Source organism: Streptomyces sp. NPDC025721 (genome assembly GCF_055558595.1).
Genome location: NZ_JBVHMF010000032.1, coordinates 1 through 56,543, shown reverse-complemented (window position 1 = coordinate 56,543; position 56,543 = coordinate 1). Strand labels below are relative to the sequence as shown.

Sequence of the window (56,543 nt, the reverse complement as noted above, 5' to 3'; positions counted from 1 at the left end):
CCGGGGGTGTCCGTGGGAGTCGGCGTCGCGGTCGGGCTGGGGCTCGCGCTGTCGGTCGGCGAGGGCGACGGGGACTGCGTCGGGCAGCCGGGGGTCGTCGGGGTGTCCGTCGGCGTGCCGGTCGGGGTTCCCGTGGGGGTGCCGGTAGGCGACGACGGCGGCGGGGTCTTGCCGGGGCCGGTCGACGGGGTGCCCGCGGTCGGCGGGACGATGCCGCCGCTCGGGTGGGTGCCGGACGGCGAGGGCGACGGTGTGCCGCCGGGGGCCGACGCGGACGGACTGGTCGACGGCCGCGGGGTGTTGGCGAACGGCGGCGCGCCCGCGCCCGGTGTGCCCGGGCGGTCGGGCACGGAGACCGCGTCGCCCTGCCGGAAGTGCTCGTACCAGGACTTCACCAGGTCGAGGTAGGCCTGCGAGTGGTTGTAGCCGAGGATCGCGCGGTCCATGTCCCGCGGTACGGCCAGGTCGCGGCCGTCGGCGCACAGGTAGTGGGCGGCGGCCAGCGCGGCGTCGTACACGTTGTCGGGGTCGGCGACCCCGTCGCCGTTGCCGTCCGCGCCCCAGTTCGCCCACGTCGAGGGGATGAACTGCATCGGGCCGACCGCGCGGTCGTGGACCGGGTCGCCGTCGTAGCGTCCGCCGTCGGTGTCGCTGATGTTCGCGAAGCCGTTGCCGTCGAGCACCGGGCCGAGGATCGGGGTGTACGTCGTCCCCTTGGCGTCCACGGCGCCGCCGCGGGCCTGGCCGGACTCCACCTGGCCGATGGCGGCGAGCAGTTGCCACGGCAGGTGGCAGCCGGGGTTGCTCGCGGCGACGCTCGCCTCGGCGCGCCGGTAGGCGTCCAGGACGGTCGCGGGCAGCGAGCCGCCGGACGGCAGCGGGGTGACGACCGGGCCGCCGGAGGGCGTGGCGGTCGGATTCGTGAGGTCCGTCGGGGTGTTCAGCGGCGGCACATCGGTGATGTACGGCGAACCGCCGTCGATCGCGGGGCCGGGCGGCGGGGCCACGGTGGTCGTCTGCCGCGCGGCGGCGTGCGCCACCGGGATGAGCCCCGGCGCCTGCGAGGCGCCCAGCGCCGCCATCGCGGCGGCGGCGACCGCCGTACCCGCCGCTCCCCTGCGTAGCCTTCGGCCGTACCGCCGCGCTGACATGTCCGCGGTCCTCCCCAGGTGCGAGATGGGCGCGTGGCCGCGCCACAACTCGATTGACCCTACGGCAACTTCAGCCCCCCGACCACAGTCGGGGAAGACGCGATCCGGGGCAAATACCGGCAATCCGCCGAGGTTTCCGGCCCCTCGGCGGACCTTTCACCGAGGGGTCGCGACTCGTTCACACAGCCCGGTCACAGACTCGCGCAGGCGGCGGGGTGGGGTCAGTGCGCGGCCGACTCCCAGTCGGTGCCGTCGCCGACCGACACGTCCAGCGCGGCGCGCAGCGGATACGCGCCCGCCATCTCGCGGCGGACCAGCGTCTCGACCTTCTTCCGCTCGCCGGGCGCGACCTCCAGCACGATTTCGTCGTGCACCTGGAGCAGTATCCGCGACTCCAGCTTCTCGTCGGTGAGCGCCTGGTCGACCTTGAGCATCGCGATCTTCACGATGTCGGCGGCCGAGCCCTGGATCGGCGCATTGAGCGCCATCCGCTCGGCCATCTCACGGCGCTGCCGGTTGTCGCTGTTGAGGTCGGGCAGGTAGCGGCGGCGGCCGAGCAGCGTCTCGGTGTAGCCGGTGTTCCTGGCCTCCTCGACCACCCGGTGCAGATAGTCCCGCACGCCGCCGAACCGCTCGAAGTACGTCTCCATCAGCCCGCGCGCCTCCGCGGCCTCGATGTTGAGCTGCTGGGACAGGCCGAAGGCGGACAGGCCGTACGCCAGCCCGTACGACATCGCCTTGATCTTGCGGCGCATCTCGGCGTCCACCGCGTCCCGTGCGACGCCGAAGACCTGGGAGCCGACGGTGGTGTGCAGATCCTCGCCGGAGGCGAAGGCGGCGATCAGTCCCTCGTCCTGCGACAGGTGGGCCATCACGCGCAGTTCGATCTGGCTGTAGTCGGCGGTCAGCAGCGATTCGTAGCCCTCGCCGACGACGAAGCCGCGGCGGATGGCCCGGCCCTCGTCGGTGCGGACCGGCACATTCTGCAGGTTGGGGTCGGTGGACGACAGGCGTCCGGTGGCCGCGACGGTCTGGCTGAAGGTGGTGTGGATGCGTCCGTCCGGGGCGATCGTCTTGACCAGGCCCTCGACGGTGACCCGGAGCTTGGCCTGCTCCCGGTGGCGCAGCATGATGACCGGCAGTTCGTGCTCGGTCTGCGCGGCCAGCCAGGCCAGCGCGTCGGCGTCCGTGGTGTAACCGGTCTTGGTCTTCTTGGTCTTGGGCAGGCCCAGCTCGCCGAAGAGGACTTCCTGGAGCTGCTTGGGCGAGCCGAGGTTGAACTCGTGGCCGACCGAGGCGTGCGCCTCGCCGACCGCGTGCTGCACGGCCGCGGCGAACTGCTGTTCCAGACCTTCGAGATGGGCCCGGTCGGCGGCGATCCCGGAGCGTTCCATCCGGGCCAGCAGCGCCGAGGTGGGCAGTTCGACCTCGTGCAGCAGCTCGGTGGCGCCGACCTCGGGCAGCCGCTCGCCGAAGACCTCGGCGAGGTCGAGGACGGTACGGGCCTGCACCATCAGCGCGTCGGCCGCGGCGGCGCCCTCGTCCTCGCCCTCCTCGCCGAAGGCGAGCTGTCCGCCCGCGGCGTCGGCCGGGGCCAGCTCGCGGCCCAGGTACTCCACCGACAGCACGTCGAGCGCGAAGGAGCGGCGGCCGGGCTTGATGAGATACGCGGCCAGGGCCGTGCACATCGTCACCCCGGCGACGCTCCAGCCGTGCTCGGCGAAGACCCGCTCGACGTTCTTCGCGTTGTGCAGCACCTTGGGGCGGGCGGGGTCGGCGATCCAGGCGGCGAAGGACTTCTCGTCCGCCTCGTCCAGCTCCGCGGGGTCGAACCAGGCGGCCACCTCCGGTGAGGCGAGCGCGATCTGGGTGACGCTGCCGCTGCCCAGCGCCCAGGTGTCGACGCTGGCCAGGCCGAGCGGCGCGCCGCCGTGCTCGTCGAGCCAGCCGGGCAGGTCGCCCGCGGCGAGCACGGTGCCCTCCACGGCGACGCCCTCGGCGATCTCCGCCTCTTCCTGCTCGGCGCCGGGATCGACGGCGAACAGCCGCTCCCGGAAGTTGGAGTTGCGGAATTCCAGCACGTCCAGCACGCCGACCAGGGCCGTCCTGTCGTACGGCTCCCTGGCCAGGCCCTCGGGGCCCGAGGGCAGGCTCACGTCGCGCACCATCTCGGTCAGCCGCCGGTTGAGCTTCACCGCGTCCAGGTGCGCCCGCAGATTCTCACCGGCCTTGCCCTTGACCTCGTCGGCCCGCTCGACCAGGTCGGCGAAGGACCCGAACTGCATGATCCACTTGGCCGCCGTCTTCTCGCCGACGCCGGGGATGCCGGGCAGATTGTCCGACGGGTCGCCGCGCAGCGCCGCGAAGTCCGGGTACTGCTGGGGCGTCAGGCCGTACTTCTCCTCGACCTTCTCCGGGGTGTAGCGGGTCAGCTCGGAGACGCCCTTGGTGGGGTAGAGCACCGTCACGTTCTCGGTGACCAACTGGAACGAGTCCCGGTCGCCGGTGACGATCAGCACCTCGTAACCGAGCGCTTCCGCCTGGGTGGCGAGCGTGGCGATCACGTCGTCCGCCTCGAAGCCCTCGACCGCGAAGCGGCTGACGCCCATCGCGTCCAGCAGCTCGCCGATCAGCTCGACCTGGCTGCGGAACTCGTCCGGCGTCTTCGAGCGGTTCGCCTTGTACTCGGGGAACTCGTCGAACCGCCAGGTCTTGCGGGAGACGTCGAAGGCGACGGCCAGGTGCGTCGGCCGCTCGTCACGCAGCGTGTTCGCCAGCATGGACGTGAAGCCGTAGATCGCGTTCGTCGGCTGGCCCGTGGCGGTGTTGAAGTTCTCCACGGGCAGCGCGTAGAACGCCCGGTACGCCAGCGAGTGCCCGTCCAGCAGCAGCAGGCGGGGGCGGTCGGTCGTCTTCGATGCGGATGCGTTGTCTGCCACGTCTCCGATCCTCCCACGCGGGTACGACAACGAAGGACGCCTCCCGCCGGGGGCACGCCGTGCGGGGGGCGGCGGGGCCGGGAGCCGGGCGGGCGGCTCGGCGGGCCGATCAAGCCGGGCGCCGCCCGCCGGCTCCCCCGCCGCGCAAAGGCGGTACAAAGGACGTATGGCAAAGAAGCCCCCTTCAGGTGACCCCGTCCAGGACGCTCCGCAGGTCTCCGCGCCCAAGCACAGTGCGGCGGGGCTGCCCGCCATCGGGCACACGGTCAAGATGGCCGGGCAGCAGATGGGGGTGCGGCGGGCCACGTTGACGCTGCTGAAGGTCAACCAGAAGGGCGGCTTCGACTGTCCGGGCTGCGCCTGGCCCGAGCCGGACCACCGGCATGTCGCCGAATTCTGCGAGAACGGCGCGAAGGCGGTCGCCGAGGAGGCGACGCTGCGCCGGGTGACCCCGGACTTCTTCGCCGCGCACCCGGTCTCCGACCTGGCGCGGCGCAGCGGCTACTGGCTGGGCCAGCAGGGCCGGATCACGCAGCCGATGTATCTGGCGGAGGGCGCCGACCACTACGAGGCGGTGCCGTGGGAGCGGGCCTTCTCGATCGTCGCGGACGAACTGACCGCCCTGGACACCCCGGACGAGGCGGTCTTCTACACCTCGGGCCGCACCAGCAACGAGGCGGCGTTCCTCTTCCAGCTCTTCGCCCGCGAGCTGGGCACCAACAATCTGCCGGACTGCTCCAACATGTGCCACGAGTCGTCGGGTTCCGCGCTGACCGAGACGCTGGGCGTCGGCAAGGGCAGTGTGCTGCTGGAGGATCTGTACCGGTCGGACCTGATCATCGTCGCCGGGCAGAATCCGGGCACCAACCACCCGCGGATGCTGTCCGCGCTGGAGAAGGCCAAGCAGGGCGGGGCGACGATCGTGTCGGTCAACCCGCTTCCGGAGGCGGGTCTCGAGCGGTTCAAGAATCCGCAGAACGCCTCGGGTCTCGCCGGTTCCGGCACCGTGCTGACCGATCTGTTCCTCCAGATCAGGCTCGGCGGCGACCAGGCGCTGTTCCGCGCGCTGGGCCGGCTGCTGATCGAGGCCGGCGCGCTGGACCGCGACTTCATCGCGGAGCACACCCACGGCTTCGCGGAGTACGAGGCCGCCGCGCTCGCCACCGACTGGGACGAGGTGGAGCGCGCCACCGGTCTGGCGCGGGCCGAGATCGACAGGCTGCTCGCCCTGGTGCTGGACGCCAAGAGCGTCGTGGTGTGCTGGGCGATGGGCCTGACCCAGCACAAGCACGCGGTGCCGACCATCCGCGAGGTGGTCAACTTCCTGCTGCTGGGCGGCAATATCGGCCGCCCCGGCGCCGGGGTCTGCCCGGTGCGCGGGCACAGCAATGTGCAGGGCGACCGGACGATGGGCATCTTCGAGCGGCCCCCGGCGGCGTTCCTGGACGCGCTGGAGAAGGAGTTCGGCTTCGCGCCGCCGCGCGAGCACGGCTTCGACGTGGTGCGCGCGATCCGGGCGCTGCGCGACGGGACGGCGAAGGTGTTCTTCGCGATGGGCGGCAACTTCGTCGCCGCGTCCCCCGACACCGACGTCACGGAGGCCGCGATGCGCAAGGCGCGGCTGACCGTCCATGTGTCGACCAAGCTGAACCGTTCGCACGCCGTCACGGGCGCCCGCGCGCTGATCCTGCCGACGCTGGGCCGTACCGAGAAGGACCGGCAGGCGGGCGGCCCGCAGTTCGTCACCGTCGAGGACTCGATGGGCATGGTGCACGCCTCGCGCGGCGGCCTGGACCCGGCCTCGCCGCATCTGCTGTCGGAGCCCGCGATCGTGACCCGGCTGGCCCGCGCCGTCTTCGGTGACCGCAGCGTGGTGCCGTGGGCGGACTTCGAGCGGGACTACGACGCGATCCGCGACCGCATCTCGCGGGTCGTCCCCGGCTTCGCGGACTTCAACGCCAGGGTGCGGCGCCCGGGCGGCTTCACGCTGCCGCACGCCCCGCGCGACAGCCGCACCTTCCCCACCGCGACGGGCAAGGCCAACTTCACGGCCGCGGCCGTCGAGTACCCGGCGGTGCCCGAGGGGCGGCTGCTGCTCCAGACGCTGCGCTCGCACGACCAGTACAACACCACCATCTACGGTCTGGACGACCGCTACCGCGGCATCAAGAACGGCCGCCGCGTCGTCCTGCTGCACCCCGAGGACGCCGCGGCCAACGGTCTGGCCGACGGCGACTACGCCGACCTGGTCGGCGAGTGGAAGGACGGCACGGAGCGGCGCGCGGAGGGCTTCCGGGTCGTGCACTACCCGACCCCGCGCGGATGCGCGGCGGCGTACTACCCGGAGACCAATGTGCTGGTCCCCCTCGACCACACCGCGGACACCAGCAACACCCCCGCCTCGAAGTCGGTGGTCATCCGGCTGGAGCGGACCGCGGCGGACGCCCCCCGACGCACGGCCGACGCGGGCCGTCCGGTAGAAAACTGATCAGTACACGGAAAACGCGTACGGGCACACCGGATCAGGCCGGACGAGGACGATCGGAGCACCACCCCATGGGCGAGCGGACCACCACCTACTTCCCGCCGGAGATCCTGGAGCAGTACGCCGGGCTCGGCGTCGATCTGCGGGGTCTGTTCTCCGGCGGTCACCTGGGTGAGCGGATGGGCATCCGGATCCTGGAGGCGGCGCCGGAGAAGGTGGTCGGCACGATGCCCGTCGAGGGCAACACCCAGCCGATGGGGCTGCTGCACGGCGGCGCGTCCGCGGTGCTCGCCGAGACCCTCGGCTCGGTCGGCGCGATGCTGCACGGCGGTCCCAGCAAGATGGCCGTCGGCGTGGACCTCAACGCCACCCACCACCGCGGTCTGCGCTCCGGTCTCGTCACCGGCACCGCGACCCCGGTCCACCGGGGCCGCTCCTCGGCGACCTATGAGATCGTCATCACGGACGAGGCGGACAAGCGGGTCTGTACGGCCCGGCTGACCTGCATGCTGCGCCCGGCGACTCCCACGGGCACGACCGCTCCCCCGGCGAACTGAGGGGATACGGGGGGATTTCAGAGGTGCCGGGTGCGGGATTCGAACCCGCACGCCCTTTCGGACAGATGTGTTTGAGACATCCGCGTATGCCATTCCGCCAACCCGGCCAGGTCGCGTGCACAGCGTACCGTGTAGGTGCGCGCCGTCGCAGCTAGGTAGGCTCAGGTGTGCAGTACCCCGCCTGATACGAGGAGCACCGTGAGCGCGCCCGACGAGTCCGCCGCCCCGCTCGACGACGAGCAGTCGAAGTCCCACGTCCCTCCCCTGACGACCCGCGTGGTCATCGCCGAGGACGAGGCGCTGATCCGCCTCGACCTCAAGGAGATGCTGGAGGAGGAGGGCTACTCCGTCGTCGGGGAGGCCGGGGACGGCGAGACCGCGGTGAAGCTCGCCGAGGAGCAGCGTCCCGATCTGGTGATCCTGGACGTGAAGATGCCGGTGCTCGACGGGATCTCGGCGGCCGAGCGGATCGCCGCGGACAAGATCGCGCCGGTGCTGATGCTGACCGCGTTCTCGCAGCGCGAGCTGGTGGAGCGGGCCAGGGACGCGGGCGCGATGGCGTATCTGGTGAAGCCGTTCAGCAAGAGCGATCTGGTGCCCGCGATCGAGATGGCGGTGAGCCGGTTCCAGGAGCTGAAGGCGCTGGAGGCGGAGATCGCCGACCTGTCGCTGCGGCTGGAGACCCGCAAGCTGGTCGACCGGGCCAAGAGCGTCCTCCAGACCAAGTACGGGCTGACCGAGCCCGCCGCCTTCCGCTGGATCCAGAAGACGTCGATGGACCGCCGGATGTCGATGCAGGCGGTCGCGCAGGCCGTGATCGAAGAGGTCTCCGAGAAGTAGGCGCCCGCGGACGGGACACGGCGCAGGGCCCGCACCCCGGTCGGGGTGCGGGCCCTGCGCCGTGTTCCGGGCCCGGTCGGGCGAGCCTCAGTCCTCGCCGAGGTACGTCTTGCGGACGCCGTCGTCGTGCAGCAGGTCCTGGCCGGTGCCGGAGAGCTTGATCGTGCCGATCTCCATCACATGGGCCTGGTCGGCGAGCGAGAGCGCGGCCTGCGCGTTCTGCTCGACCAGCAGGATCGTGGTGCCCTGGGCCTTCAGCTCCACGATGGTCGTCATGATCTTCTGCATCATGATCGGCGACAGACCCATCGAGGGCTCGTCGAGCATGAGCAGCTTGGGCTGCGACATCAGCGCGCGGCCCATGGCGAGCATCTGCTGCTCGCCGCCGGACAGCGTGCCCGCGGCCTGCCTGCGGCGCTCCCCGAGGATCGGGAAGAGGTCGTAGGCGCGCTGGATGTCCTTGGCGATGGCCGCCGTGTCCTTGCGGAGGAAGGCGCCGAGCTGGAGATTCTGCTCGATGGTCAGCCGGGGGAAGATGTGCCGGCCCTCCGGGGAGTGCGCCAGGCCCAGGGCGACGATCCGGTGCGCCGGGACGCGGGTGAGCACCTTGCCGTCGAAGCTGACCCGGCCGCCGATCGGCTTGAGCAGCCCGCTGAGGGTGCGCAGCGTGGTGGTCTTGCCCGCGCCGTTGGTGCCGATCAGGGTGACGATCTGGCCCGCCTCGACGGTGAACGAGATGCCCTTGACGGCCTCGATCTTGCCGTAGGCGACCCGGAGGTCCTCGACTTCGAGCAGTGCGGTCATCGGTCGTTCTCCTGCTCCTCGGCCCCGGCTTCGGCCGCGGCCGCTTCCACTGCGGCGTCGCCCTCACCGGTGGGCGCGCCTTCGAAGGGTTCACCGAGGTAGGCCGCGATGACCCGTTCGTCCTGCTGGACCACGTCGGAGGTGCCCTCGACCAGTTTCTCGCCCTGGACGAGGACGGCGACGCGGTCGCACAGGTTGAAGATGAACCGCATGTCGTGCTCGATGACCAGGACGGCGATGCCCTGGTCGCGGATGGCGAAGACCAACTCCTCGGTGGCCCTGGTCTCCTGCGGGTTCATACCGGCCGTGGGCTCGTCCAGCAGCAGCAGGCCGGGCTCGCTGGCCAGCGCGCGGGCGATCTCCAGCTTGCGCTGCTCGCCGTAGGGGAGGTTGCGCGAGAGGTGGTCGGCCTTGCCGGCCAGGCCGATGAACTCCAGGATCTCCATGGCCCGCGCCCGCGACCGGGCTTCGGCCTTGTGGTAGCCGGGGCCGCGGATGAGGGCGGACAGCAGTCCCTCGCGGGTCCTGGTGTGCCTGCCGACCAGCACGTTCTCCAGCACGGTCATGTTGGAGAAGAGCCGGATGTTCTGGAAGGTGCGGGCGAGTCCGGCCTGGGTGACCAGGTGCGGCTTGGGCGGCAGCACCTCGCCTCGGTAGGTGACCTTGCCCTCGGTGGGGACGTACAGGCCGGTGAGGCAGTTGAAGAAGGTGGTCTTCCCGGCGCCGTTGGGGCCGATCAGTCCGACGATCTCACCGCTGTTGACGGTGAGGTCGACGTCGCGGACGGCGGTGAGGCCGCCGAACCGCATGACGACGCCGCTGGCCTGGAGCAGCGGGCCGCCGTCGGAGGCCGCTGCCGGGGTCGGCTGCTCTTGGCTGATGATGGTCATGTGTCTCTCACGCCCCTGCCGGGCTGGCCGGGACGGTGTCGTCGCCGAGCGGGCGTTGCTCGGGGATGAGCACTTCGTCCTGGTGGAATTCGAGCTGGCGGCGCCGGTTGGGGATGATGCCCTCGGGCCGGAAGCGCATGATCAGGATCAGGGCGAGGCCGAACGCGAAGAGTTCGTACCGCTCCAGGAAGCCGAGCTTCTCGGGGAGCAGGTAGAGCAGCGCCGCGCCGAGGATCGGGCCGCTGACCGTACCCATGCCGCCGAGGACGACGGCGGCGAGCAGGAAGGCCGAGTTGGGCGGGGCGGCGCCCGCGAACTGGTACGGGTTGGGCACCACGTTGTACGTGACGTGGGCGCTGACGGTGCCCGCGAGTCCGGCGAGCGAGGCGCCGAGGGCGAAGGCGATCAGCTTGACCCGGAAGCCATTGATGCCCATGGCGGTGGCGGCGGTCTCGTCCTCGCGGATGGCGACCCAGGCGCGGCCGATCCGGGAGTCGGCGGCGCGGGTGAAGATCAGCACCACGATGACCGTGATCAGCAGCATCAGCAGGTAGTAGTTGGCGAACCGGCCGAGGGTGACGGAGCCGATGTCGTGCGAGGCGCCGAGGTTGTACCCGAAGATCGACAGGTCGGGGATCTGCGAGATGCCGTTGGGGCCGTTGGTGACCTTCGGGCCCGATACGCCGTCGAGGCTGTTGACGACGATGCGGAAGATCTCACCGAAACCGAGCGTGACGATGGCCAGGTAGTCGCCGCGCAGCCGCAGGGTGGGGGCGCCGATGAGGACGCCGAAGACCAGTGAGGCGGCCATGCCGGTGAGGGCGGCGGCCCAGAACGGGAACTGGACGCCGGACCAGATCGAGAACGGCGAGCCGGAGACCAGGGCGGCGGCGTACGCGCCGACGCCGAGGAAGGCGACGTAACCGAGGTCGAGCAGGCCGGTGAGGCCGACGACGATGTTGAGGCCGAGGGCGACGGTGCCGAAGATCAGGATGTTGACGCCGAGGTTGGCGTAGTGCTCGTCGTTCTGCGCGAAGGGGTAGGCCAGCGCGGCCAGGAAGCCCATCGTGTTGGCGAACGAGCGGTGGGCGGCGGTGAGTCCGGAGAACTGCCGGAGCAGACCGGCCGCGCTCAGCGCCCAGATGGTGAAGACCACGACGATGAGGAAGCCGAGGAAGATCTCGGTGTAGCCGGTGGCGAGGCCGTAGGTGAAGACCTCGAGGCCGATCGCGGCGGCCACGGTGATGATCAGCCGCTGGACCCAGCCGGGCAGCTTCGTCGGGTCGGCGACCGGGAGATCGCTGTGGTGGGGGCGCAGTTCGCGCAGCCACTTGTACGTGCCGACGACCGGGCCGACCGTGGAGAAGCGGCCGAGTTCGAAGTACTCGGTGTCGTGGGTCTCCCGCGGGTGCCGGTGGATCGGCAGTGCGAGGGCGCCGATCACCAGGACCAGGCTGCCGATCGCGGCGACGAAGCCGCCGGGGTCGAGGTTGGCCAGGCCGCCGAGCTTCTCGGCGATGGCGATCACCGTGTACCAGGTGGTGCCCAGGGTGCCGAGGGCGAGCAGCAGCACCGGGTTGTTGGAGCGGTTGGGGGTGAGCCAGCGCAGGCCCTTGAGGCCGAAGGCGCCGAGCGCGAACAGGCCGGTGACGATGGCGCCGACCAGGGTGAGGACCTGGAGACCGCCGGGGTAGCCGGAGACGGTGAGGTCGCCGGGGAACTCGGTGGTGTACGTCCAGGACATGAAGGTGGAGGCGATGGTCGCCACGGCGCCGACGAGGGTGACCGCCTGGGCGGCGGTCCGCGGCAGCGGTACGAAGGGGGCGACCCTGCGTCCGGCCGGTTTCGCGGTGTCGACGGCGATGGACTCCGCGGCGCTTACGGGGATGTCGGTCATCGGTGTCACGCCCTGTCCGCGACGCGCTCGCCGAGCAGACCTTGCGGCCGGACGAGCAGGACGACGATGAGGAGCACGAAGGCCCAGACGTTCGCCCAGCTTCCGCCGCCGAGCTGCTGCATGCCGGGGATGTTGGAGATGTAGGCGGAGGCGCAGGACTCGGCGATGCCGAGGACGAGGCCGCCGAGCATGGCGCCGTAGATGTTGCCGATGCCGCCGAGAACGGCCGCGGTGAACGCCTTGAGTCCGGCCTGGAAGCCGATGTCGTACTTGACCTGGCCGTACTTGAGGCCGGAGGCGAGTCCGGCGACGGCGGCGAAGAAGCCGCCGATGGCGAAGGCGATGACGATGATGCGGTTGGTGTCGATGCCCATGAGCTGGGCGGTGTCCGAGTCCTGCGCGGTGGCCTGCATGGCGCGGCCGGTGCGGCTGGTGCGGACGAAGGCGGCGAGGCCGACCATGCAGATCACGGCGGCGGAGACCAGGAAGATGTCACCGCTCTGGATGTTGATCGATCCCACGTGGAAGGGGCCGCCGGGCAGTTGCGGGAAGCTCTTGGCGTTGTCGGCGCCCGGGTACCAGAGGAAGATCGCCTGCTGAAGTGCGAGGGAGAGGCCGATGGCGGTGATCAGTGGTGCCAGCCGTGGTGCGCCGCGCAGTGGCCGGTACGCGAATCGCTCCGCGGCCACGGCGATGAGCACGGACACGATGGCGCCGCCGAGCAGCATCAGGGGCAGTGCGAGCCAGATGGACGTGCTGTCGGGGAGATTCGTCCAGACCGCGAGCGCGCCGAAGGCTCCGGTCATGTAGATCTCGCCGTGGGCGAAGTTGATGAGCTGGACGATGCCGTACACCATCGTGTAGCCGATGGCGATGAGCCCGTACATCGAGCCGATGAACAGCCCGTTGGCCAGCTGTTGCGGCAGGGTGTGCACCGCATGGCCTCCATGTCACTGAGGGAGCAGGGGGGAAGGTACGCCGGGGGGTAAGCGGGGGGCCGCGCGGTCGGGGTGACCAGCCGCGCGGCCCTGGGTGCTACGGAGTCGGTCAGCCGCTGTAGGTGCCGCTCTTCACGGCCTCCCACTTGCCGCTCTTGACCTGGTAGACGGTGAGCTGCTTGTTGGTGGTGTCGCCGTACTGGTCGAAGGAGACGTGCCCGGCGATGCCGTCGAAGTCGCTCTTCTGGACGGCGTCGACGAGCTTGGAGCGGGCGTCGGCCATGGCGGGGAGCTTGCCGCCGTTGGCGTCCATGACGGCCTTGACGCCCTTGATGATCGCGGTGGCGGCGTCGTACGAGTAGCCGCCGTAGGTGCCGTAGTCACCGGGGTAGTTCTTCGCCTTGTACGTGGCGATGAAGTCCTTGGCCGCCGGGAGCGTGGTGACCGGGACGCCGACGGAGGTGGCGAGGTCGCCTTCCGAGGCCGCACCCGCGGTCTTGATGTAGGTGTCGGAGAACATGCCGTCGCCGCCCATGAGCGGGATCTTCACGCCGGCCGCCTTGAGCTGCTTGGTGAGCTGCTCCGACTCGTCGTACTGGCCGCCGTAGTAGACCATGTCGGCCTTGGCGTTCTTGATCTTGGTGACGAGCGTGGAGAAGTCGTTGTCACCGGTGTTGACGTGGTCGGTGCCGGCGATCTTGCCGCCGAGGGACCCGAACTTGTCCTTGAAGATGCCCGCGAGACCCGCGCCGTAGGTCTGCTTGTCGTCCACCACGAAGGCGTTGGTCTTCTTCAGGGTGTTGTAGGCGTAGTCCGCCGCGAAGCCGCCCTGGAGGGCGTCGGTGGTGGCGGTACGGAAGTAGGTCTTGAACGGCCGGACCTTGGTGCCGGTGTTCCAGTCCTTGCCCTGGGTCAGGGTGGGGTTGGTGTTGGACGGCGAGATCTCGACCATGTTCGCGGTGGTGAACACCTGCTGCATGGACTGGGCGACGCCGGAGTTCAGCGGGCCGACGGCGGCGATCACGCTGCTGTCCGCGACCAGGGCCGTGGCGTTCTGCTGGCCGGTGGCGGGCAGCGCCTTGTCGTCCAGGGCCTTGATCTTGAAGGTCACCCCGGGGACGAGGTTGTTCTTGTTGGCGTCGTCGACAGCGATCTGCACGCCGTACTGGATGCCGAGGCCGGTGGCCGAGTTCTGCCCGGTAAGCGGAGCGTCGACACCGATGACAACGGTCGTCTTGGCGGTGCCGCTGCTGTCCCCGCTGCCCTTCTTGTCGTCGCTCCGCGATCCGCAGGCGGTGAGGGTGAGGGCTCCAGTGGTGAGTACGGCGGTCAGTACAAGCAAGGAACGGTGTCGCACGATCAGTCCTTTCCCCTGGCGCGGCCGTCTCTGATGAGACGCCGAGTCGCGCGCTGGAACCCGAACTGACAAATCCGGAGGCGCGGTGACTGGCCGTGACTCTAGGCGCGTGGAGCTGAGTCAGGCAGAGGTGAAGGGAAGAGTGTGACTGTCTTGTTATGCCGGAAGGAAACTCTTGAGGTTCTGCTGAGGTTGGCGGAGGGATTTGGGTGCTTTGCTCCGGCGTCCGCATGATGAGAACGCGCACTTCCGGCCAAGGGTAGGGGACTTGGGGGCGGCCGGGAGGCGATGTGACCGCGGCAGGAATGTCAGGAGATTCAGAGGGTAAGCACCTGTCGGAGTACCGCCCTGATTCCGTATTGCGTTCGCGTTACATAGCGTTAAGTTTTTCGATTCGCCGGCCAAAGGCCCCGCCATTGCCGCTGCCGAAATCGGCGGCAAAGGCGGCCGACGACGACGCCCCGCCCGGCGAATGCCGAACGGGGCGTGATGGGCGCGGCGGGTGAATCCGCGCCGTACAGGTCAGGATTTCGGCGAATCGTCCTCGCCGATGTGGTGGACCCGGACCATGTTGGTGGTGCCCGGCATGCCGGGGGGCGAACCGGCCGTGATCACCACGATGTCGCCCTTCTTGCAGCGGCCGATCCGCAGCAGCTGCTCGTCCACCTGTTGGACCATCTCGTCGGTGGTCTGCACCATCGGGCCGAGGAAGGTCTCCACTCCCCAGGTCAGATTCAACTGCGAGCGGGTCGCGGGCTCCGGGGTGAAGGCGAGCAGGGGGATCGGCGAGCGGTAGCGGGACAGCCGGCGGACGGTGTCGCCGGACTGGGTGAAGGCGACCAGGAAGCGGGCGCCGAGGAAGTCGCCCATCTCGGCGGCGGCGCGGGCCACGGCGCCGCCCTGGGTACGGGGCTTGTTCTGGTCGGTGAGCGGCGGCAGGCCGGTGGCGAGCACCGCGTCCTCGGCCGCGGACACGATCCGCGACATCGTCTTGACGGTCTCGATCGGATACTTGCCGACGCTGGTCTCGCCGGAGAGCATCACCGCGTCGGTGCCGTCCATCACGGCGTTGGCGACGTCGCTGGCCTCGGCGCGGGTGGGGCGGGAGTTGTCGATCATCGAGTCGAGCATCTGGGTGGCGACGATGACCGGCTTCGCGTTGCGCTTGGCGAGCGTGATCGCGCGCTTCTGCACCATCGGGACGGCTTCCAGCGGCATCTCGACGCCGAGGTCGCCGCGCGCGACCATGATCCCGTCGAACGCGTCGACGATCCCTTCGAGGGCGTCGACCGCCTGCGGCTTCTCGACCTTGGCGATCACCGGGACCCGGCGGCCCTCCTCGGCCATGATCCGCAGCACGTCCTCGACGTCCCGGCCGGTGCGGACGAAGGACAGCGCGATGATGTCGGCGCCGATCCGCAGGCCCCAGCGCAGGTCCCTGATGTCCTTGTCGGACAGCGCGGGCACCGACACGGCGACACCGGGGAGATTCAGCCCCTTGTTGTCGGAGACCATCCCGCCCTCGATGACCATGGTGTGCACCCGCGGTCCCTCGACGTCGGTGACCTCCAGGGTGACGCGCCCGTCGTCCACCAGGATGCGCTCGCCGCGGGCGACGTCCGCGGACAGTCCCTTGTACGTCGTCCCGCAGATCTGCTGGTCGCCCTCGATGTCGTCCACGGTGATCGTGAACTCGTCGCCGCGTTCGAGTAGTACAGGTCCTTCGGCGAAACGTCCGAGCCTGATCTTCGGGCCCTGAAGGTCAACCATGATGCCCACGCTGCGACCGGTCTCGTCCGCGGCTTTGCGGACTCGTCGGTAGCGGTCCTCGTGCTCCGCGTACGCTCCATGGCTCAGATTCAGTCGTGCCACGTCCATTCCGGCCTCGACCAGTGCTTTGATCTGGTCGTAGGAGTCGGTGGCGGGGCCCAGTGTGCAGACAATTTTGGCTCGGCGCATGTGTCGAGAGTATGACCTACTCGTTGGTAGGGAACACGCTCACGGCAACTGCCCAACGACGTCTGGATTAACGCTTGTTGACAAGTGTCGAAGTGTGCGGCCCCCCGCTCCGATGAGCACTCCTGTCACCCCCGCACCCGCTGAGCACGTCTTACGCGCCCGGAATCGCGCGTCGGCCGCACCGTGCGTGTCACGCGCGGGACATCTTCCGGTTACGCGTGGGGGGTGTCGCCGGGTGGGGCGGGCGGTGCAGAATCTACGCGCGTTGTTCCCGCACCGGGAGCAGACGGGAACGAGGAGACGACAGATGGCGCTCAACCGCAGGGACTTCATCAACCGCTCGGCCGCCACGGGGGCGGGCGTGGCGCTCGCGGGCACCGCCGGGGCGGTCGTGGGGGCGAGCCCCGCGGAGGCCGCCGACCGGCACCACGGACACGGCCACGGGAAGCCCAAGACGTTCAGCCTGCGGGTGCTGGGCACCACCGACCTGCACGGACACGCCCTGAACTGGGACTACTTCACGAACGCCGAGTACGACGACGCGACCCACAACGACATCGGCCTCGCCAAGGTCTCCACCCTCGTCGCGCACGCCCGCGCCGAGAAGGGCCACGACCGCACACTGCTGATCGACGCGGGCGACATCATCCAGGGCACGCAGCTCTCGTACTACTACGCGCGGGTCGAGCCGATCACCGGCGCGCGCCGCGGCCCCAAGCACCCGATGGCGCTGGCCATGAACCACATGAAGTACGATGCGGCGGCGCTGGGCAACCACGAGTTCAACTACGGCATCCCGCTGCTGCGCGCCTTCCAGGACCAGTGCGACTTCCCGCTGCTCGCCGCCAACGCGGTGGACGCCAAGACCCTCAAGCCCGCCTTCCCGCCCTACCTGGTCAAGGAGATCCGCGTCCAGGGCGGCCCCCCGGTCAAGGTCGGCATCCTCGGCCTGACCAACCCCGGCATCGCCATCTGGGACAAGGCCAACGTGCAGGGCAAGATGGCCTTCCCCGGCCTGGTCGAGCAGGCGAAGATCTACGTGCCCAAGCTCCGCGCCCTCGGCTGCGACGTGGTGATCTGCACCGACCACTCCGGCCTGGACGGCAGCACCTCCTACGGCGACGCGATCCCGTACCCGGAGAACGCCTCCTCGCTGGTGGCCCGGCAGGTGCCCGGCATCGACGCGATCCTGGTCGGCCACACCCACGTCGAGCGCCCGCAGACGCTGGTCGTCAACGAGAAGACCGGCAAGACCGTCGTGCTGTCCGAGCCCCTGATGTGGGGCATGCGGCTGAGCGTCTTCGACATCGACCTGGAGTTCAGCCGCGGCCGGTGGGAGGTCACCTCCGTCAAGGCCGAGGTGCGCAACGCCAACACCGTCGCCGAGGACCCGGTCGTCGCCAAGCTGGTGCGCGACGAGCACAACAAGGTCGTCGCGTACGTCAACCAGATCATCGGCACCTGCACCGCGACGATGTCCGCGGCCGAGTCCACGTACAAGGACACGCCGATCATCGACTTCCTCAACCTGGTGCAGGCCGACACGGTGAAGGCGGCGCTCGCCGGTACCGCGTACGCCGACCTGCCGGTGCTCTCCGAGGCGTCGCCGTTCTCCCGCACCGCCGCGATCCCGGCGGGGCAGGTCTCGCTGCGCGACGTGGCGGGGCTGTACGTCTACGAGAACACCCTGGACGCCAAGCTGCTCACCGGCGCCCAGGTCAAGGACTACCTGGAGTGGTCGGCGGCGTACTACGCGCAGACCGCGCCGGACGCGCCCGTCGACGTCACCAAGATCACCAACGCCAACAACACCCCCGACTACAGCTACGACATCCTCAGCGGCGTGTCGTACGACATCGACATCGCGCAGCCGGTCGGCTCCCGGATCGTCAACCTCACGCACGGCGGCGCGCCGGTCGACCCGGCCGCGCGGTTCGTGCTCGCGGTCAACAACTACCGCTCCGGCGGCGGCAGCAACTACCCGCACGTGGCCACCGCCCAGTCGGTGTGGTCCAACTCGGACGAGATCCGCAACACGATCATCGCCTGGGTGCAGGCGCACGGCACGATCGACCCGACGACGTTCGGCGGCGACGAGTGGCGCCTCACCCGCGCCGGAGTGCCGCTGTTCGCGTAGGGACGTCACTGGCGGCGGCGCCGTCGAGACCGAAGGTGGTGAAGGCCGTCCTGGCCGGCAGCGGGTAGTGCTCCGCGCCGGTCAGGAGGCCGGTCAGGTCGTTGAGGATGACCGCGGAGCGCCAGGCCGCCAGGCCCAGGTCGGGCGCGCCGATCCCGTGGCTGTGCCGCTCCGCGTTCTGCACGTAGATCCGGCCGGTGACCGCCCGGTCCAGCTCCAGCCGGTGCCGCGCGTCGATCCGCGGCCGGTTGGCGGAGTCCCGCTTCAGGTACGGGTCGAGCGGCGCGAGCAACTGGTCGAGCGGGCGCTCCCGGTAGCCGGTCGCCAGCACCACCGCGTCGGTCATCAGCCGGGTACGGGTGCCCTGTTCGACGTGTTCCAGGTGCAGTTCGACGCTCTGGGTGCCGATCCGGCCCGCGGTCCGCACGGTGACGCCGGGCGTCAGCACCGCGTCCGGCCAGCCGCCGTCGAGCGTACGGCGGTACAGCTCGTCGTGGATCGCGGTGATCGTGGCGTCGTCGATGCCCTTGTGCAACTGCCACTGCCGCGGCACCAGTCGGTCGCGCACCGGCTCCGGCAGACCGTGGAAGTACCGCGTGTAGTCCGGGGTGAAGTGTTCGAGGCCCAGCTTGCTGTACTCCATCGGCGCGAAGGCGGGCGTACGCGCCAGCCACGTCAGCCGCTCCCGGCCGGCGGGACGCGCCCGCAGCAGGTCGAGGAAGATCTCGGCGCCGGACTGTCCGGAGCCGACGACGGTGATGTGCTCGGCGTCCAGCAGCCGTTCGCGCTGCTTGACGTAGTCCGCGGAGTGCACGACGGGTACGGTCGGCGCCTGCGCGAGCGGGCGCAGGGGCTCCGGTACGTAAGGGGCCGTGCCGATCCCCACCACCAGGTGCCGGGCGTACGTGCGGCCCAGCGCCTCGGCCTCGCCGTGCTCGTCCAGGTGCGTGTGGTCGACCTCGAAGTGGCCGCGCTCCGCGTTCCAGCGCACGGCGTCGACCTGCTGCCCGAAGTGCGTACTGGGCAGCCCCTCGGCGGCCCACCGGCAGTAGGCGTCGTATTCGGCGCGGTGCACATGGAAGCGCTCGGCGAAGTAGAAGGGGAACAGCCGCTCGCGGGTCTTGAGCCAGCTCAGGAAGGACCAGCGGCTCGCGGGGTCGGCGAGGGTCACCAGGTCTGCCAGGAAGGGGACTTGGAGGGTGGCGCCGTCGATCAGCAGACCGGGGTGCCACTGGAAGGAGGACCGCTGGTCGTAGAAGGCGGCGGTGAGGTCGGGCACGCCGTCGGCGAGGGCGGCGAGCGAGAGGTTGAACGGGCCGATGCCGATGCCGAGCAGGTCGAAGGGGGGCGGCTGCGATTCGGCGGGGGGCGCGGCGGGGGCCGGGGCGCGGTCGGGTCCTTGCGCCTGTGCGGGAACCGTCGTCGGGTGGGGGACCGGCGCGGGGGCCGGGGCGCCGGCTGGTCGCGCCGTTCCGCGGGCCTCGTGCGAGGCGTCGTCGTGCGAGGGCGTCATCGGGGGGTGGTGCCTTCCGTGGTCAGGGGAGGTGTCGGGTGCGGCAAGCGGGCCTCGGGTGCCGGTGGCTCGGCGGACTCGGCGGGCGCAGCGGACTCGGCGGGCTCCGGGGGCGCAGCGGGCTCCGGGGGCGCAGTGGGCTCCGTGGGCTCCGTGGGCTCGGCGGCCAGGGCGACGAGCGCGTCGAGGTCGGCGGCGGTGAGGTACGGGTTCAGCAGCGTCGCCTTGAGCCACAGCCGCCCGCCGACGTGGGCGCGGCCCAGCACCGCCCGGCCGTCGTACAGCAGGCGGCGGCGCAGCGCGGCGATCGCCTCGTCGGTGGCGCCGCGCGGCCGGAACAGCACGGTGCTGATGGCGGGGTGCGCGTACAGCGTCAGGTCCGGGTGGCGTTCGATCCGCTCCGCCAGCTCACGGGCCGACGCGCAGACGGCGTCGACCAGCTGCCCCATCCCCTCGCGGCCGAGCGCCCGCAGGGTGACGGCGATCTTCAGGATGTCGGGGCGGCGGCTGGTGCGCAGCGAACGGCCCAGCAGGTCGGGCAGCCCGGCCTCGGTGTCGTCGGCCGCGTTCAGATAGTCGGCGCGGTGGTCGAGCGGGCGCAGTGCGGCGGCGTCGGGTACGACCAGCAGGCCCGCGGCGACCGGCTGCCAGCCGAGCTTGTGCAGGTCGACGGTGACCGAGACGGCCTGGTCGAGGCCCGCGAGCTTGGCCGCTTCGCGGTCGCTGAACAGCAACGGGCCGCCGTACGCGGCGTCCACGTGCAACTCGGCGTCGTGCCGGGCGGCGGCGGCTGCCAGCGCGGGCAGCGCGTCGATCGCACCGGTGTCCGTGGTGCCCGCGGTCGCGACCAGCAGCACGTGCGGCGCGAGGCCGCGCAGGACGGACTCCACGGCCGCCGGGTCCAGTACGCCGCCGGGTGTGGCGAGCACCACCGGACGGGGCAGGCCGAGCAGCCAGGTCGCGCGGGCCACGCTGTGGTGCGCGTTCGACCCGCACACCACCTGCACCGGGCGGCGGCCCGCACGCGCCGCACGCTCCCTGGCCAGCAGCAGCGCGAGCTGGTTCGACTCCGTGCCGCCGGTCGTGACCAGCGCGTCGGGAGCGTCGTGGCCGGGGTACACCAGGGCCGCCAGTGCCGCCGTGACGCGGGCCTCCAACGCCGTGGCGGCGGGGGCCTGGTCCCAGGAGTCCATGGACGGGTTCAGTACGGACGCGGCGAAGTCCGCCGCCGCGGCCATGGCCAGGGGCGGGCAGTGCAGATGCGCGACGCAGCCCGGTTCCGCCGGGTCGGCGGCGCCCTCCGCGACGGCGCGCACCAGTGTGCGCAGGGCTTCTTCCGCTCCGGTGCCGGTGCGGGGCAGCGGCGGGCCCGTCCGGGCCAGCCGCGCCGCCACCGCGGCGGGGCCGCCGCTGGGCAGGGGGCCGCCGCGGGTCGCCGCGCCTTCCGCGAGGGCCGCGCGGGTCGTTTCGAGCAACGGCCCGAGTTCTGCGGGTCCTTGGCGGCCCCCGGCCAGTTGTGGCTTCGCCATGAGTCGTTGCCGCCTGTCGTCGCCGGTACCTCTCCGTACTCAACGACGCCGAACGCCAACGGGTATCGCCCCCCGTACGCCCACCTCGCGCAGGGCCTTGTCTTTAGGGGCGCGGGGAACTGCGCGACCAGCCCCCACCGGGCTTCAGCCCGAAAACAACGGCAACTGCCCCGCTGGGGCCGGTTTTCACCCGCGCCACCGCGCGGGCTGAGCGCGCAGTTCCTCCCCCAGCTAACGCTGGGAGGTGCCCCCAGCGCCCCTAAAAGACCGGCCCACCGCCCCAGGCAAAGCAACCGCCCTGGGGCGCGAGGCCGCGCAGTTCCCCGCGCCCCTAAAAACACGTGGCTGGCGCCCCGGCAAAGCAACCGCCCTGGGGCGCAAGGCCCTAAAAGACCGGCGTGCCGCCTAGCGCAAGGGAACCGTCCTGGGGCGCGAGGTCGCGCGGGTCCCGCGCCCCTGGAGAGATCGGCCCACCGGGCCCGGTGAAGGAGCCGTCTTGGGGGCTGGGCTACCAGGTGGACCTGATGCGCGCGGCACGCGAGAGGTCGTCGAGGCGGTCGGTGAGGGCACGGCGGAGAGCGGGGATGAGGGTCGGGTCGGAGAGAGCGGTGCGGCCGAGTTCGAGGGCGGATTCGGTGACGACCTCCGAGGGGAAGCCATAGCGGCTGATGGCCTCGGCGATGGCCGCGCCCCGACGGCCGGTGACGGCGATGGCGTCGGGGTAGAAGCGCGGGACGAACGGGCTGAGCAGGGCGTCCTGTTCGGGGTGCCAGAAGCCCTGGGCGGTGGCCGCGAAGAGGTAGTTGGACAGGGTGTCGTCGTGGAACATCGACGCCCAGGCGGCCTCCTTCGCCGCCTCGTCCGGCAGGGCGGCCCGGCAGCGGGCGGCGCCCTCACGGCCGGTGCCGCTGGGGTCGCGGGCCAGCTCGGCGTCGATGTCGGCGGCGGTGGCGTGCCCGAGGACGGCGAGCCGCAGCAGCGCCTTCCAGCGCAGCTCGGCGTCGAGATCCGCGGCACCGGGAATCTTGCCGTCGTCGTACCACTCGCGCAGTACGGCCGCCTCGCCCGCGGTGACGGCGCTGTCGATGAGCGTGCGGGTGGCGGTGAGCCGGACCCCGGGGCCGCCGTCGGCGAGCAGCGCCCGGCTGGTGGCGGCGAGCTTGCCGAGGGCGTCGGGGCGCAGCGCCGGGTCGAGGTAGCGGTCGGCGACCTGCGTACGCGCGAAGGTGAGGACCGCCTCGACCAGCGCCGGGTCGGTCTCGGCGGGCAACTGCCGTGCGACCAGGGCCAGATAGTCGCGCGGGGCGATCTTCGCGTCGCGTACGAGATCGCGGGCCGCGCACCAGGTGACGGCCCGGCTGAGCGGTTCGGGCAGCCCGCTGAGCGTCTCCTCCAGCGTCTCCCAGGTGTGTTCGTCGAAGCGGACCTTGGCGAAGGAGAGGTCGCCGTCGTTGAGCAGCACCACATCGGGCCGGGTGCCGGGCAGTTCGTGCGCGCTGACGGCGGCGTTCGCGTCGATGTCGACGGTGAGCCGGTCGCGCGGCACGAGCCGCGCGGGGTCGTCGGCGGCCCGGTCGTACAGGCCGACGGCGATCCGGTGCGGGCGGTCTCCGCTGTGGCTGATCTCCAGCCGCCAGCCGCTGTCGGAGGTGGCCACGGTGGCGGGCGTGAGCGTGTCGACGCCGCTGGTGCGCAGCCAGGCGGCGGCCCAGCCGGGCACGTCGCGTTCGGTGGCGCCGGCCAGCGAGTCGATGAAGTCGGCGAGGTTGGCGTTGCCGAAGCGGTGCCGGGCGAAGTGCTCGTTGATCCCGGCGAGGAAGTCCTCCTGGCCGAGCCAGGCGACGAGTTGGCGCAGCGCGGAGGCGCCCTTGGCGTACGAGATGCCGTCGAAGTTGTTGAGCGCGGAGGCGGTGTCGGGCACGGCCTCGGGGTCCGGGGCCACCGGGTGGGTGGAGGGCCGCTGGTCGGCGTCGGTGCCCCACGCCTTGCGGGCGACGGCGAAGTCGGTCCAGGTGCCGGTGAAGTCGGTGGCCTCGGAAAGGACTTGGAAGCCCATGTACTCGGCGAAGGACTCGTTCAGCCAGATGTCGTCCCACCAGCGCAGCGTCACCAGGTCGCCGAACCACATGTGCGCCATCTCGTGCGCGATGACGACGGCCCGGAACTGCGCCTCGGTGGGCGTGAAGGCCGAGCGGAAGACGAACTCGTCGCGGAAGGTGACCAGTCCGGGGTTCTCCATCGCGCCCGCGTTGAACTCGGGGACGAACGCCTGGTCGTAGGAGTCGAAGGGGTACGGCTCCGCGAACAGCTCGTGGTAGCGGTCGAAGCAGCGGCGGGTGATGTCGAACAGCTCGTCGGCGTCCCGGTCCAGGTGCGGGGCGAGCGAGCGGCGGCAGTGCAGGCCGAAGGGCAGCCCGGCGTGCTCGGTGCGTACCGAGTGCCAGGGTCCCGCGGCGACGGCGAGCAGATACGTGGAGATCGGCGGGGTCGCGGCCATCGTCCAGCGCCCGTCGCCCGCGGGCGTCTGGCCGGTACGGGAGGTGAGCGCGTTGCCGAGGACCGTCCACTGCGGCGGCGCGGTCACCGTGACCTCGAACACGGCCTTGAGGTCCGGCTGGTCGAAGGCGGCGGCGACGCGCTGCACGTCTTCCATGAAGAGCTGGGTGTAGACGTACGTCTCCCCGTCGGCGGGGTCGGTGAAGCGGTGCATGCCCTCGCCGGTGTGCGAGTACCGCATGTCGGCCTCGACCCGCAGTTCGTGGTCCCCGGCGGCGAGGCCGGGCAGCGGGAGGCGGTTGTCGTCCAGCGTGGCCGGGTCGAGTTCCGTGCCGTCGAGCACGACGCGGCGCAGTGCGGCGGGCTTGAGTTCCGCGAAGGTGTCGCAGGCGCGGTCGGCGGTGAAGGCGATCACCGAGGTCGAGCCGAAGACGTCCTCCCCTCGGGTGAGATCGAGGTCGATCGCGTAGTGGCGGACGGTCAGATCGCTGGCGCGGGTCTCGGCCTCGGCGCGGGTCAGAGCAGGCATGTCGCACATGCTGCCGCACGTCGGCGGCTCCGTCACCTGGTACCCCCGCGAGGCCGCCGTCGCGGGACGCCGAGGCCGCCGATGGCGGCGACAACGGCGCGGGCCGACGCGTAGGCTCGGTGGGTACGGGGAGGTGTTCATGGCCGAGCAGGCTGGACCCAGCGCGTCGTCGACGGCCGGTGGCGGGGCCATCGTGCACGGTTTCCCGCACATCGACACGGTGCGGTCCGCGCTCACCGCGCTCTACCGGCGGCTGTCGGGCGACGGGGTGGCCAGATTCGCCACCAGCGTCCATCCCGAACTGGTGGACTTCCCCGCGGACGAGGACCTGTATCTGGGCGCGCAGCGGGTGGCGCGTGTCATGGTGCAGCACTTCCGGCTGCCGGACGCCCGGATGGTCGTGAGCTTCCGCGACATGGTGCACGCGGGCAATGTGGAGCTGGCCGCGGGGCCCGAGTACTTCATCGAGCTGCACTCGCGGTTCAGGACCGACCGGCGCGATGTCGGGGCGGCGCTCTCCCACGAGGTCATGCACGTCTACCTGCACCGGCTCGGTCTGGAGTTCCCCGGCACCCGGGACAACGAGATTCTGACCGACACCGCCACGGCGTATCTGGGCGCGGGCTGGCTGCTGCTGGACGCGTACCGCGAGGAGGCCGCGATCCGCGGCGAGCGGCTGATGATGTCGGCGTACAAGCTCGGCTATCTCACGCCGGAGGAGTTCGGCTACGTGCTGGCCAAGCGCGCGGCGGCCTTCGGCGACGACATCGAGCCGTGGTTCCGCAGCGCCCAGGCCCGCGACGCCTACCGCGCGGGGCTGGCCCGCGCCCAGCAGGACGTGCGCCGCGCTCCCCTGGCCGCGTCGGGCTGGGCGGCCCGCCGCCGGTACGCCAAGGACCGCCGCGCGCTGGCCTCCGGCCCGGACTACACGTTCGAGGCCGCGCCCTCGGGCACGGTACGGGTCTCCTTCCCGTGCCCCACCTGCTTCCAGCGCATCCGCGTCCCCTGCCGGGGGCGCCTGCGCGCCCGGTGCGCCCTGTGCAAGACGGAGCTGGACGTCGACACGTGACCCTGCCGGGGGCGCGCTGTTCGCACGGCGGGTTCGTGCCCCAAAGAACGCGGCACCGCCCCGCCGCGAGGGGAAAAGCACAACGCCCGCCTCCTTGGTCGGGGAGTGGCGGGCGCTGCGGTGTTGCGCGCTCCGCACGCCATTGTGCGGAGCGGGGTGGGACAGTCGGGACCGTCCGGACGCGACGTCAGACCATGAGGGGCCGGTCGGTCGGGCGGATGGGGGCGTGCAGGGCCGAGGCCAGGCCGGTGAGGTAGGAGTCGACGGCCTTCGCGGCGGAGCGGCCCTCGGCGATGGCCCAGACGATGAGCGACTGGCCGCGCCCGGCGTCACCGGCGACGAAGACACCGTCGACGTTGGTCGCGTACGAGGCGTCGCGCGCGATGTTGCCGCGGGCGTCCAGCGCGAGACCGAGCTGGTCGACCAGGCCGTTGGACTGGTCGGTGCCGGTGAAGCCCATCGCGAGGGTGACCAGTTCGGCGGGGATGACCCGCTCGGTGCCCTCCTGCGGGACGAACTTCCCGTCCTGGAAGGCCACCTCGACCAGGTGCAGCGCCTTGACGTTGCCGTTCTCGTCGCCCTCGAACTTCATGGTGTTGACGGCGTAGACCCGCTCGCCGCCCTCCTCGTGCGCCGAGGTCACCTTGTAGACGGCGGGCATCGTCGGCCACGGCTGGCCCGCGGGCCGGTCGTCGGACGGCCGCGGCATGATCTCGAGCTGCGTGACCGAGGCCGCGCCCTGCCGGTGGGCGGTGCCGACGCAGTCCGCGCCGGTGTCGCCGCCGCCGATGACGACGACGTGCTTGCCCTGCGCGGTGATCGGCGGGGAGACGAAGTCGCCCTCCTGCACCTTGTTGGCCAGCGGGAGGTACTCCATCGCGAAGTGGATGCCGCCCAGCTCACGGCCGGGTGCGGGCAGGTCGCGGGAGACGGTCGCGCCGGCCGCGATGACCACCGCGTCGTACCGCTTGGCGAGCTTGGCCGCGTCGAGGTCGACGCCGATCTGCACTCCGGTGCGGAATTTGGTGCCCTCGGCGCGCATCTGCTCGATGCGCCGGTTGATGTGCCGCTTCTCCATCTTGAACTCGGGGATGCCGTAGCGCAGCAGTCCGCCGATCCGGTCGGCGCGCTCGTAGACCGCGACGGTGTGCCCGGCGCGGGTGAGCTGCTGGGCGGCGGCCAGGCCCGCGGGGCCCGAGCCGATCACGGCGACGGTCTTGCCGGACAGCCGGTCCGGCGGCTGCGGGGTGACGTCGCCGTTGTCCCACGCCTTGTCGATGATGGTGACTTCGACGTTCTTGATGGTGACGGCGGGCTGGTTGATGCCCAGCACGCAGGCCGACTCGCACGGCGCGGGGCACAGCCGCCCGGTGAACTCCGGGAAGTTGTTGGTGGCGTGCAGCCGCTCGCTGGCCTCGGTCCAGTCCTCGCGGTAGGCGTAGTCGTTCCACTCGGGGATCAGATTCCCCAGCGGACAGCCGTTGTGACAGAACGGGATGCCGCAGTCCATGCAGCGTCCGGCCTGCTTGCTGATGATCGGCAGCAGGCCGCCGGGGACGTAGACCTCTTTCCAGTCCTGCCGGCGCTCCTCGACCGGGCGGGTCGGAGCGGTCTCACGCGGGGTGGTGAGGAAGCCCTTGGGGTCAGCCATTTGCCGCCTCCATCATCTTCGCGGTGGTCTCGGACTCGGAGAGTCCGGCCTGCTCGGCGGCGTTCTTGGCGGCGAGCACTGCCTTGTAGTCCCTCGGCATGACCTTGCCGAAGCGGGTGAGGGCGCCGCCCCAGTCGGCGAGCAGCCGCTCGGCGACGGTGGAGCCGGTCTCCTCGAAGTGGCGGCGCACGACATCGTGCAGCCACGTGATGTCGCCCGCGTCCAGCGACTCGACGCCGACCATCCCGAAGTTGACGGCGCCGGGGTCGAGGTCGAGGACGTAGGCGATGCCGCCGGACATACCGGCCGCGAAGTTGCGCCCGGTGGCGCCGAGGACGACGGCCCGGCCGCCGGTCATGTACTCGCAGCCGTGGTCGCCGACGCCTTCGGAGACGACGGTCGCGCCGGAGTTGCGGACGCAGAACCGCTCGCCGGTACGGCCGCGCAGGAACAGCTCGCCGCTGGTCGCGCCGTACGCGATGGTGTTGCCCGCGATGGTGGAGTACTCGGCGAGGTGGTCGGCGCCGCGGTCGGGGCGGACGATGACCCGGCCGCCGGACAGGCCCTTGCCGACGTAGTCGTTGGCGTCGCCTTCGAGCCGCAGGGTGACGCCCCGGGGCAGGAACGCGCCGAAGGACTGGCCGGCGGAGCCGGTGAAGGTGACGTCGATGGTGTCGTCGGGCAGGCCCGCGCCGCCGTACTTCTTGGTCACCTCGTGGCCGAGCATGGTGCCGACCGTGCGGTTGACGTTGCGGATCGGCACCTGCGCGCGGACCGGGGCGCCGGACTCCAGCGCCTCGGCGGCGAGCCGGATCAGCTCGTTGTCCAGGGCGCGGTCCAGGCCGTGGTCCTGCTCGACGGTACGGTGCAGCACCGCGCCCTCGGGCAGCTCCGGCACGTACAGCAGCGGGGCGAGGTCGAGGCCCTGCGCCTTCCAGTGCTCCACGGCGTGGTCGGCGTCGATCAGCTCGGCGTGGCCGACGGCTTCCTCGATGGAGCGGAAGCCCAGCTCGGCGAGGATCTCGCGGACCTCCTCCGCGATGAACTCGAAGAAGTTCACGACGAATTCGGGCTTGCCGGTGAAGCGGTCGCGCAGCACCGGGTTCTGGGTGGCGACGCCGACCGGACAGGTGTCGAGGTGGCAGACGCGCATCATGACGCAGCCGGAGACCACCAGCGGCGCGGTCGCGAAACCGAACTCCTCGGCCCCGAGGAGCGCGGCGATGACGACGTCCCGGCCGGTCTTGAGCTGGCCGTCGGTCTGCACGACGATACGGTCCCGCAAGCCGTTGAGCAGCAGCGTCTGCTGGGTCTCGGCCAGGCCCAGCTCCCAGGGGCCGCCCGCGTGCTTGAGCGAGGTGAGCGGCGAGGCGCCCGTACCGCCGTCGTGTCCCGAGATCAGGACGACGTCCGCGTGGGCCTTGGACACACCGGCCGCGACGGTGCCGACGCCGACCTCGGAGACCAGCTTGACGTGAACGCGCGCCTTGGGGTTGGCGTTCTTCAGGTCGTGGATGAGCTGGGCGAGGTCCTCGATGGAGTAGATGTCGTGGTGCGGCGGCGGCGAGATCAGGCCGACGCCCGCGGTGGAGTGCCGGGTGCCGGCGATCCACGGGTAGACCTTGTGGCCGGGGAGCTGACCGCCCTCGCCGGGCTTGGCGCCCTGGGCCATCTTGATCTGGATGTCGTCGGCGTTGACCAGGTACTCCGACGTCACGCCGAAGCGGCCGGAGGCGACCTGCTTGATGGCGCTGCGCCGGGCCGGGTCGTACAGCCGGTCGGCGTCCTCGCCGCCCTCACCGGTGTTGGACTTGCCGCCGAGCTGGTTCATGGCGATGGCCAGCGTCTCGTGCGCCTCGCGCGAGATCGAGCCGTACGACATGGCACCGGTGGAGAAGCGCTTGACGATCTCGGAGACCGGCTCGACCTCGTCGATCGGGACGGGGCCGCGGTCGTTCTTCAGCCCGAACAGGCCGCGCAGCGTCATCAGCCGCTCGGACTGCTCGTTCACCCGCTGCGTGTACTGCTTGAAGATGTCGTAGCGCCGGGTGCGGGTGGCGTGCTGGAGCCGGAAGACGGTGTCGGGGTCGAACAGGTGCGGTTCGCCCTCGCGTCGCCACTGGTACTCGCCGCCGATGTCGAGCCTGCGGTGCGCGGCGGCGATGCCGGACAGCGGGTACGCCTTGGCGTGCCGGGCGGCGACCTCCTGCGCGACGACGTCGATGCCCGCGCCGCCGATCTTGGTGTCGGTGCCGTGGAAGTAGCTGTCGACGAAGTCGGACTCCAGGCCGACCGCCTCGAAGACCTGCGCGCCGCGGTAGGAGGCGACGGTGGAGATGCCCATCTTGGACATGACCTTCAGCACGCCCTTGCCGAGCGCCTTGATCAGGTTCTTCAGCGCGGTCTCGACCTCGACGCCGGGCAGGAAGGTGCCCGCCCTGACCAGGTCCTCGACGGACTCCATGGCCAGGTAGGGGTTGACGGCCGCGGCGCCGTAGCCGATGAGCAGCGCCACGTGGTGCACCTCGCGCACGTCGCCCGCCTCGACGAGGAGGCCGACCTGGGTGCGCTGCTTGGTGCGGATCAGGTGGTGGTGCACGGCGGAGGTGAGCAGCAGCGACGGGATCGGCGCGTGCTCGGCGTCGGAGTGCCGGTCGGAGAGCACGATCAGGCGGGCGCCGTCCTCTATGGCGGCGTCGGCCTCGGCGCAGATCTCGGCGAGCCGGGCGGCCAGTGCCTGGCCGCCGCCGGTGACCCGGTAGAGGCCGGACAGGGTGGCGCCCTTGAGCCCGGGCAGGTCGCCGTCGGCGTTGACGTGGATGAGCTTGGCCAGCTCGTCGTTGTCGATCACCGGGAACGGCAGGGTGATGTTGCGACAGGAGGCCGGGCTGGGCTCCAGCAGGTTGCCCGACGGGCCGATGGTGGAGATCAGCGAGGTGACCAGTTCCTCGCGGATGGCGTCCAGCGGCGGGTTGGTGACCTGCGCGAAGAGCTGGGTGAAGTAGTCGAAGAGCAGCCGGGGGCGCTCGGAGAGCGCCGCGATCGGCGAGTCGGTGCCCATCGAGCCGAGCGGTTCGCCGCCGGTCCTGGCCATCGGCGCGAGGATGATCCGCAGCTCTTCCTCGGTGTAGCCGAAGGTCTGCTGGCGGCGGGTGACCGAGGCGTGGGTGTGCACGATGTGCTCGCGCTCGGGCAGGTCGGAGAGGTTGATCAGCCCGGCTTCCAGCCAGTCGGCGTACGGGTTCTCCGCGGCGATGCCCGCCTTGATCTCGTCGTCCTCGACGATCCGGTGCTGGACGGTGTCGACCAGGAACATCCGGCCGGGCTGGAGGCGGCCCTTGCGGGTCACCTTCTCCGGGGCGATGTCCAGGACGCCGGACTCGGAGGCGAGCACGACCAGTCCGTCGTCGGTGACCCAGTAGCGGCCGGGGCGCAGTCCGTTGCGGTCCAGGACCGCGCCGACGACGGAGCCGTCGGTGAAGGTGACGCAGGCCGGGCCGTCCCAGGGCTCCATCAGCGTGGAGTGGTACTGGTAGAAGGCGTGCCGCGCCGGGTCCATCGACTCGTGGTTCTCCCACGCCTCGGGGATCATCATCAGCACGCTGTGCGGCAGCGACCGGCCGCCGAGGTGCAGCAGTTCCAGCACCTCGTCGAAGGACGCGGTGTCGGAGGCACCGGGCGTACAGATCGGGAAGATCCGCTCCAGGTCGCCGCCCTGGCCGCCGCCCGCCGGGCCGAAGAGGTCGCTGGCGAGCTGCGACTCGCGGGCCCGCATCCAGTTCCTGTTGCCCTTGACGGTGTTGATCTCACCGTTGTGCGCGACGAAACGGTACGGGTGGGCGAGCGGCCAGCTCGGGAAGGTGTTGGTGGAGAAGCGCGAGTGGACCAGCGCGATGGCGGTGGCGAACCGCAGGTCGGACAGGTCGGGGAAGAACGGTTCGAGCTGCCCCGTGGTCAGCATGCCCTTGTACACGATCGTGCGGGCGGACAGCGACGGGAAGTACACGTCGGCCTCGCGCTCGGCGCGCTTGCGCAGGACGAAGGCGGGCCGGTCGAGGTCGATACCGGAGGCGGCACCGGCGCTGTCGGCGACGAAGAGCTGCGAGAAGTACGGCATGGTCGAGCGGGAGGTGGTGCCCAGCAGCTCGGGGGCGACCGGGACCTCGCGCCAGCCGAGTACGGTCAGGCCCTCTTCGGCGGCGATCCGCTCGATGGCGTCGACGGCCTTGGCGCGGTCCTCGGTCTCGACCGGGAGGAAGGCGAGGCCGACCGCGTAGTGGCCCTGGTCGGGAAGCGCGAAGCCGGCGGCCTCGCGCAGGAAGGCGTCCGGGATCTGGAGGAGGATGCCCGCGCCGTCACCCGAGTCGGGCTCGGCGCCGGTGGCACCACGATGCTCCAGATTGCGCAGAACGGTCAGCGCCTGCTCCACGAGCCCATGGCTCGCCTCGCCGGTGAGGGTGGCCACGAAACCGACGCCACAGGCGTCGTGCTCGTTGCGGGGGTCGTACATCCCCTGCGGGGCGGGGCGCCCGTCCATGAACGCGGAACGCGAACGCATGGCTCTCCCGTCGTCGTCTTTGGCTTGTATGCATTGCCTGTTCCCAGGCATGCGCAACAGGGACGACGTTGGCCCTCTGCGATTTCGTGCAGGTTACATGATGGACGAGTGTTCGAGAAGCGGATACTCAGTTCCAGCATGTGGACATGATGAGGGGTGGAGCGAACAGATCAGGCCAGCGCCGTGTCGGAGGTTTTCCGGCCGGGTCCAGCGCGCTACCGGGCCGCTTTCTGCCGGTGCGCCACCGGGTAATGCCCCGTGCGACGGCTACTGAAACGACGGGGAAACATGAGGCTTGTGGCCGCTGGTTTCCTGTGGGTTTCCCGAGTCCGGTGGAGCGAGCGCACGGCACATCGCCGATCACCCGATCGGACCAGTGGGCCGACCGCACCGGTCGGCCGTTCAGACCGTTCGGAGTGGTCAGCCGACCGCTGTGCCGATAAGAGCGCCCAATACGAAGGTAACCCCGCCGGCCGCCGCGCCCAACAGCAGCTGCCGAACCCCGCTGTACCACCAGGAACGCGCGGTCACCCGGGCCACGGCCGCACCACAGCCGAAGAGTCCGGCCAGCGCGAGGACGGCCGCGGGCCACAGCGAGTCGCCGCCGAGCAGATACGGCAGTACGGGCAGCAGGGCGCCCAGCGCGAAGGCGACGAAGGAGGAGGCCGCCGCGACCAGCGGCGACGGCAGGTCGGTCGGGTCCACGCCCAGTTCCTCGCGGGCGTGTATCTCCAGCGCCCGCTCCGGGTCGACGGAGAGCTGCCTGGCCACCTCGCGGGCGAGCTTCGGCTCCACACCGCGCGAGACGTACAGCTCGGCCAGCTCCCGCAGCTCCGCCTCCGGGTGGCGGCGCAGCTCGATCCGCTCGATCTCCAGCTCGGCCTCGACCAGCTCCCGCTGGGAGGCCACCGACGTGTACTCCCCCGCCGCCATCGAGAAGGCGCCCGCCGCCAGGCCCGCGAGCCCGGTCACCACGATGGTGCGCGACGAGACGTCGCCGCCCGCCACTCCCGTCATCAGCGCCAGATTCGACACCAGGCCGTCCATCGCCCCGAACACCGCCGGGCGCAGCCAGCCGCCGCTCACGTCACGGTGCGAGTGGTGCGGTACGTGATACGGCGCCGCCGTCGTCTCCTCGACAGCCGTTGACATCCGTCCCCACCCCTCCCCAGGCAGCCTCCCGCGAGGCCGCACGACCACGAATCCATTCGACCGTACGCTCGAATGCGACGCGCCGCCAGCAAGGAAAGCCTGCCCTGACCTGCCCTTTCTCCTCCTGGAGAAGGTGCGCCGCCACTGCGCGTGACGGGCTCTTCAGGGGCGCGAGATCAGAGCGCCTCGGAGGCTCGCTTCGGGTCGACGGAACCGACGGAAGCCTCGTCCTCGACGGAGGAGGAGTCGACCGCGTCGTCCGCGTCCGCTTCCGCTTCCGGGTCGGACGACGGCGGCGCGGCGTCGTCGGGGCCTTCGCCGGAGGCGAGAGGCTCGATGTTCTCCTCGCGGCCGGGCCGCTTGCGGCCGACGACGACGAGGTAGACGACGGCGCCGATGAAGACGACGATCGCGGTCCAGTCGTTGAGCCGCATGCCGAGGATCTGGTGGGCGTAGTCCACGCGCATGTGCTCGATCCAGGCGCGGCCCACCGTGTACGCGGCGACGTAGAGGGCGAAGGCCCGCCCGTGGCCGAGCTTGAAGCGGCGGTCGGCCCAGATGACCAGGAGGGCGACGCCGACGCACCACAGGGACTCGTACAGGAACGTCGGGTGGTACGTGGCGATGTCCGGCGTGCTCTCCGGCCGGTGCGCGGGGTCGATCTTCAGGCCCCAGGGCAGCGTGGTCGGGCCGCCGTACAGCTCCTGGTTGAACCAGTTGCCCCAGCGGCCGATCGCCTGGGCGAAGGCGATGCCCGGCGCGATGGCGTCGGCGTAGACCGGCAGCGCGATCCCCCGGCGGCGGCAGGCGATCCAGGCGCCGAGCGCGCCGAAGGCGATGGCGCCCCAGATCCCCAGGCCGCCCTGCCAGATCTTGAAGGCGTCGACCCAGTCCTTGCCACTGGTGAAGTACAGCTCGTAATCGGTGATCACGTGGTACAGCCGGCCGCCGACCAGACCGAAGGGCACCGCCCACACGGCGATGTCCGCGACCGTGCCCGCCCGGCCGCCGCGGGCGATCCAGCGCTTGCCGCCGAGCCATACGGCTACGAAGACACCGATGATGATGCAGAACGCGTAGCCGCGCAGCGGAATGGGTCCGAGGTGGACGACTCCGTGCGACGGGCTGGGAATGAATGCGAGTTCCATGGCAATGACCGACGCTACCTTGCCGGGCGGGAAGTGCGGCAACCCGCCCGGCTACGTATGGATAACGGCCGGGACTCCTCCGGCCCCTCCGGGGGAATCCCCGCGGACGCCGAAAGGCCCGGAATCAAGCCTCGGCAGGCCCCTCAGCGGGCCTGTCAGGAGGCCGGAGCGGTGGTCACCGCACCCGCCTTTTTGCCCTTGTTCGCGTCGGTGACCATCTGCTTCAGCGAGTCGGGCGTGAGATTGCTGCCGCTCCCGTAGACGCTCTTGCCGTTGAGCAGGATCGTCGGCGTCGAGTTGAAGCCGGACTTCCCGAAGGCGCTGTTGGACGCCTTCACCCAGCTGTTGTGGGTGCCGCCGTTGACGCACGCGGTGAAGGTCGGCGTCTTCAGACCGCTGACCTTGCCCGCCAGGTCGAGCAGGTGGTTCTTGTCGGAGAAGGTGTCGCTCTGCTCCTCCGGCTGATTGTCGTACAGCACATCGTGGTAGGCGCGGAATTTGCCCGCGTCCTGGGCGCAGGCGGCGGCATTGGCGGCGTTCAGCGAGCCGGAGCCGCCGAGATTGCCGTCGATGAGCGTCACCAGGTGGTATTCGGTGCGGATCTGCCCGCTGTCCTCAAGGCTGTGGATGGTCGGGGTGAACGCCTTCTCGAAGGCGTCGCACGCCGGGCAGCGGAAGTCCTCGTAGATCGTCAGCACCGAGGGCGCGTCGGCGGCGCCGACGGGGATGACGAGATTGTCCTTGCCGATGGCGCCCTTGGGCGCGGCGGCCGGGGTGGAGCCGCCGCCGCTGTCCTTGTGGTCGGCGACCACCACCCCGATCACGGCGGCGATGGCCAGCACGGCGACCACCGCGCCCGCGACCACCATGGTGCGCCTGCGTCGGGCGCCGGCCTTCTCTTTTTCACGCTGTTCGTACAGGGCCTCGCGGGCGCTGCGCTTTCCGTCTCGGTTCTTCTGGCTCACATCCCTGACCAACGGTGCGGGAGGGCACTTCAGCGCCTTCCCGCACCGCGATTCGCCCCATCGTGTTACGCCGGGGCCGGTCGTACGGGGCGCGGCCGGTTCCTTTCGTACGGTCGCGGCCGGTGCTGTCAGCCGCGCTTGCGGACGCCCGCGGCCAGTTCCGCCGCCAGTTCCCGTACGGCCGTGAGGGCCGCGGGCAGGTCGCCGTCCGCGTCGAGGATGCGCTTGACGAAGGCCGAGCCGACGATCACACCGTCGGCGAAGGCCGCGACCTCGGCGGCCTGCACCGCGTTCGACACGCCCAGGCCCACGCAGACCGGCAGGTCCGTGGTGGCGCGGGTGCGGCGCACGAGGTCGGACGCCTGCTCGCCGACGCTCTCCCGCGTGCCGGTGACACCCATCAGGGAGGCCGCGTAGACGAAGCCGCTGCCCGCCGCGGTGATCTTCGCCAGCCGCTCGTCACGGCTGGAAGGAGCGACGACGAAGACGGTGGCCAGGCCCTGCTGCTCGGCCGCCTTCCGCCATCCCTCGGACTCCTCGACCGGCAGGTCGGGCAGGATGCAGCCCGCGCCGCCCGCCTCGGCCAGCTCGGTCGCGAACCGCTCGGCGCCGTAGCGGTCCACCGGGTTCCAGTACGTCATGACCAGCACCGGCTTGCCGGTGGCCTGGTGCGCCTCGCGTACGGTGCGCAGCACGTCGGCGATCCGCACGTGGTTCTTGTTGAGCGCGATGTCGTCGGCGGTCTGGATGACCGGCCCGTCCAGCACCGGGTCGCTGTGCGGCAGCCCGACCTCGACGATGTCCGCGCCGCCTTCGAAGGCGGCCTTCACGGCCTCGATCCCGCCGTCCACGGTCGGGAAACCGGCGGGCAGATACGCCACGAGCGCGGCCCGCCCCTCGGCCTTGGCGTCGGCCAGCACCCGGTCCAACAGCTCTACGTTCCCGCTCACTTGACCGCCACCTCGTTGTCCTCGTCGACCTCGGCGGTCGCGTCGTACAGCCCGAAGTAGCGGGCCGCCGTGTCCATGTCCTTGTCGCCGCGGCCGGAGAGGTTCACCAGCACCAGGCCCTCGGGGCCCAGCTCGCGGCCGATCTCCAGGGCCCCGGCCAGGGCGTGCGCGCTCTCGATGGCGGGGATGATGCCCTCGGTACGGGACAGCAGCCGCAGGGCCTGCATCGCCTCGTCGTCGGTGACCGCGCGGTATTCGGCGCGGCCGATGTCCTTGAGGTACGAGTGCTCGGGGCCGACTCCGGGGTAGTCCAGACCCGCCGAGATCGAGTACGGCTCGGTGATCTGGCCCTCGTCGTCCTGGAGGACGTAGGAGCGCGAGCCGTGCAGGATGCCCGGCTCGCCCTCGGTGAGGGTGGCCGCGTGCTCCCCGGTGGCCACGCCGTGGCCCGCGGGCTCGCAGCCGACCAGCCGGACCCCGGTGTCGGGCAGGAAGGCGTGGAAGAGGCCCATGGCGTTGGAGCCGCCGCCGACGCAGGCGACGGCGGCGTCGGGCAGCCGGCCGGTGCGCTCCAGGAGCTGGCGGCGCGCCTCGACGCCGATCACCCGGTGGAAGTCGCGGACCAGCGCGGGGAAGGGGTGCGGTCCCGCGACCGTGCCGAACAGGTAGTGCGTGCGGTCCACGTTGGCGACCCAGTCGCGGAACGCCTCGTTGATGGCGTCCTTCAGCGTCCGGCTGCCGGAGGTCACCGAGACCACCTCGGCGCCGAGCATCCGCATCCGCGCGACGTTGAGCGCCTGGCGCTGGGTGTCGATCTCGCCCATGTAGATCGTGCAGTCGAGGCCGAACAGCGCGCAGGCGGTCGCGGTGGCGACGCCGTGCTGGCCCGCGCCGGTCTCCGCGATCACGCGGGTCTTGCCCATCCGCTTGGTCAGCAGCGTCTGGCCCAGCACATTGTTGATCTTGTGCGAGCCGGTGTGGTTCAGGTCCTCCCGCTTGAGGAAGACCCGTGCCCCGCCCGCCTGCTCGGCGAACCGGGGGACCTCCGTGAGGGCGCTCGGGCGGCCCGCGTAGTTGGCCATCAGGTCGTTCAGCTCGGCCGCGAAGGCGGGGTCGGTCTTCGCCTTCTCGTACTCGACGGCCACCTCGTCCACGGCGGCGACCAGCGCCTCCGGGATGAACTTGCCGCCGAACGCGCCGAAGTAGCCCGCGGGGGTGGGGACGGATCCGTCCGGATCCGGATGGAAGAAGTCGTGCGTTTCTGACATGGGGTATCCCTGGCTGTGCGCCGTCAGGCGCGGGTGAAAGGGGGGACGCGTACGCGTGTCCGTGTCATGCGTACGCGGCTGTGCTCGCGGCTCAGCCGCGGCGCCATCGCCTGCCGTTCACCTGGCCGGGCTCGCACCCGATCACATACCGCACCCGGCGCCCCAGCACCTTGCGCGCCGGCGCGCGGCAGCCGCGGGGGCGGCAACCGGGGGCGAGACGCGCGGCGAGGGACATGCGCCCGAGTCTAGCCCTCCGGGCAGGTCCCCCCACTCCATGCCCGGCCCCCGCGCGCGTTCAGCCAACGCAGCGCCTCGCCTTGAGGACCCCGGTACCGCGCAGGGCCTCGCTTTGAGGGGCGCGGGGACCTGCGCGAGCAACCCACCACCGGCCGGTGGCCCGGACACCACCGAACCGCCCCACCGGGGCCGGTGGTGACCCGCGAGAGCGTCGCGGCTGGCCGCGCAGTTCCCCGCGCCCCTCAAAAGACCGGCTCACCGCCCGAACGAAAGACGGCCCGCCCCGCCAGGGGCGCGAGGAACTGCGCGAGCAACCCACCACCGACCGGTGGCCCGGACACCACCGAACTGCCCCACCGGGGCGGGCGGTGACCTGCGAGAGCATCGTGGCTGGCCGCGCAGTTCCCCGCGCCCCTGACGGGGCACGTCCTTGACGGGGAACCGCCCCGCGAGGTGCGGCTCACGCGCCCCTGACGGGGCACCGTCTCTCGCGAAGAACCGCCGTGCAAAGCGCGGTCGGGCGCCCTGACGGGGCACCGTAAGGGGTGTGGGGCCCTCCCCCGGAGGGGGGTTAGCGGCCGAAGCGGAGGGCGGGATGGGCGCCGGCAGCCACGAGATCGGCGACCGCGGCACGCGGATCCTTGCCGGTGACGAGCGACTCGCCGACGAGCACGGCGTCGGCGCCGTCATTGGCGTAGGCGATCAGGTCGTGGGGACCACGCACCCCGGACTCGGCGATCTTCACGATGTGGTCGGGAATCTCGGGCGCGACGCGGGCGAAGTTCCCCCGGTCGACCTCAAGGGTCTTGAGATTACGCGCGTTGACCCCGATGATCTTCGCCCCGGCGTCCACCGCCCGCTCGACCTCCTCCTCGTCGTGCACCTCGACGATCGGGGTGAGACCGATCGACTGGGCGCGCTCGACGAGCGAGACGAGGGCGTCCTGGTCGAGCGCGGAGACGATCAGCAGGGCGAGGTCGGCACCGTAGGCGCGGGCCTCCCAGAGCTGGTACGCGGTGACGATGAAGTCCTTGCGCAGGACCGGGATGTCGACCTTGGCCCGGACCGCTTCGAGGTCGGCGAGGGAGCCGCCGAACTTCCGCTCCTCGGTGAGGACGCTGATGACGGCGGCGCCGCCCGCCTCGTAGTCGGCGGCGAGCCCCGCGGGGTCGGCGATGGCGGCCAGCGCGCCCTTGGAGGGGCTGGACCGCTTGACCTCGCAGATCACCTTGACGCTGTCGCCGCGCAGGGCGGCCACCCCGTCCTTGGCGTCGCGCGCCTTGGTGGCCCGCTCCTTGAGTTCGTCGAGGGTGACGCGGGCCTGCCGCTCGGCGAGGTCAGCGCGGACTCCGTCGATGATCTCGTCGAGCACACTCACGCGAGAGCTCCCCTTCCGGACCGGGTTCGTACAGCGAAATGATCAAGCCAATGGTGGGAACCACCGACACTCCGATGGTATCGGGCGCCGGGCGCAGCGCCCGCATCCGGGGATTCGCGGTCCCACCACCTGGACAAGCATGCCCCGGAAGGCGGGCGGGTCACGGGATCAGCGCCGCGCCGAACGGCAGGTTCCGGACAACGGTGAAGACCAGCGCCAGGGCGAGGAGCGCCTTCCCGTACGCCGGGCGCAGCACGGGTTCGAACGGTCGGCCGCGCAGCCTGCGGGTGAACCAGACGGCCCACACGACGGCGAAGACGACGTATCCGGCCACCGCGAGGGCGTTGCAGCCCAGCGCCGTGCCGAGGTGGCCGTGGGCGACGGCGTGGGCGCTGCGCAGGCCGCCGCAGCCGGGGCAGTAGATCCCGGTGTAGTGCAGCAGCGGGCAGGCCGGGTAGTGGCCGGGCGTGTTGGGGTCGACGGCGCCGACGTACGCGAAGGCGCCCGCCACCGCGCCGAGGAGGGCGAGCGGTACGGCGGCGCGCGAGAGCGCGCCGAGGGCCGCTCCGGGAGCCGTCCCGCGCGCCGCCGCGGGGGCCCGGCCTGCGGCCCGACCTGCTGTGTCGTGAATCACATCGCCGATTCTGCCCCCGGACGCACGAAGGCGCAGCGCGCGGACCCGGAGGTCGGCGGCTGCGCCCGGCGGGCGGGACCGGTGGGGTCAGGCGCTGGCGGGCGCCTCAGCGGGCGACTCCGTGTGCGTCGTCCCCTCCGGGGTGCGGACCTCCTGCGCGGCGTGGGCGCGGGCGACCCGTACCTCGGGTGACTCCTTGCTGCCCAGGCCCATGAGCTTCATCGCACCGCCGACGACGGGGCCGAGCAGTATGACGCCCATGCTCGCCCAGAAGGGGACCGGCTGGGCGGCGACCATGAACACGCCTCCGGCACAGAAGCCGATGAACGAGATGATCGAGCCGGTCCACGCGGCGGGGGTGTGGCCGTGGTCGTGATGGACCGCCATGAGTGCTCCCTGAATCCTCTCGGTCGGCGGCGTCCTTTCGCCGCCGACTTCGTCTTCCATTGTTGCGCGTGTTCCGGGGTTGCCGTGCACGGGGGTGGAACGGGCGGTCGCGGCACGCGCGGGACCGGTCAGCCGGGGGCCTGTGTGGGGTCCTCGCCCCGGTCCAGCGCCTTCCACAGGTCCTCGGCCCGGTCGGGGTCGATCGGCGCGGGCGCGGCGGCGGCCCTGCCGCGCAGCGAGGGGCGGCTGCCCGGCCGGTCGTAGCGGCTGGACATCGCGGGCCAGGCGTGGCCGTAGCGCAGTGCGAGCAGGCCCGCGAGGAGCAGCAATACGCCGCCCGCGACGGCGACCAGCGGCCAGCCGGTGGTGCTCGTGTGGCCCGCGGTGGCGCGGGTGAGGCCGGACGCGGCGGCGGCCCGTTCGTTGAGGGCGCCGGTGGCCGCGCGGCGGGCGAGCACGACGACGACCACGCCGAGGCCGGAGAGCGTGAGCAGCCCGGAGACGACGTAGCGGCCGATCCGGCGCACGGCGAAGACGGCGACGAGCGCGGCCAGGCCGACCAGGGCCAGCGCGCCGGGCAGCGCGGTGGCCTGGCTGCCGGTGGCGTGCACCGGGAGGGTGCCCTGGCCGAAGGCGACGGTGCCGCGCGCCCAGGTCTTGCCCGCCGCGAGCAGCACGACGCTGGCGCCGATCACGCCGCACGCGAGCGCGACGGCGAGGACGCGCGTGGCGGTGCGCCGCGCGGCCGAGGGCGCGGCACCGGGGCCGGTCCCGCGTTCGGGCCCGGCTTCGGTCGCCCGGCCGGGTTCGACCCCGGTCTCGCGGTCGGTCGCGGCTTCGGTCTCGACGGCTTGGTCAGCGCGGGGCTGAGGGACGGCACTCACCCCACCACTATCGCCTGTCGGCGCGGCGGCCCGTCCGGCGGGGGCACCGGGCGGCCGGACCGGGGGTCGCGGCGCGCGGCTGAAAACACGCCGTGGCGATCGGTCCCGAATGGTCACGAAGCAGTACGGAACAGCCGTCGCACACCACACCGGGACGACTCGATTTCACACCTGCCGGGAGGTCAGCACCAGGCAATGCCTTGCCCAACTCCCTTATGCCACAAGTAAAGCGGAGGTATAGCTTCCAGCCCCCTCCTTGTTGGCGTGCGCTCGTCACCATACGTTCTCGGCCGTCCCACTGATGTCAACTCGCACCAATGGCACCACCTGTCACGCATCCCACAAGCCCCCGGTTCACCCCCCACAGGAGGCAATAGTTGCGTTCGATCACCCTCACACCCACCGCCCGCCGCACCGCGCTCGCGGTCACCGCCGCCGCCGGACTGGCCCTGTCGGGGCTGGCCCTGGCGCCGTACGCCGGTGCCTCCCCCGCCGCGCACGGCGTCAGCACCGCGCGCTCCTGCGCCGTCAGCACCCATCCGGACGTGATGGCGTGCAAGGCGCTCAAGGTCACCCAGGGCGTCAACACGCTCAAGAAGTCCACCGGTTCGGTGAACCCGGCCGCGGCCCCCTCCGGCCTCGGCCCGGCCGATCTCCAGAGCGCGTACGCCCTGCCCTCCTCCGGCGGGTCCGGCGCGACCGTGGCGATCGTCGACGCGTACGACGACCCCAACGCCGAGGCGGATCTGGCCACTTACCGCTCCACGTACGGCCTGCCCGCCTGCACCACCGACAACGGCTGCTTCTCGAAGGTCGGCCAGTCCGGCAGCGCCTCCTCGCTGCCGAGCGCCGACGCGGGCTGGGCCGAGGAGATATCGCTCGACCTCGACATGGTCAGCGCCGCCTGCCCCGACTGCCACATCCTCCTGGTCGAGGCCGACGACTCCTCGATGACCAACCTGGGCGAGTCCGTCAACACCGCGGTGTCGCTGGGCGCGAAGTACGTCTCCAACAGCTACGGCGGCGGCGAGTCCTCCTCGGACCCGTCGTACGACAGCTCGTACTTCGACCACCCCGGTGTCGCCATCACCGTCAGCGCCGGTGACAGCGGCTACGGCGCCGAGTACCCGGCCGCCTCCCAGTACGTCACCGCCGTCGGCGGCACCTCGCTCACCAGCGACTCCTCCAGCCGCGGCTGGACCGAGTCCGTCTGGACGGGCACCGGCTCCGGCTGCTCCTCCTACGACGCCAAGCCGTCCTGGCAGACGGACGCCGACTGCGGCAAGCGCACCATCGCCGACGTCTCGGCGGTCGCCGACCCCGCGACGGGCGTCGCCGTCCACGACACGTACGGCTCGGACACCGGCTGGGAGGTCTTCGGCGGCACCAGCGCCTCGTCGCCGCTGATCGCGGCCGTCTACGCCCTCGCCGGGGCGCCCTCGGCCGGGTCCTACCCCGCCTCGTTCCCCTACGCGCACGCCGACGCGCTCAACGACGTGGCCGGCGGCTCGAACGGCTCGTGCGGCGGCTCGTACCTGTGCACCGGCGTGAGCGGCTTCGACGGCCCGACGGGCCTCGGGACGCCGAACGGCACGGCGGCCTTCGCGGGCTGACGGCACCCACAAGGGCGCGAGGAACCGCGCGACGAGCCACGACGCGCACGCACGTCGTGGCTCGTCGCTCACGCCCCTCGAAGACCGGCTGACCGCCTCCGGAAGGCGACCGTCACAGGCGGTTGGCGGTGGCCACCGCGCGCAGGACGGCGGCGGCCTTGTTGCGGCACTCGGTGTCCTCGGCCACCGGATCGCTGTCGGCGACGACACCGGCCCCGGCCTGGACGTAGGCGGTGCCGTCGCGGAGCAGCGCCGTACGGATGGCGATGGCGGTGTCGGAGTCACCGGCGAAGTCGAGGTAGCCGACACAGCCGCCGTACAGACCGCGCCGGGACGGCTCCAGCTCCTCGATGATCTGCATGGCGCGCGGCTTGGGGGCGCCGGAGAGGGTGCCCGCGGGGAAGCAGGCGGTGAGCACGTCGAAGGCGGTACGGCCCTCGGCGACCTGGCCGGTGACGGTCGAGACGATGTGCATGACGTGGGAGTAGCGCTCGACCGACATGAAGTCGACGACCTCGACGCTGCCGGGTTCGCAGACGCGGCCCAGGTCGTTGCGGCCGAGGTCGACCAGCATCAGGTGCTCGGCGCGTTCCTTGGGGTCGGCCAGCAGTTCCTCGGCGAGCGCGGTGTCCTGTCGCGGGGTGGCGCCGCGCGGGCGGGTGCCCGCGATCGGGTGGACCATGGCGCGGCCGTCCTCGACCTTGACCAGGGCCTCGGGGCTGGAGCCGACGACGTCGAAGTCGCCGCCCTCGCCGCCGGGGAAGCGGAAGAGGTACATGTACGGGCTGGGGTTGGTGGCCCGCAGGACGCGGTAGACGTCGAGCGCGCTGGCCGTGCACGGGGTCTCGAAGCGCTGCGAGGGGACGACCTGGAAGGCCTCACCCGCGCGGATACGTTCCTTGATGTCGTCGACCGCGCGCTGATAGGCGGCGCCGCCCCACAGGGCGGTGTATTCGGGCAGTTCCGACGGCGGCAGCTCGACGGGGACGTATTCGACCGGCTTGGCCAGGTCGGCCTGCATGGCGTCGAGGCGGGCGACGGCGTCCGCGTGGGCCTCGTCCACCCCGGTGTCGCGGTCGTTGTGGTTGATCGCGTTGGCGATCAGCAGGACCGTGCCGTCCCAGTGGTCGAGGACGGCGAGGTCGGAGGTGAGCAGCATGGTCAGTTCCGGCAGCCGCAGATCGTCGCGGGTCCGCTCGCCGATCCGCTCCAGGCGGCGCACGATGTCGTAGCCGAGGTAGCCGACCATGCCGCCGGTGAAGGGCGGCATCCCCGCCGCCAGGTCGCGCGGGGTGTGCAGGGCGTCGACGGTGACGCGCAGCGCCTCCAGCGGGTCGCCGTCGACCGGGACGCCGACCGGCGGCGTGCCGAGCCAGTGCGCCTGGCCGTCGCGCGCGGTGAGCGTGGCGGCCGACCGGACGCCGACGAAGGAGTAGCGCGACCACGTACGGTCTCCCCCGGAGCCTTCGGCCTGGGAGGTGCCTCCGTCCGCCGACTCCAGCAGGAACGTTCCCGTCCGCTCCCCCGCGAGCTTGCGGTACAGCCCGACCGGAGTGTCGCCGTCGGCGAGCAGCCTGCGCGTCACGGGAATCACCCGGCGGTCGACCGCCAGCTTGCGGAAGGTCTCAAGGTCCATGAGCCGAGATTAGTGGTCACGGCCGGGCGCCGGGAGCGGCCGGTACGGCGAAGGGCGGACCGGCTGGCCGAGCGGCAGCACGTCGGCGTCGAAGCACGTGCGGTCGCCGGTGTGGCAGGCGGCGCCGACCTGGTCGACCTTCACCAGCAGGGTGTCGCCGTCGCAGTCCAGCGCGACGGACTTGACGTGCTGGACGTGGCCCGAGGTGTCGCCCTTGACCCAGTACTCCTGGCGGCTGCGGCTCCAGTAGGTGCAGCGGCCGGTGGTGAGGGTGCGGTGCAGGGCCTCGTCGTCCATCCACCCCAGCATCAGCACTTCACCGGTGTCGTATTGCTGGGCGATGGCGGGTACGAGTCCGTCGGCCGTGCGCTTGAGGCGGGCGGCGACTGCTGGGTCGAGTGCGGTGGCGGGCATGGTGACCATTCTGCCGCCGAATATCAAGAACTCGAAAAGGGTCAATAACCGGCAAAGAGGGCAAGTGAGTTGACCACCATCCGGTTGTCGCTCGCTCATGTCACCCGTATGGGGCATCCTGCCTGCATGGGTTTTCCACCACCGCCGCAAGAAGGACCGCCGCCGCCTCCGGATCAAGGAGGCGGTTTCGGGCCACCGCAGGGCTTCGGCCCCCCTCCTCCCCCGCCGCCCGCTGACGGCGGCTATGGCTATCCGCAACAAGGCGGCGGTCAGAACTACGGTTATCCGCAGGAGCCGACGCAGGCCGCGCCGGGTCCTTACGGCCAGCAGGGCTACGGTCAGCAGGGCGGCTACGGCCAGCCGGGCCCGCCCGGACCGCCCGCCCCGCCCGGTGGCTACGGCTACCCGCAGGGCCCCGGCGGCTACCCGCCGCCCCCGCCGCCGCCGAACAACACCAAGCGCAATGTGCTGATCGCGATAGCCGCGGTCGTGGTGATCGGCGGTATCGGCACCGCGGTCGCCGTCTCCGGCGGCAGCGACAGCAAGAACGACGCGAAGCCGACGCCGTCGATCAGCGGTCTGCCGTCAGGACTGCCGTCCATGCCGTCCTTCACGGAGCCGACGCCCAGCTTCACGCTGCCGTCGGACACCCCGACGTTCGACACCCCGACCGACGACCCGTTCACCGACTTCCCGAGCATCACCCCGACCGAGAAGGTCGTGCCGTACGTGGTGCTCTCGCCGGGCAAGTGCTTCGACGCGCCGACCCTCACGCCGACCGTCGACACGGTGACCACCAAGTCGTGCAGCTCCGCGCACGACGGCCAGGTCGTCGCCAACGAGACGCTGTCCGGCACCTTCAGCACCGACTCGGAGATCCAGTCGAAGGCGCTGGAGCTGTGCACGGCCGACGCCAAGAAGCACCTTCCCGCGGACGGGCGGCTGTACTACCCGTACGCGCTCTTCCCGAAGCTGACCACCTACGAGCTCCAGGGCCGCAAGACGGTGACCTGCTCGCTCACGCTCAACAACGGCACCAACAGCAAGAAGCTCTACGCTCCGCTGGGCTGACGCCTCACGGGGGCGGCAGGGGCGGGGAGCGGACGTATCGGCCAAGGGGCCGTTAATCTGGGGTCATGTCGACACATGCCCAGCGCGAACGTCTGCTCCTCGCCGATCTGCTGGAGCAGTCAGGACCCGACGGCCCGACGCTGTGCGAGGGCTGGTCCACCCGCGACCTGGCCGCGCACGTCGTGGTACGCGAACGGCGCGGTGACGCGGCGGCGGGGCTTGTCATCCCGCAGCTCAAGGACCGTGCGGAACGGGTCCGCAAGGAGTACGCGCGAAAGCCGTACGAAGAGCTGATCCAGCTCATCAGGACCGGCCCGCCGCGGATGTCGCCCTTCACCATCAAGCAGGTGGACGAGGCTTCCAACACCGTCGAGTTCTACGTCCACGCCGAGGACGTCAGGCGTGCCACGCCCGACTGGACGCCGCGTGCCATCGACCCCGTCTTCGCCGACACGCTGTGGGCCCGGCTGGAGCGTGCCGCCCGGCTCGCGGGCCGCCGCTCCCCGGTCGGCCTGGTGCTGCGCCGTCCGAACGGCCAGACCGCCGTCGCCCGCAAGGGCTCTCCCGTGGTGACCGTGACCGGTGAGCCGTCCGAGCTGACGATCTTCGTCTTCGGCCGCCAGGACGCCGCCGAGGTCGAGGTGGACGGCGACAAGGACGCGGTGGCGCGGCTGTACGCGGCGAAGCTCGGACTGTGACGCGGTAGCCGGCAGCGCGTCCGCCGCCCTGGCGGGCGAGGGCCCCTCGGCCCCGTCAACCCTGGGCTTCTCACAGCGCGCTGTTGCCGGACACCACAGCGCTCGCCAGCACGGACAGGGCGGCGCGCTGCTCGTCGGCGAGGCCGGCCGCGAGCGCCCGGATCCGCCGGTCGGCGTCGGCCTCCAGCGCCCGGGCCGCCGCCCGCCCTTCGTCGGTCAGTGACACCTGTACGGCGCGGCCGTCGTGCGGCGCGGGGGTGCGGCGGACCAGACCGCGGCGCTCGGCCCGGTCGACCAGGCCGGTGATGCTGGATTTGTCCAGCTCCAGATGGCGGGCGAGTTCCCGCATGCCCGGCTCCCGGTCCCTGAGCACGCCCAGCAGGCGCAGCTGGATAACCGACAGGCCCAGCTCGGCCGCGACCTTCCCCAGCGCGTTCTGCACGAGGAACGAGAGCTGCGCCAGAGCGTCGACGATTCCCAGGTCAGCCGCGTGCGCGGGCGGTTCGTCGGGCGCTCGTGCGGACGGTGCGGCGGGGGCGGCGTCGGGCGGCTGGCCGACGGCAGCGCGGTGTACTTCGTGGCCGACGACGACGTGCCCGGCACCATGGCCGAGCGGGCGCTGGTCGACCCGCGGCGCGCCGTACCGCTGCCCGCGGACGCCGACCCGGTGGTCGTCGCGGCGGCGATGAACCCCGCCCTGTCCTCGTGGGTCGCGCTGCGCCGCCGGATCTCCTTCCGTGCGGGCCAGAGCGTGCTGGTGCTCGGCGCGACGGGGAACGCCGGGCAGATGGCCGTCCAGATCGCCCGGCACCTCGGCGCCGAGCGAGTCGTGGCCGCCGGGCGGGACGCCGACCGGCTCGCCCTGCTCGGCGGCCTCGGCGCCACCGACGTGGTCTCCCTCGCGGGCGACCCCGAGGAGGCCGCCGACCGGCTCGGCGAGGCCGCGGCGGACGTGGACGTCGTGATCGACTACACCTGGGGCGCGCCGACCGAGCGGGCCCTCCCCGCGCTGCTCACCCGCCGCACCGACCGTGCCGCCGCCCTCGACTGGATCCAGATCGGCTCCACGGCCGGACCCGACATCACCCTGCCGTCCTTCGTCCTGCGCGCCGCCAACCTCCGCGTCATGGGCAGTGGCCAGGGCTCCGTCACCGCCGCGGGCATCGTCGCCGAACTTCCTTCGCTGGTCGCTCGGCTCACGGCCGGGGTCTTCTCCGTCGCGGCCGACGCCGTATCCCTCTGCGAGGTCGAGCGCGCCTGGACGGCTCCCGTCGAGCCGGGCCGCCGGCTCGTCCTCACGCCGACCGCGTGACCCGGCTTCTCCGGCGCACCGCCGTTCGTCCGGCTAGGCGACGACCTTGGCGAGGAAGCCGTCGAGATTGCGGAGGGTGCGGGCGATCTGTTCGTCGAGGGTGAGGGTCTCCTCGAGCCGCTTGACCAGGACGGAGCTCTTCTTGCCGCGGACGTAGAGGGAACAGGCGAGGTCGGCGCACATGTAGAGGGCGACGGTGTTGCCCTGGCGGCCGGCGGCGCCCGCGAGCGGGGCCGCCAGGAGGTCGACGCCGCCGCCGGAGTGGCCGGTGAGGCAGAGGGAGCAGAGGCTGCTGCGCATCAGATTGCGCCGGGCGCCGGGGGCGATCCGCAGGACGATGCCCACGGGTTCGTCGCCGGGCCGCACCAGATAGGCGCGGTCGCGGGCGCCGGGGTCGCGCCAGCCGAGGAAGTCCAGGTCGCTCCACGGCAGGTCGCCCAGATCCCTGGGCAGGCTGATCCGCTTCGCCTCCCCCTTGGAGCAATTGACGAACGAGCCGCGAATCTCTGCATCACCGAGCGGGTCCATGAGCGCGAAGCTAACAGGAGGCCCCCGCGCACGTCACAGCATTTTCTCGGCGTCAGTCCCGGCCCGCGGTCACCGGCTCGGCGGCAGCCGTCACGTCCGCCGCCGGGCGCGGCGCCGGCTTCCCGCGGGGAAGTTCCGCGGTGCGGATCGCGGGGGTGCCGAGGCCGACGACGCCTCCGGTCATGGTGAGGACGGCGCTGGTGAGGAAGACGGGGGCCGGGCCCCAGGCGGCGACGGCGGCGCCGAAGAGGGGGTAGGCCAGGGGGGCGAGGCCGAAGCTGCTGAGGCTCATCACCGAGGTGACGCGGCCGAGGTAGCCGGGGTCGGCCGCCGACTGGATGAGGGCGTACGCGAGGCTGCCGCAGATGCCGCAGAACAGGCCGCTCAGCGCGGCGACGGCGACCGCGAGGGCCGGCGAGGGCGCCACGCCGATCAGGCCGACGCCCGCGGCGCCCGCGAACAGGGCGCCGATCTGGACGGCCCCGGCCCGCGGCAGACGGCCCCGTACGGTCAGCAGCAGCGCGCCGCACCCGGCGCCCGCGCCGAAGCCCGCGATGATCCAGCCGTAGCCGGACGAGCCCCAGCCGCGGTGCTGGGCGAGCAGGATCATGCCGACGTTCAACGGGCCGACCAGGCCCAGTTCGCAGATGGCGGCGGACAGGACCAGCGGGCCGACGAGCCGGTGGCGGCGGACGTACCGCAGTCCGTCGAGCAGATCCCGCCAGGCGCTCGCGCCCTCCTCGGGCCCGTCGCTCCCGGCGGGCGCCTCGGGCAGCGGGCTCATGCGGGTGGCGATCAGCAGCGGTACGGAGACCGCGAAGAGCGCGCCCGCCAGGGCGAAGGCGGCCGTGGCGCCGCCGAGCCCCATCGCGAGGCCGCCGACCGGCGGTCCGACGATGGTGCCGAAGCGGATGGTGAGGGACCGCATGCCCTGCAAGCGGGTGAGCTGGTCGGCGGCGACGATCCGCGGCGGCAGCGCGCCGACGGCCGGCATGAACAGCGCGTCCACGACGCCGAAGAGCAGCGAGACGACGACCAGCAGCCACAGGCCGGGCGAGGAGAGCGCCAGCGTCGCCGCGGCGCCGAGGATCAGCGCGCAGCGCACCGCGTCGCCGCCGATCACCACCTTGCGCGGCCCGAACCGGTCGGCGATCACTCCCCCGCCGAGCATCAGCACCGCGCGCGGCACCGCGCCGACCGCCATCACCAGGCCCACCTGCGTCGGCGGCGCCACCTTGGCGGCGGCGAAGCCGAGGGCGAGGAAGTAGACGCAGTCGCCGAGCATGGACGCGGTGTACGCGATCAGCCAGCGCAGCACGTTCCCGTCCTTGTGCGCGGGCCTGCCGTGCGGTGTTGCGGGTATCGCGGTCGCCGTCATGGTGGCGGCCCTCCTCTGGTCTCGACGTCGGGTCGGGCGCGGTCTGAGGGGCCTTCCGCGGTCACTCCCGGAACGGGAATCCGTACATCTGCACGGCCACCAGCTCCCGGCCCTCGGTGTCGCCCGCCTCGACCGCCGCCTTGCCGCGGTCGATCCAGCGGCGCATGAGCGCGGTGATCTCCTCGTCCATCTCGTGGAGTTCGGCGGCGCTGAGCCGCGGCATGTACTCGGAGCTGAAGGAGGCGTCGGTCCACTCCCCCGCCCAGGCGGCCTGCTGGGCCAGGTAGCGCTCGTACCGCTCGTAGCGGCTGGCCAGGAGCTGCCTGGTGACCTCGTTGACGACGGCTGCGCCCTCGGGCCGGTCCGTGAAGTCCCCGCTGCGGAAGGAGAATCCGCGCTCGGCGGAGACCTTCCACCAGCGCTCGCGGCCGTCGGTGCTCTTCTCGGGGGCCTCGACGATGAAGCCGTGGGCGGCGAGCTTGCGCAGGTGGTAGCTGACCAGGGACACCGCCTCGTCCACCTGGTCGGCCAGGTGGGAGGCGGTGGCGGCGCCCGAGGTGACCAGGTGGCGGTAGAGCTGGATGCGCAGCGGGTGGGTGAAGACCTTCAGCGCGTCGAGGTCGGTGATGCGCTGGGCCTGGGGCCGGGGGGCGTCGTCTTTTTCTGGCACGACCACCAGCCTAGATAGGAAAGAAAAGTTGCGCAATCTGATTTGCGCAACTTCTCTTTCTCATCTGTTCACCGGCAGTGGACCGGGCGCCCCCGGCAGGATGTCGGGCATGTCACTCGACGGCACCCGCGCGCACCTCCGCGGCCCCGGCGACCTGCCCCCGCTGGTCGAACGCGCCGCCCGCACCGCACAGCAGCTCGGCTTCCCCCACTCCTGCCGCCCCGAGCAGGGCCGCCTGCTGCGCGCGCTCGCCGCGGGCGCCACCCGTATCGGCGAGACCGGTACCGGACTCGGAGTGGGGCTCGGCTGGCTGGTCACAGGCATGCGGGACGACGCCACCGCGGTGAGCGTCGAGCGCGATCCGGGGCGCGCGGAAACGGCCGCCTGGCTGTTCTCGGACCTCGCGCCGCAGGTCACCGTCGAATGCGGCGACTGGAAGGACATCGCCGCGCACGGCCCCTTCGACCTGCTGGTCCTGGACGGCGGCGGCCAGGGGAAGGGGGACGAGGCGGCCGATCCCGTGGAGCTGCTGCGCCCCGGCGGCGTCCTCGTCGTGGACGACTTCACGCCCGCCGACCGATGGCCGCCGCTGCACGAGGGCAGCCCCGATTTGGCCAGGCTGCACTGGCTGGAGCACCCGGCGCTGCGCTCGGTGGAGATACCGCTCGCGCCGGACCTCGCGGCGCTGGTCTGCACCCGCCGCCAGGACTGAGCCGCCGAAAAGCGGAGCCGCCGCACATGGAGAGCGGCAGCCGACGGAAACCCCTGCTCAGCGCACCGGGTGCCCGGCCTCCCGCAGCGCCGTCTTGACCTCGCCGATCCGCAGGTCGCCGAAGTGGAAGACGGACGCGGCCAGTACGGCGTCGGCGCCCGCCGCCACCGCGGGCGCGAAGTCGGCGAGGCGGCCCGCGCCGCCGGAGGCGATCACCGGGACCGTCACCAGCTTGCGGACGGCCGCGATCATCTCCGTGTCGTAGCCGTCCTTGGTGCCGTCCGCGTCCATCGAGTTGAGCAGGATCTCGCCCGCGCCCAGCTCGGCCGCGCGCTGCGCCCACTCCACCGCGTCGATGCCGGTGCCGCGCCGCCCGCCGTGCGTGGTGACCTCGAAGGAACCCGAGGGGGTGCGCCGCGCGTCCACCGACAGCACCAGCACCTGCCGGCCGAACCGCTCGGCGATCTCCCGGATCAGCTCGGGCCTGGCGATGGCCGCCGTGTTGACGCCCACCTTGTCGGCGCCCGCGCGCAGCAGCAGGTCCACGTCCGTGACCGTCCGCACACCGCCGCCCACGGTGAGCGGGATGAAGACCTGCTCGGCCGTACGGCGGACGACGTCGTACGTGGTCTCCCGGTCGCCGGAGGAGGCGGTGATGTCCAGGAAGGTCAACTCGTCGGCGCCCTCGGCGTCGTAGAGCTTGGCCATCTCCACCGGGTCGCCCGCGTCCCGCAGATTCCGGAAGTTGACGCCCTTCACGACGCGGCCGTTGTCCACGTCGAGGCAGGGGATGACACGGACCGCGAGGGTCATCTGCCGGCTCCTCGGTAGGCTTCGATCTCCACCTCGACCAGGACGCGGGAGTCCATGAAACCGGCCACCACGACCATGGTGGCGGCGGGCCGCACGGCCCCGAACAGCTCCCGGTGGGCGCGCCCGACGTCGTCGGCGTCCCTGGCGTGGCTCATGTACATACGGGTGCGGATCACGCTGTCGGGCCCGAGGCCGAAGGGCTCGATCGCCGCCAGCGCGTTCCCGAAGGCGAGCAGGGCCTGTTCGTACGGGCTGCCCTCGCCGCGCACCTCACCGTCGACGAGGGGCATCGTGCCGGACACCAGGACCAGGTCCCCCGCCGCGACGGCGCGGGCGAAACCGATGGTCTCCTCCAGCGGGCTTTCGGACTGGTCGCGCCGTACTGCGGGGGTCTCCGTCATCGTGATACCGCCTCCAGGGCTTCTTCCAAGGTGAACGCCTTGGCGTAGAGCGCCTTTCCGACAATCGCGCCTTCGACACCCCGCGGCACGAGAGTCGCGATGGCGCGCAGGTCGTCGAGGGACGAGACGCCGCCGGACGCGACGACCGGCCGGTCGGTGGCGGCGCAGACCCCGGCGAGCAGTTCCAGGTTGGGGCCCTGGAGCGTACCGTCCTTCGCGATGTCGGTGACGACGTACCGCGCGCAGCCCTCGGAGTCCAGCCGGGCCAGCGTCTCGTAGAGGTCGCCGCCGTCGCGGGTCCAGCCCCGGCCGCGCAGCGTGGTGCCGCGCACGTCGAGGCCGACCGCGATCCGTTCGCCGTGCTCGGCGATGACCTTGGCGACCCACTCCGGGGTCTCCAGCGCGGCCGTGCCGAGGTTGACGCGGGTGCAGCCGGTGGCCAGCGCGGCGGCGAGCGTGTCGTCGTCGCGGATGCCGCCGGACAGCTCGACCTTGATGTCCATCGAACGGGCCACCTCGGCGATCTGCGCCCGGTTGTCGCCGGTGCCGAAGGCCGCGTCGAGGTCCACCAGGTGCAGCCACTCCGCGCCCGCCGCCTGCCAGGCCAGCGCGGCGGCGTGCGGGTCGCCGTAGGACGTCTCGGATCCGGACTCGCCGTGCACGAGGCGTACGGCCTGGCCGTCCCGGACGTCGACGGCGGGGAGGAGTTCGAGCCTGTTCATCGGGTGCGTCCTACGTCGTAGAAGGGAGGAGGTGAAAGCGGACGGTGGAAGGGGGCCAGGCGGCGAGTGAGAGGGACTAACGGGTCGAGCGGTTGACGCGTGAGACCGCGTTAGAGGGTGTCCAGCCAGTTGGTGAGCAACTGGGCGCCCGCGTCGCCGGATTTCTCCGGGTGGAACTGGGTGGCCCACAGCGCGCCGTTCTCCACCGCGGCCACGAACGGCTCGCCGTGCGTGGACCAGGTGACCTTCGGCGCGCGGATCGCCGCGTTGTGCGTGTCGAATTCCCACTCGCGCACCGCGTAGGAGTGCACGAAGTAGAAGCGGGCGTCGGTGTCCAGGCCCGCGAACTGCCGTGAGTCGGCGGGCGGCCGTACGGTGTTCCAGCCCATGTGCGGGACGACGGGCGCCTTCAGCGGCTCGACCGTGCCGGGCCACTCGTCGAGCCCTTCGGTCTCCACGCCGTGCTCGATGCCGCGGGCGAAGAGGATCTGCATGCCGACGCAGATGCCCATGACCGGCCGTCCGCCGGCCAGCCTGCGGCCGACGATCCAGTCGCCGCGTACGCCCTTCAGGCCCGCCATGCAGGCGGCGAAGGCGCCGACGCCGGGCACCAGCAGCCCGTCGGCGTTCATCGCCCGGCCGAAGTCGGCGGTGATCTCCACCTCGGCCCCGGCGCGCGCGAGCGCCCGCTCGGCCGAACGGACGTTGCCGAAGCCGTAGTCGAGGACGACCACGCTCTTGTGCCTCAGTCCAGTCATGTCGGCTCCTCCCGCTAGAGCTGGAGCAGCCCGGCCGCCAGCGCCATCACGGAGCCGATGGCCAGGACCGCGATCATGCTCTTGGACTGCTTCTGCTGCCAGAAGGAGTAGACGCCTCCGGCGAGGAAGAGCCCGAGCAGGATGAAGAGGGTCGAGTACGTGTTCATAGCGCGCCCTTGGTCGACGGCAGGATTCCGGCGGCGCGCGGGTCGCGCTCGCTGGCGTAGCGCAGCGCCCTGGCGAGCGCCTTGAACTGGCACTCCACGATGTGGTGCGCGTTGCGCCCGTACGGCACGTGGACGTGCAGCGCGATCTGCGCCTGGGCGACGAAGGACTCCAGGATGTGCCGGGTCATCGTGGTGTCGTAGGAGCCGATCATCGGCGCCATGTTCTCCGGCTCGGTGTGCACCAGGTAGGGGCGGCCCGACAGGTCCACGGTCACCTGGGCGAGGGATTCGTCCAGCGGGACCGTGCAGTTGCCGAAGCGGTAGATGCCGACCTTGTCGCCGAGCGCCTGCTTGAACGCGGCACCGAGCGCGAGCGCGGTGTCCTCGATCGTGTGGTGCGTGTCGATGTGCAGGTCGCCCTCGGTCTTCACCGACAGGTCGAACAGGCCGTGCCTGCCGAGCTGGTCGAGCATGTGGTCGTAGAAGCCCACACCGGTGGAGACGGCCACCTGTCCCGTACCGTCCAGGTCGATCTCGACGACGACGGACGTCTCCTTGGTGCTGCGCTCCACGCGGCCCACGCGGGTCATGCGGACTCCTCCGTACGGTGGTGCCTGATGTGCTGCTGGTCGCTGTGTTCCTTGACCACGGTCCTGACGGCGTCGAGGAACGCGTCGTTCTCCGCCGGGGTGCCCGCGGAGACCCGCAGCCAGCCGGGGACGCCGTTGTCCCGGACGAGGACCCCGTGGTCGAGGATCGCCTGCCAGGCGGCGTGGCTGTCGGCGAAGCGGCCGAACTGCACGAAGTTGGCGTCGGACTCGGTGACCGCGCAGCCGATCGCCGTCAACTCGGCGACGAGCCGGTCCCGTTCGTCCTTGAGCTGCTGGACGTAGCCGAGCAGTGTGTCGGTGTGCTCCAGGGCGGCCAGCGCGGTCGCCTGGGTGACCGAGGACAGGTGATACGGCAGCCGGACGAGCTGCACCGCGTCCACCACGGCGGGGTCGGCCGCCAGATAGCCGAGCCGCAGCCCGGCGGCGCCGAACGCCTTGGACATGGTGCGGGTCAGCACCAGGTGCGGGCGGCCCTCGATCAGCGGCAGCAGCGACGGGCGGTGCGAGAACTCGCCGTACGCCTCGTCCACCACCACCATCGACGGCTTGGCGGCCTGCGCGGCCTCGTACAGCGCCAGTACGGTCGCGGCGTCCACGGCCGTACCGGTCGGATTGTTGGGCGAGCAGACGAACACCACGTCGGGGCGGCGGCGGTGGATCTCGCGGACCGCCGCGTCCACGTCGATCCGGAACTCCGCGTCGCGCGGCCCGGAGATCCAGCCGGTGCCGGTGCCGCGCGAGATCAGCGCGTGCATCGAGTACGACGGCTCGAAGCCGATCGCGGTCCTGCCGGGGCCGCCGAAGGTCTGGAGGAGCTGCTGGATGACCTCGTTGGAGCCGTTGGCCGCCCACACCTGGTCGCTGCCCACGCGGTGGCCCGCGGTCCTGGACAGATACGCGGCCAGCTCGGTGCGCAGCTCGACGGCGTCCCGGTCCGGGTAGCGGTTGAGCTGCCGGGCGGCCTCGGTGACGCGCTCGGCGATCCGGGCGACCAGCGCGTCGGGCAGCGGATACGGGTTCTCGTTGGTGTTCAGCCGCACCGGCACGTCGAGCTGGGGCGCGCCGTACGGGGACTGGCCGCGCAGTTCGTCGCGGATGGGCAGGTCGTCGATGCCGGTCACGGGAGGTCCCATCCGAAGCGGGCCTTGACCGCGGCGCCGTGCGCGGGCAGGTCCTCGGCCTCGGCGAGCGTCACCACGTGGTGGGCGACCTCGGCGAGCGCGTCGCGCGTGTAGTCCACGACGTGGATGCCGCGCAGGAAGGACTGCACGGACAGGCCCGAGGAGTGGCAGGCGCAGCCGCCGGTGGGCAGGACGTGGTTGGAGCCCGCGCAGTAGTCGCCGAGCGAGACGGGGGCGTGCGGGCCGACGAAGATCGCGCCCGCGTTGCGCACGCGGGCCGCGACGACGGCGGCGTCCTCGGTCTGGATCTCCAGGTGCTCGGCGGCGTAGGCGTCCACCACCTCAAGGCCCTGGTCGAGGGTGTCGACCAGCACGGTCGCCGACTGGCGGCCGGTGAGCGAGGCGGTGATCCGCTGGGTGTGCCGGGTGGCCTCGACCTGGGCCTCCAGCTCCTTGTCGACCGCGTCGGCCAGCTCGGGCGAGGTGGTGACCAGGACGGCGGCGGCGAGCGGGTCGTGCTCGGCCTGGCTGATCAGGTCGGCGGCGACGTAGCCGGGGTCGGCGGCGGCGTCGGCGAGGATCGCGATCTCGGTGGGCCCGGCCTCGGCGTCGATGCCGATCCGGCCCTTGAGCAGGCGCTTGGCGGCGGCCACGTAGATGTTGCCGGGGCCGGTGACGAGGTTGACCGGGCGGCACTCGTCGGTGCCGTACGCGAACATCGCGACGGCCTGCGCGCCGCCGGTGGCGTACACCTCGGTCACGCCGAGCAGGGCGCAGGCGGCGAGGATGGTGGGGTGCGGGGAGCCGCCGAAGTCCTTCTGCGGCGGGGAGGCCACCGCGATGCCCTCGACCCCGGCCTCCTGCGCGGGCACGACGTTCATCACGACGGACGACGGGTAGACGGCGAGGCCGCCGGGCACGTAGAGGCCCACGCGCTGGACGGGCAGCCACTTCTCGGTGACGGTCCCGCCGGGCACGACCCGTGTGGTGACGTCCTGGCGGCGCTGTTCGCGGTGGACCAGGCGGGCGCGGCGGATCGACTCCTCCAGCGCGGCGCGCACGGCCGGGTCGAGCGCGGCCAGCGCGTCGCTCAGCGCCCGCTCGGGCACCCGCAGCCGGTCGACCCTGACGCCGTCGAACCGCTCTCCGTACTCGATGACCGCCGCCGTGCCGCGATGGCGCACGTCCTCGCAGATCGGCCGCACGGTGTTCAGCGCCGCCTCCACGTCGAACTCGGCTCGGGGCAGCAGGTCGCGGTCGATCCCGCCCTCGGGGAAGGCGGCACCGCGCAGATCGATTCGGGAGATCACCCTGCCAAGTGTAGAGACCCGGGCATGGGGGACGTTCCGCGGTTCCACTCCGTGATACGCCGCCCGGGACGGGCCCGCCGCTGTCGCGGGCATGGCCTAGGTGTAGTGACCTGGAGGGTTGTTGACGCGGGTGATGGTTGGCTGGCCGCCGAGTGCGGTGTGGGTGCGGTGGTGGTTGTAGGTGTGGAGGAAGTCTGCCAGGGCTGCGGTGCGCTGGTCGTTGGTGGTGTAGGGCTGTTGGTAGGCCCATTCGTCGAGCAGGGTGCGGTTGAAGCGTTCGACCTTGCCGTTGGTCTGCGGGCGGTA

General features: G+C 71.6%; 48 protein-coding genes and 1 tRNA gene (1 of these 49 running past the window's edge). 10 read left to right on the top strand and 39 right to left on the bottom strand.

The genetic code is table 11. The features are described from left to right. Together ACZ4EF_RS32070 and polA are read right to left on the bottom strand one after the other, a co-directional pair. Positions 1–1,151, bottom strand: the 5' portion of a protein-coding gene (locus ACZ4EF_RS32070) for a lytic transglycosylase domain-containing protein (RefSeq protein ID WP_467507656.1). 112 nt of this gene lie to the left of the window's left edge; only the first 1,151 of its 1,263 coding nucleotides appear in the window; the start codon lies at positions 1,149–1,151; the stop codon falls past the left edge of the window. A gap of 221 nt (positions 1,152–1,372) precedes the next feature. Beyond that, on the bottom strand, positions 1,373–4,090 hold the full coding sequence (polA, locus tag ACZ4EF_RS32065; RefSeq protein ID WP_467507654.1) for a DNA polymerase I: 2,718 nt from the start codon (positions 4,088–4,090) through the stop codon (positions 1,373–1,375). Positions 4,091–4,256: 166 nt separating this feature from the next. Here polA and ACZ4EF_RS32060 point away from each other — a divergent pair, with 166 nt between their 5' ends. Continuing rightward, positions 4,257–6,578, top strand: a complete 2,322-nt coding sequence (locus ACZ4EF_RS32060; RefSeq protein ID WP_467507653.1) for an FdhF/YdeP family oxidoreductase — start codon at positions 4,257–4,259, stop codon at positions 6,576–6,578. 68 nt (positions 6,579–6,646) lie between these two features. After that, positions 6,647–7,132 carry a PaaI family thioesterase gene (locus ACZ4EF_RS32055; RefSeq protein ID WP_188282940.1) on the top strand — a complete coding sequence of 162 codons (486 nt, stop codon included), beginning with the start codon at positions 6,647–6,649 and terminating at the stop codon, positions 7,130–7,132. 24 nt (positions 7,133–7,156) lie between these two features. Here the strand turns inward: ACZ4EF_RS32055 and ACZ4EF_RS32050 are convergent. Next, positions 7,157–7,239 (bottom strand) — tRNA-Leu (locus ACZ4EF_RS32050). 91 nt (positions 7,240–7,330) lie between these two features. On the opposite strand from ACZ4EF_RS32050, the gene ACZ4EF_RS32045 reads away from it, so the two are divergent. Beyond that, positions 7,331–7,972, top strand: coding sequence for an ANTAR domain-containing response regulator (locus tag ACZ4EF_RS32045; RefSeq protein ID WP_355333958.1), 642 nt, complete (start codon positions 7,331–7,333; stop codon positions 7,970–7,972). 87 nt (positions 7,973–8,059) lie between these two features. Here ACZ4EF_RS32045 and ACZ4EF_RS32040 read toward each other — a convergent pair whose 3' ends face one another. From ACZ4EF_RS32040 to pyk, 6 genes are all read right to left on the bottom strand, one after another. Further along, positions 8,060–8,776 (bottom strand): ABC transporter ATP-binding protein, encoded by a 717-nt coding sequence (locus ACZ4EF_RS32040; protein WP_188282943.1) that lies wholly within the window; start codon positions 8,774–8,776, stop codon positions 8,060–8,062. After that, complete coding sequence (locus tag ACZ4EF_RS32035) at positions 8,773–9,666, bottom strand: ABC transporter ATP-binding protein (protein WP_355333963.1); 894 nt, start codon at positions 9,664–9,666, stop codon at positions 8,773–8,775. Before ACZ4EF_RS32035 ends, ACZ4EF_RS32040 begins: the two co-directional genes overlap by 4 nt. Positions 9,667–9,673: 7 nt before the next feature. Then, positions 9,674–11,563 (bottom strand): branched-chain amino acid ABC transporter permease, encoded by a 1,890-nt coding sequence (locus ACZ4EF_RS32030; protein ID WP_355333965.1) that lies wholly within the window; start codon positions 11,561–11,563, stop codon positions 9,674–9,676. 5 nt (positions 11,564–11,568) lie between these two features. Continuing rightward, entirely contained in the window at positions 11,569–12,498 is a 930-nt protein-coding gene (locus tag ACZ4EF_RS32025; RefSeq protein ID WP_355333968.1) for a branched-chain amino acid ABC transporter permease, read from the bottom strand. A 112-nt stretch (positions 12,499–12,610) separates the two neighbouring features. Next, positions 12,611–13,858 carry a branched-chain amino acid ABC transporter substrate-binding protein gene (locus ACZ4EF_RS32020; RefSeq protein WP_467507650.1) on the bottom strand — a complete coding sequence of 416 codons (1,248 nt, stop codon included), beginning with the start codon at positions 13,856–13,858 and terminating at the stop codon, positions 12,611–12,613. Between the two features lie 522 nt (positions 13,859–14,380). Continuing rightward, positions 14,381–15,817 carry a pyruvate kinase gene (gene pyk / locus ACZ4EF_RS32015; protein ID WP_355333972.1) on the bottom strand — a complete coding sequence of 479 codons (1,437 nt, stop codon included), beginning with the start codon at positions 15,815–15,817 and terminating at the stop codon, positions 14,381–14,383. Positions 15,818–16,124: 307 nt separating this feature from the next. On the opposite strand from pyk, the gene ACZ4EF_RS32010 reads away from it, so the two are divergent. Then, the gene (locus ACZ4EF_RS32010; protein WP_467344195.1) at positions 16,125–17,954 is read left to right on the top strand and encodes a bifunctional metallophosphatase/5'-nucleotidase; all 1,830 of its coding nucleotides are present in this window, start codon (positions 16,125–16,127) and stop codon (positions 17,952–17,954) included. Here the strand turns inward: ACZ4EF_RS32010 and ACZ4EF_RS32005 are convergent. From ACZ4EF_RS32005 to pepN, 3 genes are all read right to left on the bottom strand, one after another. Further along, entirely contained in the window at positions 17,923–19,467 is a 1,545-nt protein-coding gene (locus ACZ4EF_RS32005) for a lysine N(6)-hydroxylase/L-ornithine N(5)-oxygenase family protein (RefSeq protein WP_467507648.1), read from the bottom strand. The genes ACZ4EF_RS32010 and ACZ4EF_RS32005 overlap by 32 nt on opposite strands. After that, positions 19,464–20,996 carry a pyridoxal phosphate-dependent decarboxylase family protein gene (locus tag ACZ4EF_RS32000; protein ID WP_467507646.1) on the bottom strand — a complete coding sequence of 511 codons (1,533 nt, stop codon included), beginning with the start codon at positions 20,994–20,996 and terminating at the stop codon, positions 19,464–19,466. The genes ACZ4EF_RS32005 and ACZ4EF_RS32000 overlap by 4 nt, the downstream gene beginning before the upstream one ends. 508 nt (positions 20,997–21,504) lie before the next feature. Continuing rightward, on the bottom strand, positions 21,505–24,021 hold the full coding sequence (pepN, locus tag ACZ4EF_RS31995; protein ID WP_355333982.1) for an aminopeptidase N: 2,517 nt from the start codon (positions 24,019–24,021) through the stop codon (positions 21,505–21,507). 139 nt (positions 24,022–24,160) lie between these two features. Here pepN and ACZ4EF_RS31990 point away from each other — a divergent pair, with 139 nt between their 5' ends. Then, positions 24,161–25,090, top strand: a complete 930-nt coding sequence (locus ACZ4EF_RS31990) for a hypothetical protein (protein WP_467507644.1) — start codon at positions 24,161–24,163, stop codon at positions 25,088–25,090. A gap of 187 nt (positions 25,091–25,277) precedes the next feature. Here the strand turns inward: ACZ4EF_RS31990 and ACZ4EF_RS31985 are convergent, their stop codons facing one another. From ACZ4EF_RS31985 to ACZ4EF_RS31930, 12 genes are all read right to left on the bottom strand, one after another. Continuing rightward, the gene (locus ACZ4EF_RS31985) at positions 25,278–26,741 is read right to left on the bottom strand and encodes a glutamate synthase subunit beta (RefSeq protein WP_355333986.1); all 1,464 of its coding nucleotides are present in this window, start codon (positions 26,739–26,741) and stop codon (positions 25,278–25,280) included. Continuing rightward, positions 26,734–31,299, bottom strand: coding sequence for a glutamate synthase large subunit (gltB, locus tag ACZ4EF_RS31980; protein ID WP_467507642.1), 4,566 nt, complete (start codon positions 31,297–31,299; stop codon positions 26,734–26,736). Before gltB ends, ACZ4EF_RS31985 begins: the two co-directional genes overlap by 8 nt. A gap of 420 nt (positions 31,300–31,719) precedes the next feature. After that, positions 31,720–32,451, bottom strand: a complete 732-nt coding sequence (locus tag ACZ4EF_RS31975; protein ID WP_355333991.1) for a VIT1/CCC1 transporter family protein — start codon at positions 32,449–32,451, stop codon at positions 31,720–31,722. Positions 32,452–32,627: 176 nt separating this feature from the next. Next, positions 32,628–33,599, bottom strand: a complete 972-nt coding sequence (lgt, locus tag ACZ4EF_RS31970; protein WP_467507641.1) for a prolipoprotein diacylglyceryl transferase — start codon at positions 33,597–33,599, stop codon at positions 32,628–32,630. Between the two features lie 155 nt (positions 33,600–33,754). Beyond that, positions 33,755–34,564: a DsbA family protein gene (locus ACZ4EF_RS31965; RefSeq protein WP_467507639.1), complete on the bottom strand. Its 810-nt coding sequence runs from the start codon at positions 34,562–34,564 to the stop codon at positions 33,755–33,757. Between the two features lie 128 nt (positions 34,565–34,692). Further along, positions 34,693–35,514, bottom strand: a complete 822-nt coding sequence (gene trpA, locus ACZ4EF_RS31960; protein ID WP_391159726.1) for a tryptophan synthase subunit alpha — start codon at positions 35,512–35,514, stop codon at positions 34,693–34,695. Further along, a complete protein-coding gene (gene trpB, locus ACZ4EF_RS31955) occupies positions 35,511–36,782 on the bottom strand; it encodes a tryptophan synthase subunit beta (RefSeq protein WP_355334003.1) in 1,272 nt (423 codons plus the stop codon). The genes trpA and trpB overlap by 4 nt, the downstream gene beginning before the upstream one ends. 91 nt (positions 36,783–36,873) lie before the next feature. Further along, complete coding sequence (gene trpM, locus ACZ4EF_RS31950) at positions 36,874–37,017, bottom strand: tryptophan biosynthesis modulator TrpM (protein ID WP_391044025.1); 144 nt, start codon at positions 37,015–37,017, stop codon at positions 36,874–36,876. A 573-nt stretch (positions 37,018–37,590) separates the two neighbouring features. Continuing rightward, positions 37,591–38,397 (bottom strand): indole-3-glycerol phosphate synthase TrpC, encoded by an 807-nt coding sequence (trpC, locus tag ACZ4EF_RS31945; protein ID WP_355334006.1) that lies wholly within the window; start codon positions 38,395–38,397, stop codon positions 37,591–37,593. A 160-nt stretch (positions 38,398–38,557) separates the two neighbouring features. Further along, on the bottom strand, positions 38,558–39,031 hold the full coding sequence (locus ACZ4EF_RS31940) for a DUF2752 domain-containing protein (RefSeq protein ID WP_401313435.1): 474 nt from the start codon (positions 39,029–39,031) through the stop codon (positions 38,558–38,560). 87 nt (positions 39,032–39,118) lie between these two features. Next, positions 39,119–39,418 carry an HGxxPAAW family protein gene (locus ACZ4EF_RS31935; RefSeq protein ID WP_355334011.1) on the bottom strand — a complete coding sequence of 100 codons (300 nt, stop codon included), beginning with the start codon at positions 39,416–39,418 and terminating at the stop codon, positions 39,119–39,121. Positions 39,419–39,546: 128 nt separating this feature from the next. After that, entirely contained in the window at positions 39,547–40,302 is a 756-nt protein-coding gene (locus ACZ4EF_RS31930) for a TIGR02234 family membrane protein (RefSeq protein ID WP_391159732.1), read from the bottom strand. A gap of 377 nt (positions 40,303–40,679) precedes the next feature. On the opposite strand from ACZ4EF_RS31930, the gene ACZ4EF_RS31925 reads away from it, so the two are divergent. Next, a complete protein-coding gene (locus ACZ4EF_RS31925; protein WP_467507636.1) occupies positions 40,680–41,915 on the top strand; it encodes a S53 family peptidase in 1,236 nt (411 codons plus the stop codon). Between the two features lie 112 nt (positions 41,916–42,027). Here the strand turns inward: ACZ4EF_RS31925 and ACZ4EF_RS31920 are convergent, their stop codons facing one another. Next, positions 42,028–43,551: an anthranilate synthase component I gene (locus tag ACZ4EF_RS31920; protein WP_355334017.1), complete on the bottom strand. Its 1,524-nt coding sequence runs from the start codon at positions 43,549–43,551 to the stop codon at positions 42,028–42,030. Positions 43,552–43,560: 9 nt separating this feature from the next. Next, positions 43,561–43,974, bottom strand: a complete 414-nt coding sequence (hisI, locus tag ACZ4EF_RS31915) for a phosphoribosyl-AMP cyclohydrolase (protein WP_391044019.1) — start codon at positions 43,972–43,974, stop codon at positions 43,561–43,563. Positions 43,975–44,091: 117 nt separating this feature from the next. On the opposite strand from hisI, the gene ACZ4EF_RS31910 reads away from it, so the two are divergent. Further along, positions 44,092–45,036, top strand: coding sequence for a hypothetical protein (locus tag ACZ4EF_RS31910; RefSeq protein WP_355334020.1), 945 nt, complete (start codon positions 44,092–44,094; stop codon positions 45,034–45,036). Positions 45,037–45,101: 65 nt separating this feature from the next. Next, positions 45,102–45,734, top strand: a complete 633-nt coding sequence (locus ACZ4EF_RS31905; RefSeq protein WP_355334023.1) for a TIGR03085 family metal-binding protein — start codon at positions 45,102–45,104, stop codon at positions 45,732–45,734. A 70-nt stretch (positions 45,735–45,804) separates the two neighbouring features. On the opposite strand, the gene ACZ4EF_RS31900 is transcribed toward ACZ4EF_RS31905, so the two are convergent. Continuing rightward, positions 45,805–46,176 carry a MarR family winged helix-turn-helix transcriptional regulator gene (locus ACZ4EF_RS31900; RefSeq protein WP_467507634.1) on the bottom strand — a complete coding sequence of 124 codons (372 nt, stop codon included), beginning with the start codon at positions 46,174–46,176 and terminating at the stop codon, positions 45,805–45,807. A gap of 48 nt (positions 46,177–46,224) precedes the next feature. Between ACZ4EF_RS31900 and ACZ4EF_RS31895 the strand changes: the two genes are divergently transcribed. After that, a complete protein-coding gene (locus tag ACZ4EF_RS31895) occupies positions 46,225–47,046 on the top strand; it encodes a zinc-binding dehydrogenase (protein ID WP_467507633.1) in 822 nt (273 codons plus the stop codon). A 33-nt stretch (positions 47,047–47,079) separates the two neighbouring features. Here the strand turns inward: ACZ4EF_RS31895 and ACZ4EF_RS31890 are convergent, their stop codons facing one another. The 3 genes from ACZ4EF_RS31890 to ACZ4EF_RS31880 form a co-directional block, all read right to left on the bottom strand. Further along, the gene (locus tag ACZ4EF_RS31890) at positions 47,080–47,574 is read right to left on the bottom strand and encodes an FBP domain-containing protein (protein WP_355334029.1); all 495 of its coding nucleotides are present in this window, start codon (positions 47,572–47,574) and stop codon (positions 47,080–47,082) included. Between the two features lie 52 nt (positions 47,575–47,626). Next, a complete protein-coding gene (locus tag ACZ4EF_RS31885) occupies positions 47,627–48,952 on the bottom strand; it encodes an MFS transporter (protein ID WP_467507631.1) in 1,326 nt (441 codons plus the stop codon). A gap of 61 nt (positions 48,953–49,013) precedes the next feature. Beyond that, on the bottom strand, positions 49,014–49,622 hold the full coding sequence (locus ACZ4EF_RS31880; RefSeq protein ID WP_391044010.1) for a helix-turn-helix domain-containing protein: 609 nt from the start codon (positions 49,620–49,622) through the stop codon (positions 49,014–49,016). A 109-nt stretch (positions 49,623–49,731) separates the two neighbouring features. On the opposite strand from ACZ4EF_RS31880, the gene ACZ4EF_RS31875 reads away from it, so the two are divergent. Further along, positions 49,732–50,334, top strand: coding sequence for an O-methyltransferase (locus ACZ4EF_RS31875; RefSeq protein WP_391159744.1), 603 nt, complete (start codon positions 49,732–49,734; stop codon positions 50,332–50,334). Positions 50,335–50,391: 57 nt separating this feature from the next. Here ACZ4EF_RS31875 and hisF read toward each other — a convergent pair whose 3' ends face one another. The 9 genes from hisF to ACZ4EF_RS31830 all read right to left on the bottom strand — a co-directional run. Then, on the bottom strand, positions 50,392–51,147 hold the full coding sequence (gene hisF, locus ACZ4EF_RS31870; protein WP_355334040.1) for an imidazole glycerol phosphate synthase subunit HisF: 756 nt from the start codon (positions 51,145–51,147) through the stop codon (positions 50,392–50,394). Then, the gene (locus tag ACZ4EF_RS31865) at positions 51,144–51,548 is read right to left on the bottom strand and encodes a Rid family hydrolase (protein WP_355334043.1); all 405 of its coding nucleotides are present in this window, start codon (positions 51,546–51,548) and stop codon (positions 51,144–51,146) included. The genes hisF and ACZ4EF_RS31865 overlap by 4 nt, the downstream gene beginning before the upstream one ends. Then, complete coding sequence (gene priA / locus ACZ4EF_RS31860) at positions 51,545–52,270, bottom strand: bifunctional 1-(5-phosphoribosyl)-5-((5-phosphoribosylamino)methylideneamino)imidazole-4-carboxamide isomerase/phosphoribosylanthranilate isomerase PriA (RefSeq protein ID WP_355334046.1); 726 nt, start codon at positions 52,268–52,270, stop codon at positions 51,545–51,547. Before priA ends, ACZ4EF_RS31865 begins: the two co-directional genes overlap by 4 nt. 110 nt (positions 52,271–52,380) lie before the next feature. After that, on the bottom strand, positions 52,381–53,028 hold the full coding sequence (hisH, locus tag ACZ4EF_RS31855) for an imidazole glycerol phosphate synthase subunit HisH (RefSeq protein ID WP_401313450.1): 648 nt from the start codon (positions 53,026–53,028) through the stop codon (positions 52,381–52,383). Positions 53,029–53,042: 14 nt separating this feature from the next. Continuing rightward, positions 53,043–53,195 carry a hypothetical protein gene (locus ACZ4EF_RS31850; protein WP_188280531.1) on the bottom strand — a complete coding sequence of 51 codons (153 nt, stop codon included), beginning with the start codon at positions 53,193–53,195 and terminating at the stop codon, positions 53,043–53,045. After that, positions 53,192–53,785: an imidazoleglycerol-phosphate dehydratase HisB gene (gene hisB, locus ACZ4EF_RS31845; protein WP_355334053.1), complete on the bottom strand. Its 594-nt coding sequence runs from the start codon at positions 53,783–53,785 to the stop codon at positions 53,192–53,194. Before hisB ends, ACZ4EF_RS31850 begins: the two co-directional genes overlap by 4 nt. Continuing rightward, positions 53,782–54,939, bottom strand: coding sequence for a histidinol-phosphate transaminase (locus ACZ4EF_RS31840; RefSeq protein ID WP_355334055.1), 1,158 nt, complete (start codon positions 54,937–54,939; stop codon positions 53,782–53,784). The genes hisB and ACZ4EF_RS31840 overlap by 4 nt, the downstream gene beginning before the upstream one ends. Then, entirely contained in the window at positions 54,924–56,237 is a 1,314-nt protein-coding gene (gene hisD / locus ACZ4EF_RS31835; protein WP_467507627.1) for a histidinol dehydrogenase, read from the bottom strand. The genes ACZ4EF_RS31840 and hisD overlap by 16 nt, the downstream gene beginning before the upstream one ends. Positions 56,238–56,333: 96 nt before the next feature. After that, a partial coding sequence (locus ACZ4EF_RS31830) for an integrase core domain-containing protein (protein ID WP_467507625.1) occupies positions 56,334–56,543 on the bottom strand: 210 nt, incomplete at its 5' end.

Excerpts from the sequence above, each read along its gene's own strand:
- ACZ4EF_RS32060 (WP_467507653.1), top strand. The coding sequence starts at position 4,257 with ATGGCAAAGAAGCCCCCTTCAGGTGACCCCGTCCAGGACGCTCCGCAG.
- ACZ4EF_RS32055 (WP_188282940.1), top strand. The coding sequence starts at position 6,647 with ATGGGCGAGCGGACCACCACCTACTTCCCGCCGGAGATCCTGGAGCAG.
- ACZ4EF_RS32040 (WP_188282943.1), bottom strand. The coding sequence starts at position 8,776 with ATGACCGCACTGCTCGAAGTCGAGGACCTCCGGGTCGCCTACGGCAAG.
- ACZ4EF_RS32035 (WP_355333963.1), bottom strand. The coding sequence starts at position 9,666 with ATGACCATCATCAGCCAAGAGCAGCCGACCCCGGCAGCGGCCTCCGAC.
- ACZ4EF_RS32030 (WP_355333965.1), bottom strand. The coding sequence starts at position 11,563 with ATGACCGACATCCCCGTAAGCGCCGCGGAGTCCATCGCCGTCGACACC.
- pyk (WP_355333972.1), bottom strand. The coding sequence starts at position 15,817 with ATGCGCCGAGCCAAAATTGTCTGCACACTGGGCCCCGCCACCGACTCC.
- ACZ4EF_RS32010 (WP_467344195.1), top strand. The coding sequence starts at position 16,125 with ATGGCGCTCAACCGCAGGGACTTCATCAACCGCTCGGCCGCCACGGGG.
- ACZ4EF_RS32005 (WP_467507648.1), bottom strand. The coding sequence starts at position 19,467 with ATGACGCCCTCGCACGACGACGCCTCGCACGAGGCCCGCGGAACGGCG.
- ACZ4EF_RS32000 (WP_467507646.1), bottom strand. The coding sequence starts at position 20,996 with ATGGCGAAGCCACAACTGGCCGGGGGCCGCCAAGGACCCGCAGAACTC.
- pepN (WP_355333982.1), bottom strand. The coding sequence starts at position 24,021 with ATGCCTGCTCTGACCCGCGCCGAGGCCGAGACCCGCGCCAGCGATCTG.
- ACZ4EF_RS31990 (WP_467507644.1), top strand. The coding sequence starts at position 24,161 with ATGGCCGAGCAGGCTGGACCCAGCGCGTCGTCGACGGCCGGTGGCGGG.
- ACZ4EF_RS31985 (WP_355333986.1), bottom strand. The coding sequence starts at position 26,741 with ATGGCTGACCCCAAGGGCTTCCTCACCACCCCGCGTGAGACCGCTCCG.
- gltB (WP_467507642.1), bottom strand. The coding sequence starts at position 31,299 with ATGCGTTCGCGTTCCGCGTTCATGGACGGGCGCCCCGCCCCGCAGGGG.
- ACZ4EF_RS31975 (WP_355333991.1), bottom strand. The coding sequence starts at position 32,451 with ATGTCAACGGCTGTCGAGGAGACGACGGCGGCGCCGTATCACGTACCG.
- lgt (WP_467507641.1), bottom strand. The coding sequence starts at position 33,599 with ATGGAACTCGCATTCATTCCCAGCCCGTCGCACGGAGTCGTCCACCTC.
- trpB (WP_355334003.1), bottom strand. The coding sequence starts at position 36,782 with ATGTCAGAAACGCACGACTTCTTCCATCCGGATCCGGACGGATCCGTC.
- trpM (WP_391044025.1), bottom strand. The coding sequence starts at position 37,017 with ATGTCCCTCGCCGCGCGTCTCGCCCCCGGTTGCCGCCCCCGCGGCTGC.
- ACZ4EF_RS31935 (WP_355334011.1), bottom strand. The coding sequence starts at position 39,418 with ATGGCGGTCCATCACGACCACGGCCACACCCCCGCCGCGTGGACCGGC.
- ACZ4EF_RS31920 (WP_355334017.1), bottom strand. The coding sequence starts at position 43,551 with ATGGACCTTGAGACCTTCCGCAAGCTGGCGGTCGACCGCCGGGTGATT.
- hisI (WP_391044019.1), bottom strand. The coding sequence starts at position 43,974 with ATGGTCACCATGCCCGCCACCGCACTCGACCCAGCAGTCGCCGCCCGC.
- ACZ4EF_RS31910 (WP_355334020.1), top strand. The coding sequence starts at position 44,092 with ATGGGTTTTCCACCACCGCCGCAAGAAGGACCGCCGCCGCCTCCGGAT.
- ACZ4EF_RS31905 (WP_355334023.1), top strand. The coding sequence starts at position 45,102 with ATGTCGACACATGCCCAGCGCGAACGTCTGCTCCTCGCCGATCTGCTG.
- ACZ4EF_RS31890 (WP_355334029.1), bottom strand. The coding sequence starts at position 47,574 with ATGGACCCGCTCGGTGATGCAGAGATTCGCGGCTCGTTCGTCAATTGC.
- ACZ4EF_RS31885 (WP_467507631.1), bottom strand. The coding sequence starts at position 48,952 with ATGACGGCGACCGCGATACCCGCAACACCGCACGGCAGGCCCGCGCAC.
- ACZ4EF_RS31875 (WP_391159744.1), top strand. The coding sequence starts at position 49,732 with ATGTCACTCGACGGCACCCGCGCGCACCTCCGCGGCCCCGGCGACCTG.
- hisF (WP_355334040.1), bottom strand. The coding sequence starts at position 51,147 with ATGACCCTCGCGGTCCGTGTCATCCCCTGCCTCGACGTGGACAACGGC.
- ACZ4EF_RS31865 (WP_355334043.1), bottom strand. The coding sequence starts at position 51,548 with ATGACGGAGACCCCCGCAGTACGGCGCGACCAGTCCGAAAGCCCGCTG.
- priA (WP_355334046.1), bottom strand. The coding sequence starts at position 52,270 with ATGAACAGGCTCGAACTCCTCCCCGCCGTCGACGTCCGGGACGGCCAG.
- hisH (WP_401313450.1), bottom strand. The coding sequence starts at position 53,028 with ATGACTGGACTGAGGCACAAGAGCGTGGTCGTCCTCGACTACGGCTTC.
- ACZ4EF_RS31850 (WP_188280531.1), bottom strand. The coding sequence starts at position 53,195 with ATGAACACGTACTCGACCCTCTTCATCCTGCTCGGGCTCTTCCTCGCC.
- hisB (WP_355334053.1), bottom strand. The coding sequence starts at position 53,785 with ATGACCCGCGTGGGCCGCGTGGAGCGCAGCACCAAGGAGACGTCCGTC.
- ACZ4EF_RS31840 (WP_355334055.1), bottom strand. The coding sequence starts at position 54,939 with ATGGGACCTCCCGTGACCGGCATCGACGACCTGCCCATCCGCGACGAA.